We start from the raw sequence: 55,432 nt of genomic DNA on the forward strand, positions 1-55,432 counted from the left end.
CGTGGCCCCGACCGGCTCGTTCACCCTGGTCAGCGGCATCCTCACGGAGCAGCCGATCGTGGCCGGGGCGGCCGCCTCGGCGGCGAACGGCGCGGTGGAGGCCTTCGTGCGCGCGGCGGCGATCGAGCTGCCGCCGCAGCGGATCAACGCGGTGAGCCCGACGGTGCTGGAGGAGTCCCTGCCCGCCTACGGTCCCTTCTTCGCCGGGATGGAGGCCGTCCCCGCGGCCCGGGCGGCGGCGGCCTACGTGCGGTCGGTCGAGGGCGCGCAGACGGGGCAGGTCTACCGGCTCCACTGAGGCGGGCCCGGCGAGGCGGGACGGGTGAGGCGGGCCCGGGCCTCAGGGCCGGTAGCCGACGTTGAGCTCGGCCACCGAGGTCCAGGGGTTGCCGTTCACCTCCCGCGTGGCCCGGAGCTTCACGTAGCGGGCGGCCCGGGGGGTGAAGGCGGCGTCCTGCTGGGCCGTACCGTCGGGCCAGGTCCCGGAGGCGGCGGCCGGGCCCCAGGTGACCCCGTCGGCGGAGGTGAACACCTGGTAGTCGGCGATGCGCCCGTTGCTCTGCGTCTGGCGGGGCAGGACGTGCAGGGCCGAGACGGGGTAGGAGGCGCCGAGGTCGAGGGTGATCTCGTGCGGCATCGGCGCGGTGGCCGCGTACCACTGGGTGTGCCAGATGGTGGCGGGCTTGCCGTCGAGGACGTTCGCGGCGCTGCCGTTCTCCCCCGCCGTCTCCTGGCTGTCGACGGCGCTGACCCTCATCTTGTTCTGCGGGACGAGGAGTTCGCCGCCTCCGGCCGGGCCGAGGTCGTCCACGGTGAGGTCGTCGAGGACGAGGTCGGCCTCGTTGTGGGAGTCCTCGGCGCTGACCTTGCGGACGCCGATCCAGGCGTCGGCGCCGGCGGTGAAGGTCTGGGTGAAGGCGGTGGCCGTGCGGGCCTGGCCGAGGGCGGTGGCGGTCTCCGCCGAGCCGGAGCCGGTGACGAACCGGTAGTCCCCGGCGAAGCCGTTCTCGTAGCGGAAGCCGACCCGGTAGGCGTGCCCCGGGGTGAGCCGGAGGGTCTGCGGGAGGGTGCGGTAGACCAGGCCGGGGCGTTCCTCGTGCGATTTGAGGGAGTTCTGTCCGCCGATCACGTCGTCGACGAGTTTTCCGTTCCAGCCGGCCTGGGTGTAGGGGGCGTTGCGCTGGGCGATGTGCGTACGGGGGTCGGTGGCCGGTCCGCCGGCGCCGCCGAAGGCGAAGGGGCCCCAGCCGGCGTCCACGTTCTCGAAGTCCTCGGCGTAGGTGTGCCCGTTCAGCGGGGTGCGGGCGGAGCGCACCACGCGTACGTCGTCCAGCCGGACCGTGCCGGGTCCGGTGGCGGCGGACAGCGTGAGGAGGGCGGTGGACGCTCCGGCCGGGACGTCGAAGAGCACCTTCATCCGCTGCATGGTGGTGCCGTTCTTCTCGCTGCCGCCCAGAGCGTCGGCCAGCGGGGAGGAGTCGGCGTACACGGATTCCGGGCCGGCGGCGCCCGCCGGGGTGACGGCGAGGGTGGCGGCCCGGCCGGCCGGGGTGGAGACCCAGGCGGAGGCCGCGTAGGTGCCGGGGCTCAGGCCGGTGAGCCGCTGGGAGACGGCCGGGGCGGTCTGCGGGGCGAAGGTGAGCTCGTTCTGGCCGCGGTCGTTGCGGGTGACGGCGGCGCCGGCCCCGGTGACGGTCCAGGCCGCGAGATCGCCGGAGTTGAAGGAGGGGTCCGCTACCGGGGTGCCCTCGCCCCAGCGGGGGTCGGGCTGCGCGGGGGCGGCGCCGTCGGTGACCACGTACGCGGTCCGGGCGGCGGCGTCGATGGTGACCCGGTTTCCGGCTCCCGGGGTCAGGGGTCCGACGAGCTGCCGGCCGGTGTCGGTGAGCCGGTAGAGGGTGGGGCTGCGCCAGCCGTCGGGCAGCGTCCAGGTGGTGGGGCCGCCGGTGTCGTTCCAGTGGTAGAGCTTGCCGTCGCGCGGGAGCAGGTAGGCGGAACCGTCGAGGACGGTGCGGCCGCCGGTGGTGATGCGGCGGGTGCCCCCCGCGTCGGTGACGGAGGTGCCGTCGGCGAGGGTGATGGTGTCGGCGGTCCACTTCACGATCGGGGACTGCTGGAGGTACTTGGTCGGCAGGTCGGTGCCGAAGGTGGTGTTCAGGAAGGCGGGGTAGTCCGCCTTGCCCTGCCAGCCCTCGTAGGCGGTGAGTTCGGCGCCGCCGAGGAGGGGGTGGCGGGCGATCCAGTCGTCCTTGGCGTGGTTGGCGATGAACCGGGCGATGGTGGAGTTCACGCCCTTGAGGTCGCTGCCGCCGTAGTCGACGTCGGCCGCCCAGTGGTGCCACAGGGACTGCTCGGTGAGGGTGTTCGGGAACTCGGTGGCGAGCTGGAGGCCGAGGCCGGAGACCTCGCGCTGGAGCTTGCGGGAGACGTAGCCGTCGCCGTACCAGACGTCGACGTAGAGGAAGTCGAGGCCGGGCGCGGCCGCCTTGAGGTCCGCCAGGCGCTTGAGCCGCCCGCCCGACTGGCCGTCCTTGCGGGTGTCGACGTAGTAGGACTGGTCGAGCCAGTCCCAGCCGAGGCCGCCGCTCTGGTGGGCGGGGTCGAAGGTGGCGGAGACCGGGTACTCCTCGGTGGCGTTGACGTGCACGCCGAAGTCGGCGTTGTAGGCGTGGCCGGCGGTGGTGAGGGCGTTCAGGCCCTCGGCGCCGCCGAGTTTGGCGCCGATGTTCTTGTAGTCCATGTGCGCGGAGTCGTGGCCCTCGGAGGCGTAGCCCTTGAGCAGGACGAACTGGCCGAGGCCGTCGGTGGCGAGGCTGACCCGCTTGGTCTCGTCGAGGGTCTGGGCGAAGGGGTGGGTGGCCTGGGAGGCGAAGTTGAACGGGATCCGCTGGACCACCCGGCGGGCGGTGTCCTGCCAGCCGGTGGGCGGGGTCCAGATGTCCCGGTAGGCCACGGCGGCGTCCTGCCAGTCGACCACCGAGTCGGCGTTGCGGTCGCCGGTGACGGCGACCCGGACGTAGGGCAGCGGTTCGGTGTCGGTGTCGGCGGCGCCCTGGGCCCGGTAGAGCCAGGCCCCGCTCCACAGCCCGGCCCGGCGGTAGGAGCCGTGGTCGGTCACCCGTTTGCCGATCCGGCCGTTGTCGCGGGCGGTGCCGCCGGAGGGGGTGTCGTAGAGGGAGTTGGAGTCGATGGCGGCGGCCAGCCGGCCCGTGCTCAGGAGCCCGTACATCACGGTCGTCGCGGCGGGGTCCACCGGGGTGGAGGCGGTGACCGGTGTGAAGGTGTCGCCGGTGCCGGTGGTGGCGGTGTGCATCGTGGCGGTGGCCAGCGCGGCTCCCGGCTGGTCGCTGCGGACGCTGACGAGGGTGTGCTCCGGGATCTCGAAGCTGTGCACGCGCAGGGCGGGGGTGTCCTCGACGGCGGTGACCCGGAACTCCACGACCGAGCCCGTCACCGAGATCCGGGACCGGACGGTCACCCCGGAGAAGGCCATCGCGTAGTCCACCCCGGAGGCGGAGGGGGTGGAGGTGACGGCGGGGGTGTACGCGGTGCCGTTGACGAGGACGGAGCTCAGGGGGTCCTCGTTGCCGTGGAGCACGTCCCCGGTCGCGCGCCGGGTGTAGTCGAGGACGCGGGGGAAGGCGGGGTCCACGCGGACGGACAGCTCGGGTGAGGTGATCGTCACGGGTGCCGCCGCGGCCGGGACCGCCGCGGCCGGCCAGGGCGCCAAGAGGGCGGCGAGGAGACCGGACACCGCGGCTGCGGCCGGCCAGAGGGGGGTGCGCATCGGGCCTCCGGGAGTCGGCGCTTGGCACGTACGGGAAGACCGCACGACTCCCTGCGGAGCGCGGCGGTCCGCTCACTGGCCTGCCAGCTTGCGGACCCCGGGCGCCCGGGCCCATGGACAAACCGCCGCCGCCTCCTGGACTTACCGGTCGGTCCCGGCGGGCACCAGGACGACGGCCGTGCCGTACGCGCACACCTCGGTCCCGACGTCGGCCGCGTCCGTGACGTCGAAGCGCATCATCAGCACGGCGTTGGCGCCGCGCGCCCTGGCCTGTTCGATGAGCCGGTCCATGGCCTGGTTGCGGGTCTGCACCAGGGTCTTGGTGAGGCCCTTCAGCTCGCCGCCGATCATGGACTTCAGACCGGCGCCGATCTGACTGCCGAGGTGCCGGGAGCGCACGGTGAGCCCGAACACCTCCCCGATGACCTGCTCGACCCGGTAGCCGGGCACGTCGTTGGTCGTGACGACCAGGACTCCGGTCTGCTGGGCGCCGGGGCCGCCGCCGTAGTCTTCGATACCCATGCGCCCCACTGTGGCTCCGGGCGCTGCCCCCCGCATCCGCTGGGCCGTCCCGCCGCGCGGACCGACCCCACAGCCCGGGGACAGGTTGGGCATATCGGGCTAAACAGCGGCGCGCCGCCGGGAGCCCGCGCGGTCCCCCTGGTCATAGTCGTCCCTGGCGGCCGCCGGGCCGCCGCGCCCCTCCGCGCATCGCGGCCGGGGCGGGAGTCTTTTCCAGAGGAGCCGCACATGCTCAAGCCCACCAGGACCATCCTCGCCCTGGCCGCCGGAAGCCTGGCGCTCGGCCTGGTCGGCGGGGGCGCCGCCGTCGCGGACCAGGGCCCGGCGGCCCAGGGCACGGCCCGGCACCACGCTCCCGGGGACGGGAGGGACGGCCACGACGACTACGACGAGGACGGCTACGGCAGCCACCACTACTCCCTGGGGAAGGTCGTCTCGCGCGGTCCGCTGAGCGTGCGCAGCAAGCCGACCACCCACTCGCACCTGCAGTACAAGGTGTACCCGCACGAGACGCTCGCCCTGAAGTGCAAGACGCGCGGTGAGAACGTCGCCGGGAACGACCTGTGGTACCTCATCGACCCGGGTGACGACGACCGCGACGACCGCGACGACTGGGCGGACGGCACCGACGGAGAGGGCCGCAAGAAGGCCCGCATCGGCAAGGACCGCGACGGCTACGAGCACGACTGGGTCTCGGCCCGCTACGTCAAGGACCTCAAGCGCGTCCGCTGGTGCCGCGACTGACCGCGCTCCCGGGCCCCACGTCCCGGCCCGCCGCGCACGCCGCTCCCCTGCCGGCGTGCGCGGCGGCGTGCGCGGGGTCCCGCGTCAGAAGTCCCCGTAGTTGACCTGCCAGGTGGGCAGGCCCATCCGGCGCCAGATGGCGACCACCCGGTCCCGGTCGTCGAGCGACACCCGGACCGCGTAGCGCTCGCGCACGTGCGCGTCGAACAGCTCGGCCTTGACCACGTCGTCGCGGCGCGTGTCCCCCGCCGCGCGCATCCACAGTTCGTCGTACGGCACTTCGTGCGCCCGCAGCCAGGACTCGGTCTGCGGCCGGTGCTCCTCGCTGCGCCCCGACAGCAGCACGAGCCGGTCCCCCGCGCGCCGGAACGCCTCCAGGGCGTGCCGCACCGGCTCGTTCAGCAGGTCGGTCTCGCAGCGCGAGAAGTCGTACGGGCCCCGGTCCCCGGTGAGGGCCAGCGTCCCGTCGATGTCGCACATCACGGCGTCCGGCAGCGCCGGGTCCGCGACGTACGGCCGTACCGGCGGCTGGTCGTTGAGCCATTCGGCGGTCAGCCGCCAGCCGCCCTTGCGGGCCTTGGCGTGCTTGTCGGCCAGGATCCGGATGATCTCCTCGCCCACCGGCCGCTCCCGCGCGGCGTCCCGGCGCAGGCACTCCTCCACGGGCACGTCCGTGAAGTCGTGCACGACGAACCGGGCCCGGCCGGCCACCGCCGCCTTGAGCCGCTTGGGGATGTGCGAGGTCAGGTGGGTGTTGTCGACGACCACGTCGAAGCCGTCGGCGACGGCCGCGGCGACCGCGGCGTCCTGGACGGCGAGCACGGTCTGCTCGTGCCGGTACGAGCGGCGCCGCTCCGGGTCGGGCACGTCGAGCATGGCCCGCAGGTCGTCGAGGTTGACCCGGCGGATCCGGCCGGCGGCCTCGGCCTGGAGGGCGCGGGCGGCGGTGGTCTTGCCCGAGGCCGGCAACCCCGTCATGACGTGGACCACGGGGAGTTCGGGCTCTTCGGACACGGTGTCAGTTCTCCTCGTCGGTGGTGAAGGGATCGGCCGTCGCCGGCCGTACGGCCCGCCAGGTGACGAGCTCGGTGGTGCGGCCGTCGAGCCGCATGAACATGGCGGCCCGCAGGTCGCCGTCGGGGATCTCGCGCACGGCGCGGGCGAAGGCGCCCCGGTCGTCCGCCAGGTGCTCGAACCGCTTGTAGGTCTCGTCGACGGCCCGCTCCCGGCGCTCGAACTCCTCCTCCAGGCCCGCGATCACCTCGCGCACCCAGGTGTCGAACTCGTCGGGCACCTGCTCCAGCAGCGCGTCCAGGGGCCGGCCGCCCCGGGAGCGGATGCCGCCGAGTTCGGCGAGGGAGAGGCCCAGGCCCTGGGCGAGGCGCTTGGCGGAGGTCCCCGCGAAGCGCTGGATGCCGTGGCTGCGCCAGACGTCCCGCTCGGTGACGCCGGTGAGCAGCTTGTGCAGGCGTACGTACTCGGAGAGCTTGGCCTTGGCGCGGACGCCGGAGGCGAACCGCAGGACGAAGCCCTCGGCGTCCATGCCGGTCGCGGAGGCGCCGCCGGGCAGGGTGTTGGACTCGGTCAGCGCGAGGAGTTCGGACAGCGGCATGGCGGGCCACACCCGGACCACGGAACCGATGCCCTCCCAGTGGGCGGCGGCCTCGGCGAGCGGCACCTCGGCCCCGGTCGGGCCGAAGGCCGCGAGCAGGACGAGGTCCCGGCGGTCGCCGTAGTCGACGACGATCCGGTTCTGCGGGTACAGGATCTCGGCGAGGTAGGTGGTGCCGGGGACGAGCGCCCCGGTGTCGCAGGCGTCGAGGCGGCGCTGCGCCCAGGAGGCCTGGGTGCTGACGAAGGAGCCCTTGGAGGCGACGTGCCAGCGGCCCGCGTAGTGGAAGACGACGGCGAGGCTGCCGTCGACCTTGTCGTAGACCTCGAACGGCTCGTCGGGCAGGGCGGGGGCGTACGGCCGGCCCGATGCGTGCTCGCCGACGTTGAAGAACTTCGGCAGCGGCAGCGCGACGACGGCTCCCGTGGCGTCGTCGGCGACGAGGCCGCGGCAGCGCACGGTGACCTGGTTCCAGACCTGCTCGTACTGCGCGGTGCGCGTGTACGTGTAGATGGACAGCGGCAGTTCGGGGTGCCGCTTGCGGGTCACGTACCCGGCGTCGACGGCTTCCGCAAGTGCCTGTGCGGGCAGCAGGTCATGGAGAGTCAGGCGGTCCTGGCTCATGGGTTCCTCCCGGTTCGAGACGGCTCATTCTCACGTGCGGGAGGGGCCTGCCGGTACTCAATTAGGACTGGTCACCGGCCTGTAGCGGGGCTGTGACACGGCCGCGGCGAGCGGAGGGGCCGCGGCGTCAGGCGGACCCGCGGCGGCCCGGGCGGCGCGAGAGCAGGAAGGCGGCGGACGTGAGGGCCCAGGCGGCGACCGCGATCCACAGCAGCACCTCCCCCAGCGGGCGGAGCCGTTCGGGGCCGGTGGTGGCGGCGATGGTGAGGCAGGCGGTGGCGGTCATGCCGAGGGGGAAGACCGTGGACCAGCGCCGGATGTCGTAGCGGGGGCGGGGGCTGCGGACCTCGGCGACGAGCAGGACGGCGTACCAGACGAGCGAGAGGCCGAGGGCGGTCAGGGTGGCGGCGCGCAGGGCCGTGTGCACCGGGCCGGCGGCCCCCACGGGCGAGGCCGTGAGCCTGGCCCCGGCGAGGGCGGTGATGGCCAGGGAGCCGCCCGCGACCCAGTGGTCGCCCGCTCCCCGGAGCACCTCGCGGAAGTCGAAGCGCCGCAGGGCGAGGACGTACAGCAGGACGCCCAGGCAGAAGCAGGCCAGCGCGGCGGCGGCGAGCCAGTCGAGGCCGTGGACGGCGGCGAGCGCCGCCGACAGGACGGCGAGGCCCTGGGTGGCGACGCAGCCGAGGAAGACCACTCCGGGCATCCGGCGCCGCCAGTGCCGTACGACGGACAGGAGCAGCCCGGGCCAGAGCAGGGCGGCCAGGACCAGCAGGGCGGCGGCCGCGTCCTGCCGGCCGAGCTGGGACAGCCGGGTTCCGAGGACGGTGGTGGCGGCGACGGCGGTGAGGGCGGCCGGGGTGTCGGCGTCGGCTCGGAAGCGGCCCCGGTCGCCGGCGAGCCGGACGGTGAAGTCGGCGGCCAGGAGCAGCCAGAGGGCGGCGGAGACGGCCAGCGCGGCGAGGGAGAGGAGGCTGTGGCCGGTCAGTTCCAGGCCGACGGAGAGGATCCCGGCGGCCATGACGGCTCCGCCCGCGGCGGGTGGGAGGCCGGCCCACCGGTTCCGCAGGGGGCTCCGGCTGCGCATGGCCTCACAGTACGCCGCGGGTGCGGAACTGGACGCTGATGCGGGGCCCGACGGCGCGTGCCGTCTTGGGGACGGCGTGCTCCATGGTGCGCTGGCAGGAGCCGCCCATCACGACGAGGTCGCCGTGGCCGAGGGGGAGGCGCAGCAGGGTGGGGCCGCCGTCGCGGGGGCGCAGGACGAGGTCGCGGGGGTCGCCGACGGAGAGGATCGCGACGAGGGTGTCCTCGGTGGCGGAGCGGCCGTGGCGGTCGCCGTGCCAGGCGACGCTGTCGCGGCCGTCGCGGTAGAGGCAGAGCCCGGCGGTGACGAAGGGTTCGCCGAGTTCGGGGGCGTAGTGGGCGCCGAGTCTCTCGCGGGCCTCGGTGAGGACGGGGTGCGGCAGGGGGTCGCCGGCCCCGTAGAAGGCCAGCAGCCGGGGCACCTCCACCTCGCGCTCGTACATCTGGCGCCGCTCGGCGCGCCAGGGCACCTCGGCGGCGAGGTGTTCGAACAGGGCGTCGGCTCCGGTCAGCCAGCCGGGGAGCCGGTCGACCCAGGCCCCGGCCCCGAGTCCGGTGCGCTCCAGCGGCGAGAGGGGGCCGAGGCGGATCTCGTCGGTCTGGTCGAAGAGGGAGCCCTGGAGTGCGTGCATGGTTCCAGCCTACCCCTCCACTCGAACGGATGCTCGATTTACCGGCGCGTGAATACCGGGTGGGGATCTGGCGGGACGGGCCCGGGGAGGCGATCATGGGCGGGCGCCAGGCCACCAGCCGGGCGTTCCCGCCGTCCCGGCCATCCGCCCAGGAGGTACGTGTGTCCGTCGCGTCGAGTTCTGCTTCCGGGAGCACGGAGGTCCCGCTCCTGGAGGAGACGATCGGGGACAACCTCGACCGGACCGCGCGGACCTTCCCCGGCCGCGACGCCCTCGTGGACGTGGCCGCGGGCCGCCGCTGGACCTACCGGGAGCTGGCCGCCGACGTGGACGCCCTCGCCCTCGGGCTGCTGGACCTCGGGATCGTCCAGGGGGACCGCGTCGGCATCTGGGCGCCCAACCGCGGCGAGTGGACGCTCGTGCAGTACGCCACCGCGAAGATCGGGGCCATCCTGGTCACGGTCAACCCGGCGTACCGCTCGCACGAGCTGGAGTACGTGCTGAACCAGTCCGGGATCCGGCTGCTGGTCGCGGCGGAGCGCTTCAAGGCCTCCGACTACGCGGGGATGATCGAGGAGGTCCGGCCCCGCTGCCCCGACCTGGAGTTCACGGTCCTGTTCGACGGGCCGCAGTGGGAGTCCCTGCTGGAGCGCGGGCGCCACGGGGATCCCGCGGTGCTGGCGCGGGCCCGGGCGGGCCTGCACCCGGACGACCCGATCAACATCCAGTACACCTCGGGCACCACGGGCTTCCCGAAGGGCGCCACCCTCTCCCACCGCAACATCCTCAACAACGGGTTCTTCGTGGGCGAGCTGTGCGGCTACACCGAGGCGGACCGGGTGTGCGTACCGGTGCCCTTCTACCACTGCTTCGGCATGGTCATGGGCGCACTGGCCTGCACGAGCCACGGCGCGGCGATGGTGATCCCGGCGCCGTCCTTCGACCCGGGCGCCACCCTGGCGGCGGTCGAGGCCGAGGCCTGCACCTCGCTGTACGGGGTGCCCACCATGTTCATCGCCGAGCTGGCCGCGCCCGGCTTCGACGGCTACGACCTGTCGAGCCTGCGGACGGGGATCATGGCGGGCTCGCCGTGCCCGGTGGAGGTGATGAACGAGGTCATCGAGCGGATGGGGATGACCGAAGTGTCCATCTGCTACGGCATGACGGAGACCTCGCCGGTGTCCACGCAGACCCGCGCGGACGACTCGGTCGAGCGGCGGGTTTCCACCGTCGGGCGGGTGGGCCCGCACCTGGAGGTCAAGGTGGTGGATCCGGCGACGGGCCGGACGGTCCCCCGCGGCACCCCGGGCGAGCTGTGCACCCGCGGCTACTCGGTGATGATCGGTTACTGGGGGGAGCCGGACAAGACCGCCGAGGCCGTGGACCGGGAGGGCTGGATGCACACCGGCGACCTCGCGGTCATGGACGCCGACGGCTACCTGAGCATCACCGGGCGGATCAAGGACATGGTGATCCGGGGCGGTGAGAACCTCTACCCGCGCGAGATCGAGGAGTTCCTGCACGCCCACCCGGACGTCCTCGACGTCCAGGTCGTCGGCGTCCCCGACGCCAAGTACGGGGAGGAGCTGATGGCCTGGGTGCGGATGCGGGAGGGGGCCGAGCCGCTGACCGCCGAGTCGGTGCGCGCGTACTGCGAAGGCCGGCTCGCCCACTTCAAGATCCCGCGCTACGTGCACGTGGTGGACGAGTTCCCCATGACCGTCACGGGCAAGATCCGCAAGGTGGAGATGCGCGCGATGGCCACCCGCCTGCTGGAGCAGGGCTGAGGAGCTAGCAGGGGTAGCGGGAGCGGTCGGCGCGGAACTCGTCCCAGGTCCACAGGAGCTGGCGGCGGGCCATGACGCCGACCGCGTGGCGGCGGTACCGCGCGGTGCCGCGGACGTCGTCGATGGGGTTGCAGGAGGCGGCCGCGAGGTCGCCGAACTGCTTCACCACCGAGGGGCCGAGGGCCGTACGGGAGTCCCAGAGGCCCTCCTCCGCCAGCACCGCCTCCAGGAACTCCTCGGCGGCGCGGGCCCGGACCGGGGTGGGGGCGGCCGAGCCGATGCCGGTGCGGACCGAGCGGGTGCGCGGGTGGAGGGCCAGGCCGAAGGCGCACACGGCGATGACCATCGCGTTGCGGGTGCCCACCTTGGAGAACTGCTGGGGGCCGTCGGCGACGGGGACGCGGATGGTCTTGATCAGTTCGTCGGGGGCGAGGGCGTTGCGTTTGACACCGGTGTAGAACGCGTCGACCGGGATCATGCGCGTGCCGCGTACGGACTCGGCCTCGACCTCGGCGCCGGCGGCGAGCAGCGCCGGGTGGGCGTCCCCGGCGGGCGAGGCGCAGCCCAGGTTGCCGCCGACGCTGCCGCGGTTGCGGATCTGCGGGGAGGCGACGGTGCGCGAGGCGAGCGCGAGGCCGGGCAGGGGGCCGCGAAGCTCCTCGATGATCCGGGTGTAGGGGACGCAGGCGCCCAGGCGGACGGCGTCCCCGTCGGTCTCCCATGCCTGGAGGAGGGCGATCCGGTTGAGGTCCAGGAGGTACTCGGGCCTGCGGAGGTCGAAGTTGATCTCGACCATCACATCGGTGCCTCCGGCGATCGGCACGGCCGACGGGTGTTCCGCCTTGGCGGCGAGCGCCTCCCGCCACTGCGCGGGGCGAAGGAATTCCATGTCCGCCTCTCAGTCCTCGTACGGTTCCCTGTCCTCGTCGCCCGCCCGGCCGAGCCGGGCGAGGACGAGGACCGTGTCGTCGGTCGCTCCGTCGGGCAGCAGGGCCGCCAGGATCCGGTCGGCCTCCTGCTCCAGCGGTCCGGCCGCCCGGGCCAGTTCGGCGCGCAGGGCGTCGAGGCCCGCGTCGATGTCCCGGCCGCGCGTCTCGACCAGGCCGTCGGTGTACAGGGCCAGGACGGCCCCGTCGGGCAGTTCGGTCCGGGTGGAGCGAAAGGGGACGCCGCCGACCCCGAGCGGGACGCCGAGGACGTCCCCGAGGGTTTCGACCGTGCCGTCGGGGTGGCGCACCAGCGGCGGCGGGTGACCGGCGTTGGCGATGCGGGCACGGCCGGTGCGGGGGTCGTAGACGACGTAGAGGCAGGTGGCCAGTTCGATGCCCGACTCCTGGGCGGCCGCGTCCAGTTCGGCGAGCAGCCCCTGCGGCTCCGGGCTGTGGCGGGCCAGGGCGCGGGCGGTGATGCGCAGCCGGCCCATGGAGGCGGCGGCCGGCACGCCGTGTCCCATGACGTCGCCGACGACGAGGGCCACCCGGCCGTCGGGCAGGGCGATCACGTCGTACCAGTCGCCGCCGACCTCGATGGCGCGGCTGCCCGGCAGGTAGCGGTGGGCGACGCTCACGTGCGCGGTCGTGTCCGGGGAGGTGGGCAGCAGGGCGCGCTGCAGGGTGAGGGAGATGTCCTGGACCCTGCTGTAGAGGCGGGCGTTGTCCAGGCACAGGGCGGCGCGGGAGGCGAGTTCGCCGGCGAGGCCGAGGTCCTGGTCGGTGAAGGCGGGACGGTCGGCGGAGCGGCCGAAGACGGCGAAGCCCTGGACGACGCCGCGGGCGATGAGCGGGGCGATCAGCACGCAGCCCAGGCCGCTGTCGAGGAGCCGGCGGGCGCGCTCGTGGTCGCCGACGGTCCGGGCCGCGAACTCCTCGTCGACGACGACCCGGATCGGGCGGCCGGTGCTCAGCATGCGGTGGATGCTGGAGCCCGGCGGGTACGTCACCCGGTCCAGGGCGGACACCAGCTCGGGGGCGGGCGGCGGCAGGACGGTTCCGGCGGCGATCCGGCGGGTGACCAGCGGGAGGTCCGGGTCGAAGGCCTCGGAGGGGGACGTCCACTCGACCATCTCCACCACGGAGCCGTCGCAGAACTCGGGCATGGTGGCCTCGACCAGCTCGCGGGCGGTGGTGTCCACGTCCAGGGTGGTGCCGATGCGGGCGCTGGCCCGGTCCAGCAGGGCCAGGCGCCGGCGGGCGGCGGTGGCCTCCAGCAGGGCCCGCTCGCGGTCGGTGACGTCGACCAGCAGGCCGCCGACGCCGGGCCGGCTGCCGGCCGTCCCGCTGAGCGGGAAGAGGCTGACGGCGCGCACCTGGTCCACGTCGGGGCGGCCGGGCGTGCGCATCGGGACCAGGACACCGACCAGCGGGCGGCCCTCGTCGGCCACGGCGCGCAGCATCCGCCGGAACTCGCCGCCGTCGGCGGTGATCATGATCTCGGCGGTGTCGCGGCCGAGGTGGTCGGCGACGGGGATGCCGTCCATGTCGGCCAGGGCCTGGTTGAGGTGGACGTAGCGCAGCTCCTCGTCGAGCATCACCAGGCCGATGGGGCAGGTCTCGAAGAGGGCGTCGAGGAAGGCCAGGTTGGTCTTGACCCGGTCGAGTTCCTCGCCCCTGCTGGCCAGCGCGATGACCACCGTGCCGTCGGGGTCGGCGCTGCCGCCGGCGCTCCCGGTCACGGGGAAGACGCGGAACCCGCAGTCCAGGACGGTGCCGTCGCGGTGCAGGACGGGCAGCCGGACCCGCCAGTAGCCCAGCGCCAGGGCCCGCTCGACCAGTCTCTCGGCCGGGCCGGGTCCCTCGGCGGGGGCGGGGAAGAGGGCCGCGGCGGGCCGGGAGAGCGCGGTGCCGGCCTCGTACCCGAAGAGGTCCTGCGCGCCCGGGCCCCAGTAACGGACCCGCCCGGCCGTGTCGAGGCCGAGGACGGCGACGGGCACGTGCTCCAGCAGGGACCCCGGCTCCGACGGGATCGGCCCGGGTGCCCGCGCGCCCCCCGGCTGGTCCGACGGCACGAGTGGCCTCCTCTGCCCGGGGCACGCCGTGGCCGCCCGCCCACGCGGCGGAGGGCCCCCTCCATTCTGCGCGTCCTCACCCGGCACGGCCCCCGGGACGCGCGGTGCGTGCCGGGGGCGCGGGACGACCCGGGCCGGGGAGCCTTGCCCGGGCGTCCGCTACCGGGCCCCGGCGGGGCCGCCGCGGCGGGGCTCAGCCCTGGGCGAGCGGGGTGTTCGCGGTGGGGGTGCCGTCGGTGCCGGAGAGGGTCACCGCGTGGCGGACGCCGTCCGGGCCCAGCACCACGGCCTGCCAGGCGCTGCCGCCGCCCTGCTGGGGGACCGCCCGCAGGGCCTCGACCTTGCCGCCGGGCACGGTCGCGGCCGCCTTCTGCGCCGCCTGGTCGATGGGCAGGGCGGGCAGCGGGACGGGAGCCCCCGCACGCTTCTTCGCGGACTCCCCGCGCGCGCCGGCGGCCCCGTCGCGGACCTTCGGGTCCCTCGGGTGGGGGCGCTCGCCCTTGGGTCCGTGGCCGCCGCCGTGACCGCCCTCGTGGTCGGGCGCGGACCAGCCCGGGCGGCCGTCCTTCGCCATCGGCTCGTGGTGCCCGTGGTGGTGGCCCGCGACCGCCACGGCCGCGGCCCCGCCGCCCACGATCACCGCGGCGGCCGCCCCGGCCACCGCCCAGCGCGCGCCCGCGCCACGGGGCACCACACGGCCCACGCGGGCGAGGCGGCCCTTGCGCTTGGCCGGGCCCTCACCGGCCACGGCCTCGGGCTCCGGTCCGGAGGTCTGCTCGGGCTGCGGGAAGGACTCTGACATGGCGGGACTCCTCGGAAGACCGCCGGGCACCGCACCCGGCTCGTCGCAGAGCCTGCCGAGGCGATGCTGAAGCCCACCTGAAGCCCGCTGAAGACCTCTTCAGCAAGCCGCCGGCCGGGCCTGAGACCCTGGTCGGCATGCGCGTACTGGTGGTGGAGGACGAACGGCGGCTGGCCGCCGCCCTGCAGCGGGGCCTGCAGTCCGAGGGGTTCACGGTGGACGTGGCCCACGACGGCCCGCAGGGGCTGTGGCTGGCCTGCGAGCACGACTACGACCTGATCGTGCTCGACATCATGCTGCCCGGCCTCAACGGCTACCGGGTGTGCGCCCGGCTGCGCGCGGCCGGCAACGAGGCCGGGATCCTGATGCTCACCGCGAAGGACGGCGAGTACGACGAGGCGGAGGCCCTGGACACCGGCGCCGACGACTTCCTCTCCAAGCCGTTCTCCTACCTCGTCCTGGTCGCCCGGCTGCGCGCGCTGGGCCGGCGCACGGGCCGCCGCGGCCCGCAGGCCCTGCTCCTCGGCGACCTCCTGCTGGACCCGGCCCGCCACCTGTGCTCGCGCGGGGAGACGGAGATACGGCTGACGGCGAGGGAGTTCGCGGTGCTGGAGTACCTGGCCCGGCGGCCCGGCGAGGTGGTGCCCAAGCGGGAGATCCTGGAGCAGGTGTGGGACAGCGCCTTCGACGGCGATCCGAACGTGGTCGAGGTGCACGTCAGCGCGGTGCGCCGGAAGATCGACGCCCCGTTCGGCCGGTCCGCCCTGGAGACCGTGCGGGGCGTCGGGTACCGGCTGGCGGCCGACGGTGGCTGACGTCGCGGGGCGCGGCCCCCGCTCCCTGAAGACGCTGCCGCGCCGGCTGCGGTCGCGCCTGCGCGGGCTGCGGCCCGTCACCGTCCGCGCGCGGGCCACCGCGGGCGCCGTCGCCGTGGTGGCCGTCGCCCTGGCCGTGGCCTCGGTCGCGCTGCTCGGGCTGCTGCGGGCCGGCATGCTGCGCAACGCCGAGCGCGACGCCGAGGAGCAGGCGGTGGCCATCGCGCAGCTCGCGGCCGGCGGCCGCCTCGACCGGATGCGGGCACCCCTGCACGGCACCGACTTCGTCCAGGTGGTCAACGCCCGCGGCCGGGTGCTGCGCGCGACCCCGAACCTGGCCGGCCTGCCCGCGCTGGGACCCGCCGCCGGGGCCCGGCGCCCGGGCACGCTGTTCCACACCTGGCGGATCCGCCCGCTCGGCGGCGAGCACCGCCAGCGGGTGGTCGAGGTCACCACGCAGACGCCCGACGGCCTGGTCTCCGTCTACGTCGGGACCTCGCTGCGGGACGTCGACGCCGCCGACGACACCACCACCGCCGCGCTCGTCGTCGGCGGGCCGCTGCTGCTGGCGCTCGTGGCCCTGGTGACCTGGCGGGTCACCGGCCGCGCGCTGCGGCCCGTCGAGGCGATCCGCGCCGAGGTCGCCGAGATCAGCGACCGCGACCTGCACCGCCGCGTCCCGGTGCCGCCCACCGGGGACGAGGTGGCCCGGCTGGCCCGGACGATGAACACCACCCTGGACCGGCTGGAGTCCTCCGGGACCCGCCAGCGCCAGTTCATCGCCGACGCCTCGCACGAACTGCGCAGCCCGCTGACCGTGCTGCGCACCCAGCTGGAGGTGGCGCTGGCGGTCCGGGACCCCGAGCTGTGGCCGGAGCTGATCAGCGGGGCGCTGGAGGACACCGACCGGCTGGAGCGGCTCTGCTCCGACCTGCTCCTGCTCGCCCGTATCGACGCGGCCCAGCCCGCCGCGTCCGTCCCGCTGGACCTGGGCGGCCTGGTGCGGGACGCGGTGGACGCGCGGCTGGGCGACCGGGTGCCCGTGCGCGTCCGGGCCGGGGACGGGGTCGTGGTGGAGGGCAGCGAGCTGTGGCTGAGCCGGGTGGTGACCAACCTGCTGGACAACGCCCAGCGGTTCGCCGCCGGGCGGGTGGAGCTCGCGCTGCGCACCTCGGGCCCGCCGGACGCGCGGACCGCCGTCCTGGAGGTGTGCGACGACGGGCCCGGCATCCCGGCCGCCGACCGGGAGCGGGTCTTCGAACGGTTCACCCGGCTCGACGACGCCCGCAGCCGCGACCACGGCGGCGCCGGCCTCGGGCTGGCCATCGCCCGCGACCTGGCCGCCCATCACGGGGGCACGCTGACGGCCGAGCCCTCCCCCGCCGGCGCCCGCCTGGTGCTCCGCCTCCCGGTGCTGCCGCCCGGTGCCGGGGTGCACTGACCGGGCGGACCGACGGGGCGCACTGACGGGGCGTCCCCTCGCGCGGGGCTTCAGGACCGGACCATCCTCCATTCCACACCTGCCATCCATATGGCTGTTTCCACAAGCATCTGCAAGGCCGTGTACGAACGGGCCCTCGTGGATGCAGGATGCATCCATGAATGTACGCACTCAGGACGGCAGCGCCGGGGACGTCGATTACGGAGCCATCGGCTCCGGCTGTTCCTCGTTCCGGCGGCCCGACACCCGTATCGCGCGCTTCATCGCCGAGGCCCTGGGCGACGCCCGCACGGTCCTCAACGTCGGCGCCGGCGCCGGATCGTACGAGAACGCGGCGCGCGAGGTGACCGCGGTCGAGCCCTCGCGGTCCATGCGCCTCCGTCGGCCGGCCCGCCTGGTGCGCGCCGTCGACGCCTTCGCCGAGGACCTGCCCTTCGCGCACGGCGCGTTCGACGCGGCGATGACCCTGTTCAGCGTGCACCAGTGGAGCGACGTCACCAGGGGCCTGCGCGAGATGCGGCGGGTCACCCGGGGACCGGTGGTCGTGCTCACCTGCGCCCCGTCGCTGGTCCGCGACTTCTGGCTGTACGAGTACGCGCCGGAGGTCCTGGACACCGAGGCCCGGCGCTACCCGCGCGTGGAGGACATCGCGGCGGCCCTGGGCGGCACCGGCACGGTCCACACCGTGCCGGTCCCGCTGGACTGCACCGACGGCTTCAACGAGGCCTACTACGGGCGTCCCGAGATGCTCCTCGACCCGGCCGCCCGCCAGGCCTGCTCGGCGTGGAGCTTCGTCGACGACGGGGTGCGGGAGCGCTTCGACGAGAGCCTGCGCCGCGACCTGGCCTCCGGCGCCTGGGACGCCCGCCACGGCCACCTGCGGACGCAGAGCACGTACGAGGGCTCGCTGGTCCTGGTCCGCGCGACCCCGGAACCCGCCTGAGCCGGACGCCTCCCGGGGCGCCCCGGCCCTCCTGACGGGACCCTGACGCCCCGGGCCCGGTTCCATACGGGCTTCTGACGGCCCGTCGGCCCGGACCTGCCCTTGAATGGAGCCCGGACACGGCCCGCCGGACCCCGGCGGGCGGGCGGCTGGGGAGGAGCGGCGGTGCGGCGACGCGTGGTGGCGGGTGTGAGCGGCAGCCCAGGGAGCCTGACGGCCCTGCACCGGGCCGCCGCCGAGGCCCGGCTGCGGGGGGCGGAGCTGTGGGCGGTACTGGCCTGGCAGGCTCCGGGCGGGGGCCTGGGCAGCCGTACCTCCTGCGTGTGCTCGCCCCTGCCCGAGTGCCGCGCGGCGGCGGTCGAGCGGCTGCGGGAGGCCCTGGACGCGGCCTTCGGAGCGGGCGGACCGGGCGTCACCCTGGCCGGGCAGGCGGTCCGGGGCCTGCCGGGGGCCGCGCTGGTCGACGCCGTACGGGACGGCGAGGACCTGCTGGTGGTCGGCGCCGGACCGCGCGGCGGGCTGCTGGGCGCCCTGCGGCCGTCGGTGGCCCGGTACTGCCTGGCGCACGCGCCGTGCCCCGTCCTCACGGTGCCCCCGAGCCCGCTGGAGGCCGAACTGCACGCCGTACGGCGGCGCAACGCCTGGAGGATCCCGCTGGACGCACGGGAGCTGGACGCACGGGAACCGCGGCCCTGACCCCGGGGCCGGCCGCACCGGAACCCGGCGGGCGATTGTCCGATTCGCGCCCGGTCATCACGCGGGGGAAACGCTAGGATCACGCCGTGGTCACAGCCCGGTCCCCCCGCGCTCCGCGGGCCCGCTCGTCGGCGGGCCTGTCGCAGCTGCTCGGGCTGGCCCTGCTGCTCCTGGCCCTGGTCTGCGCCCACGGCACGGGCGGCTCCCACAGCACGACCGACCACTCCACCGCCCGGACCACGGACACGGCCCCGGCCGCCACCGCCCGGACCACCACCGCACGTGCGGCGCGCACCACTTCCCGCACCGACACCACACCCCGGACCCGCACACCACGGGCCTCCGTCACGGCGCCGACCCGGGCCGACGCCACCGCCACCGCCACCGCCACCGCCACCGCCACCGCCACCGGCGGCATCGCCCCTCGTGCGGACGCCACGGACACGTCGGGCGACACGCCTGCGGCCCCCGCCACCGTCGGCGTCGTGACGCAGGCCGGCACCGCGGACCCCGCAGGGGCCTCCGCCCCGGCCGGGACCGCCGCCGGGCGGCACGACCCCGCGCACCCGGTGCACGAGTGCGCGCCCCTGCCGCCACGGGCCGGCCACGCCGTCGACGCCCCGCCCGCCCCGGCGTCCCCCGTCGCGCACTGCGCCCCGGCGGACGTACCCCGCGGCCCCGAGGCGGCCCGCGCGGGCGCGAGCGCCGCCGGCACCGTCCCGCCGCTCACGGGAAGCTCCGCCGTCCTGCGCGTATAGGCCGGGATCACGCCGCCGGCACCCCCGCACGCCCAGCCGTGCCGCCCGGGTGCCGTCCCCCCGCGATCCCGCCGCCGCTCCCGCCCCTCCCGGGCCGAGGGGCGCCCGCCGCACGGAGGAACTGTGCCCGCCCATCCCCCCACCCGCCCGGCTCGCCCCGGTACGACCGGGTTCGGGGCGCTGCTCGTCAGCCTGCTCGGCGCCCTGCTCTTCGCCTCCCTCTCCTGCGCCTCCCTGACGCACCCGCACGTCGCGGACGGCTCGTCAGCCGCTCAAACCGTGCTCCAGCCCGGACCCACGGGCGCTGAAGGACACCGGCACCCCGACCCGGCCCACGGCTTCGGCCGCTCCCCCTCCGACCCGGCCCCTTCCACCCGCTCCGGCACCCCCCTGCCCGTCGGCCGGGCCCGGTACCAGGCGGCCCCGGGGCCCGTGACCGCCGGCGCCGCGGGTCCCGCCCGGGCCCGCTGCGGACGTTCCACGCTGACCGCCGTCTGCCGATGGCGGCTCTAGACCGCTCCCGTGAGCCCGTTCGCCGAGGCTGCGCACGCCCCACGGGGAACCCCGCCCTGCCACGGCACGACTCTTCCCGAGAGCTATCTCCGACGCACCCATCACACGAGAGCGGAACCATGCATTCTTCGGCCACCGACGTCACTCCTCCCGTCCGCACCACCCTCTCCGGGCTGGTCGGCAACACCCCCCTGCTGCGCGTCTCCGAGCCCCTGTCCCCGGCGGGGCGCGGCTTCTGGGCGAAGCTGGAGGGCTTCAATCCCGGCGGCATCAAGGACCGCCCCGGCCTGCACATGGTCGAACGTGCCCGCGCCCGGGGGGACCTGGAGCCGGGAGCCCGCATCATCGAGTCCACCAGCGGCACCCTGGGCCTCGGCCTGGCCCTGGCGGGCATGGTCTACGGACACCCCGTCACCCTGGTCACCGACCCCGGCCTGGAGCCGTCCATGACCCGGCTGCTGACCGCGTACGGGGCCCGGGTCGACGTCGTCTGCGAACCCCACCCGGCCGGCGGCTGGCAGCAGGCGCGCCGGGACCGGGTCACCGAACTGCTGGGGCAGCACCCCGGCTCCTGGTGCCCGGACCAGTACAACAACCCGGACAACACCACCGCCTACACCCCGCTCGCCCTCGAACTGGCCACCGAACTCGGCCACATCGACGTCCTGGTGTGCAGCGTCGGCACCGGCGGCCACTCGGCGGGCGTCTCGCGCGCCCTGCGGCAGCTCTACCCGGACCTGAAGGTGGTGGGCGTGGACACCGTCGGCTCCACCATCTTCGGCCAGCCCGCCCGCACCCGGCTGATGCGCGGCCTGGGCTCCAGCATCTACCCCCGCAACGTGGCCTACGAGCAGTTCTCCGAGGTCCACTGGGTCGCCCCGGGAGAGGCCGTGTGGACCTGCCGCGAGCTGGCCTCCTCCCACTACGCCACCGGCGGCTGGAGCGTCGGCGCGGTCGCCCTGGTCGCCGGGTGGCTGGCCCGCACCCTCCCCCCGGAGGCCCGGATCGCGGCCGTCTTCCCCGACGGCCCCCAGCGCTACCTCGGCACCGTCTACGACGACGACTACTGCGCCGCCCACGGCCTGCTCGACTCCCCGCCGGCGCCGGAGCCCGACAGGATCGGACGGCTGGACGAGAAGGAGGTCACGCGGTGGACCCGCTGCACCTCCGTGGTCGACCCGCTCACCCTGGCCGCGGCGGAGGTGTCGGCCTGATGAAGGGCACCCTCGCACAGGTCCGCACGTACGAGCGCAGCGTCCGGCTGCTGATGGTGAACCAGTTCACCATCAACCTCGGCTTCTACATGCTCATGCCCTACCTGGCCACCCATCTGGCCGGGCCGCTCGGGCTGGCGGGCTGGACGGTCGGGCTGATCCTCGGCGTCCGCAACTTCAGCCAGCAGGGCATGTTCCTCGTCGGGGGCACCCTCGCCGACCGGCTCGGCTACAAGCCGATGATCGTCGCGGGGCTGGTGCTGCGCGTCGCCGGGTTCGCCACGCTCGGCCTGGTGGACTCCGTGCCCGCGCTGGTCGCCGCCTCCGCCGCGACGGGCCTGGCCGGGGCCCTGTTCAACCCGGCCAGCCGCGCCTACCTGGCGGCCGACGCGGGCGAGCGCCGGGTCGAGGCCTTCGCCCTGTTCAACGTCTTCTACCAGGCCGGGATCCTGCTGGGCCCCCTGGTCGGCATGGTGCTGACGGGCGTGGACTTCCGCGTCACCTGCCTGGTGGCCGCCGGGATCTTCGCGGTGCTGAGCCTGGTGCAGATCCGGGCCCTGCCGCAGCGGCGCGGCGAGGTCTCCCCGGCGCAACGCGCCCCGGAACAGCGGGAAGGGGTGCTGGCGCAGTGGCGCGGGATCCTGCGCAACCGGCCGTTCCTGCTGTTCTCGGTGGCGATGATCGGCTCGTACGTGATGACCTTCCAGGTGTACATGGCACTGCCGCTGGAGGTCCGCCGGATCGGCGGCGAGGGGCGGTTCGCCTCCGCGGCGGTGGCGGTGCTGTTCGCCGTCTCCGGCCTGAGCACGATCCTCTTCCAGACCCGGGTCACCGCCTGGTGCAAGGCCAGGATGGAGCCGGGACGGGCCCTGGCCTGGGGGCTGTTCGCCATGGGCGCGGCCTTCCTGCCGCTGCTGGCCGCCACGGCGCTGCCGGCGCCGGAGTCGGTGACGGGGACGCGGCTGCTCGCGGCGGTGCCGCCGGCGCTGTCGGCGCTGCTGCTGGCGGTGGGGACGATGATCGCCTACCCCTTCGAGATGGACACCATCGTCCGCCTCTCCGGGGACCGCCTGGTCGCCACGCACTACGGGCTGTACAACACCGTCTGCGGGGTGGGCATCGCGCTGGGGAACCTGCTCACGGGGGCGGCGCTGGACGCGGCCCGCGCGGCGGGGATGTCGGCCCTGCCCTGGCTGGCGCTGTTCGCGCTCGGACTCGGCTGCACCGCCGCGCTGTACGGGCTGCACCGCACGGGCCGCCTGGCCGCGCCGGCCCCGCTGCCCCGGGAGGCCGTGCCCGCCTGAGGCCTCCGGCGCCCCGGCAGGACTCCCCCGCCGGGGCGCCGTCCGGCTCCTGGACCGGATCTCCGCCGTCGCGCACGGAGTACTACCCTGTGCGACGTGACGATGCAGAAGGACGCCGGGGTGAGCGTCGACGCGATGATCGAGGACCTGCGCACGCTCGTGGAGGTCGAGTCCCCGTCCCGTGACGTGGCGGCCCTCGCGGCCTCGGCGAAGGCCGTGGCCGGGATCATCGAGCACCGTCTGGGCGGCCACGCGGTGCTGGTCGAGAGCGAGGCCGGTCCGCACGTCCACTGGTCGGGCGGCGGCGAGCCGAAGGTGCTGCTCCTCGGCCACCACGACACGGTGTTCCCGCTGGGCACCCTGGAGCGGCGCCCGTTCACGGTCGCCGATGGCCGGGTGACGGGCCCCGGGGTGTTCGACATGCTGGGCGGCATCGTGCAGGCGGTCCACGGGCTGGCGACCCTCGCCGACCGGTCGGGCGTAGAGATCCTGATGACCGCCGACGAGGAGGTCGGCTCCCGCTCCTCCCGGGCCCTCCTGGAGGAGCGCGCCCTGGCCTGCGGCGCCGTCCTGGTACTGGAGGGCGCCGCCGACGGCGGGGGCCTGAAGACCGGGCGCAAGGGCTGCGGCGCCTTCCAGGTGTCCATCGCCGGCCGGGCCTCCCACGCCGGGCTGGAGCCCGCGGCCGGGATCAACGCCCTGGTCGAGGCGGCCCACCAGGTGCTGGACATCACGGCGTTCGGCCGCCCCGAAGCCGGTACCACCGTCACCCCGACGGTCGCGGCCGCGGGCACCCTGGAGAACGTCGTCCCCGCGGAGGCCACGGTCGTGGTGGACGTCCGCGTGGAGTCGGCCGAGGAGCGCGAGCGCGTGGAGTCCGCCTTCGCGGGCCTGGCTCCGCACCTGCCGGGGGCACGGATCACGGTGGAGGGGTCGATCACCCGCCCGCCGATGCCCGAGTCGGCGGCAACCGGGCTCTTCGCCGTGGCGCAGCGGCTGCTGCCCGGCATCGAGGGCCGGGCGGTGGGCGGCGGCAGCGACGGCAACTTCACGGCGGCGCTGGGGGTTGCGACGCTGGACGGTCTGGGCGCGGTCGGCGGCGGTGCCCACGCCGATCACGAGTACCTGCTGATCGGCTCCATGGCCGAGCGGGCGCACCTCGTCGCGGGTCTGGTGGCCACGCTCCAGGACGGCTGAACCGGCAGGCGGACGCCGGGCCCGTCGTGACGGGCCCGGCGTCCGTTTGCGGCGGCCGGCGGTCGGCTGTCGGCGGCCGCCGGCGGGTCAGACGCGGTCGGCGGCGATCAGCACGTACTGGAAGGACCCGTCCCGGTAGGACTCGATGAACGCCTCCTCGATCCCGGTGACCAGCGAGGACGTGGCCCGCAGCTCCCAGTAGGGGAGGGTGTCCGGGGTCAGGTCGATCACGGCCTGGGGGACGAGGCGGTTGTCGGCCATGGCGCGCAGGTACTCGCGGCGGGAGTGGATGTTGCACTCGAAGTGGGCGTTGATCTGGGAGACCCACTTCGAGGGCTGGCCGTAGCGCGGGTTCCAGCAGCCGGTGATGGTGACGTAGCGTCCGCCCACGGCGAGGACGCGGGAGTGCTCGGCCATCAGGTCGTGCAGGTCGACATACATGCTGGACTCGTTGTTCCAGGAACCGGCGGCCTGACCGGTCTCGAAGGGCATGTCGAGCATGTTGCAGACCCGGGAGTGAACCGATTCCTCAATGCCCAGCTCACGGGCGCGGTTGTTGCCGAAGTCGGCTTGCTTGGCGGAGAGCGTGACGCCCTCGACCTTGCAGCCGAAGCGCTGGTGGGCCATCACCATGGAGCCGCCGCGGCCGCAGCCGGCGTCCACGAGCATGTCGTCGCGGCCGATGGCGCCGAGGTGGTCCAGGAGGAGTTCGGCCTGCGCCGATTCCAGCCGGTGCAGTTCGGCCACCAGCTTCTTCTCGTACTCGCTGTCCTCGGTGTCCCCGAGGGCCGCGTGGTCGACGGCGCCGATGCCGTAGTGGTGGTGGTAAAGGCCGTCGACGTCGCCGAGGCGCAGGTTCACGGGCCTGGCCTCTTCGTTCCAGTAGCGGGCGATGTCGCCCTGGTAGGGCGTCGCGGGTGCGGGGATGAACGGGCTGGTGCTGACGGTGCTGGTCATGGAATAGGTCCCCTCGTTTACCAGAAATCGGGCAGGGTGTATCGGTAGGTGTTGGAGGCATGCCAGTAGTGGTTGCCGTCGACCCAGGCGGCCACGCCCTTCAGGAAGCGGGCCACGCGCGGGTCGGGGCAGGCCGCGGCGAGCGCGGCGGCCTCGGCCTCGAACTCGTGCATGAGGTCGTTGTGGACCTCGACCGCCTTCAGGTAGGCCTCCTTGTCGGAGAGGCCCTCCTTCTCGGCGATGACCACCGGCAGGTTCAGGTGCTTGCCGGGGCTCTTGAGTTCCTTCATGTACGAGTAGAGGTCGTTGGCGAGGGTGGTGGCGTTGCCGGCGAGCGCGATCACCCGCTGCATGGCGGGCAGCGCGTGGAGCTCCGCCGGGAGTTCGTAGCCGCCGACGGTGTCGGTGATCGTGGGGCAGGGGCGGAAGTTGTTGAACTGGCGCATCGCCAGGTACTCCCACACCTCCGGGACGTACTCGGTCGCGTCCCACGCCGCCTCGGCGAGGTACCCCATGTGCAGCCGGGACATGTCGTGCCGGTAGCGGTCCGACTGGGCCGGGGTGGCGAGCTGGGTGAAGTACGCCATCGCCGACCGGTAGGAGCGGCGGGCGGCGTCCGAGGAAAGGGACTCCTCCCACGCCGGCTGGTACTCCTGCGTCGTGTGGACCGGGTCGAGGGCGGTGTGCGCCAGGAGCAGCCGGCCGCCGACGTCGGGTGGGGTGGCGCCGTCCTCGCAGTAGGAGTCGTCGACCACGTTCTCGGCGACCATCAGCCGGGCGGCGAGCATCAGGTGGTCGACGGTGGGCGCGTCCGGGTGGCAGGCGACCATGTAGCGGCTCACGGAGAAGCCGTCGAACTGGTCCTCCCATTCCGGGGGGAACGCCTGCACCTCGTCCACGGCCCACGCCTTGATCCGCCGGCTGAGCTCCGCCACGCGGACGGGGTCGGGTTCGGGTACCGGGTGGTGGTAGAGGCCGGGGATCGGCCGGCTGGCCGCCGGCGCCGGGGGCTCGGCGGCGGCCGGGGTTTCGGCGGCGGCCGGGGTTTCCTCGGTCCGGGTCCAGTGCAGGCTGACCGTGCCCAGGCCGCTCGGGCCGCGCAGGACCCGTTCCAGGGCGGCCGCCGAGTGCGCGGGCCCGGCGGGTTCCGGCGGGTGCACGGCCGGGGCCTCGGCCACCGGCGCGGCGGTTCCGAAGGGCAGCACCGGCCGGGAGGGCAGGACCGACTGCAGGGGGGAAGGCCCGGGATCGGGCATCCGTGGCTCCTTGGTGAGGTGGGTGGGCCGGCCCGGGCTCCCGGGCGTGCTCGGTCGGCCGCGGGAGGGTCCGGGCCGTGTGGCCGGCGGCGGGTCCGTCAGTCGCGCCTGCGGGCGATCTGCACGTTCTCCAGCACGCCGAGCGCGTCGGGCACGAGGATGGCGGCGGAGTAGTAGGTGGAGACCAGGTAGGAGATGATCGACCGCTCGTCGATGCCCATGAAGCGCACGGACAGGCCCGGCTCGTACTCCTCCGGCAGGCCGGTCTGGCGCAGGCCGATGACGCCCTGGTTGTCCTCGCCGGGGCGCATGGCCAGGATGGAGCTGGTGTTCTCCTTGGTGATGGGGATCTTGTTGCAGGGCAGGATCGGGACCCCGCGCCAGGCCGGCACCTGCTGTCCGCCGAGGTCGACGTGGTCCGGGTAGAGCCCGCGCGCGTTGAACTCGCGCCCGATCGCCGCGATCGTCTTCGGGTGCGCGAACAGGAAGCGGGTGCCGCGCCGGCGGCACAGGAGCTCGTCGAGGTCGTCCGGGGTGGGCGGGCCGGAGTGGGTCTGGATCCGCTGCTTGAAGTCGGCGTTGTGGAGCAGGCCGAACTCCCGGTTGTTGATCAGCTCGTGCTCCTGGCGCTCGCGCAGCGCCTCGATGGTGAGCCTGAGCTGTTCCTCGGTCTGGTTGTGCGGCCCGTTGTAGAGGTCCGCGACCCTGGTGTGGACGCGCAGGACGGTCTGCGCGACGGAGAGCTCGTACTCGCGGGGGTTGAGCTCGTAGTCCACGAAGGCGCCGGGGAGTTCGGCCTCGCCGGTGTGGCCGGCGGACATCGCGATCTCGGCCTCGCCGTGACGGTTCTGCCGCTGGAGCGGGAGGGAGCTGAACTTCCGGATGTGTTCCTGGAGGTGGGGCGCCTGGGCCAGGACGGCGGCGAACTCCGCGCGGGAGAGCGTGAGCAGGGTGCCGGGGGTGTCGGCGGTGGCGGTGTAGTCCCAGGTGGCGTCGGCGTCGAGGAGGGCGTTCTCGCCGAAGCGCTCGCCGTCGGCGAGTACGGCCACGGCCACCTCGTCGCCGTACTTGCCGACGGAGGTCTGGCTGATGCGGCCGTGGGCGATGAGGTGGATCTGGTCGGCGGGGGCGCCGCGTTCGACGAGGACCTCGCCGGCCCGGAAGTCGCGCTGGACGCAGCGGTCGGCGATGGCGGTCAGGACCTGGACGTCGTCGAAGCCGCGCAGCAGGGCGAGTTCGCCGAGCTCCTGGGGGATCACGCGGACGCTGGCGCCGTCCTGGACGAACTCGATGGTGCCGTCGCCGACGGTGTAGCTCAGGCGGCGGTTGACCCGGTAGGTGCCGCCCTTGGTCTCCACCCAGGGGAGCATCCGCAGCAGCCACCGGGAGGTGATCTCCTGCATCTGCGGGGCGGACTTGGTGGTGGTGGCAAGGTTGCGGGCGGCGGCCGTGCTGAGGCTCTGCTGCTGGGGAGGTTCCTGCAGCTGCGCTTCGGGGCTGGTGTCAATGGTCATCGGACGAGCTCTCCTTCGTAAACCGGAAAAAGAGGATGAATATCCGGGAATCCGTCCAGATCCTGAGGAACAGTAACGGCCGATCGGCCCATTGGACCTTGAAACTCCGTGGGCGTTACCTCGATGCAGTGATCTTTCTCGGCGGGATGTTTGCGGCGCCGGCCGGAGGCATTTCGGCCGCGGACGCAAAAAGGCCCCTCCCGCCGCGGTGGTTGCGCGGAGGAAGGGGCCGAGGGGCGCCCGGAAGGGCCGTCCGTCAGGTGCGGTACGCGTAGTACACGGCGTTCGGATAGGACGCCAGGATGCTCGCGAGCGACTTCCGGTAGGTGTTGGTGGAGTGGTACGTCAGGTAAGGCATGCCGGCCTTGCTGCGGTACGTCACCATCATGGAGTGGTCCTTGGACCCGTCCCGGTTGAAGTCCGCCTGCAGGATGTCGCCGACGTCCAGCTGGTAGACGTTGGCCAGGTTGGCGGCCCGCTGGTTGGACAGCGTGAACCAGGCCCATTCGTTGGCGCCGACCCACGAGTCGGACTGGCGGGTGCCGTCGTACCACCAGTTGCGGTAGTCCGTGGAGGTGCCCGGTACCGGCTTCCATCCGCCCGCCTTCAGCGCCTGGCTGATGAAGTTGGTGCAGTCGCCGCCGTTGCCGCTGAACTTGCGGTACGCCGGGTTGTAGTTGCTCCAGTACTTCTCGGCGTACTGCGCCATGGCCGCGTAGTCGTACGCTCCGCCGGTCAGCGTCTTGGGCTTGGCCGTCGCCGGGTACTTGGTGGACGCGGGCGTGCCGTCCGGGTACTGGTTGCCGTCGTCCGTGACGACGGCCGCCTTGGCGGCGACGGGCTCGTTGACCGCGACGGGGCCGTCCTCCTGGGACTTGATCGTCTGGAGCTCCCAGTCACCGCCCTTCTTGCCGGTGAGGCTGAGCTCGTAGCGCGTCTTGAAGTCGGTGGTGGAGGGTTCGTCCCCCTGCACCTTCTTGTAGGTGAGCGTGGTCTGCTCGGTGACCTGGACGGTCGCCTTGCCCCCGGTCACCGTGGCGCGGTCGACGGTCACCTTCGTGTCGGCACCGCTGTAGACCTCGCCCAGCTGGGCCAGCCGCGTCTTGCGGTCGCGCAGCGACTGGATCGCCGCGTCCTGTTCCTTCTTCAGCCCGTCCGACATGCGGGCCTTCTTCTTGCCCCCCTGGCCGTGGCCGTGGCGCACGGTCTGGCCGTCGACCAGTGCCTGGGTGCGCTGCGAGAGCACGTCGTCCGCGAGGCGCCCGAAGGCATCGGTGGTGGCCTGGTCGGCCGCTACGGGGCCGGAGACGGCGTTCGCCGAGTAGGCGAAGAACCCCCCGGACGCCAGGGCCACGGTCAGGGCCGCGATGGCGGCGGGCCTGAACCTCTTAGGTATCACTGTTTTCCCCTTGTCACCCGGTCCACACGGACCGGGAGGACGGAATTTTCGCACAACTAGCCGAGCGATTCTCCGCGTTCCGGTTTGTCACCGGATGCCCTGTAGGAGCCGCCCGCGGGCGCAGCCGTCCGACTCCGCTTCTGCATGCGGAGGGGCCCCCGGCGGCGGGGGGCGCCGGCCGTGGACCCCTGGAACGGCTCACAGCAAATGCATCTAGGGTGTCCGGGAAAGCACGGAAGAGGGAGCATCCGCAGTGGCCAGGCACGATACGGGCGGAAGGGGCCGGTCTCGGGGCAGACGCGCGTCCTCGGACGCCGGCACGGCGGCCTCCCCGGGCCGCAGGAGCGGGCCGGGGGCGCGCCGTCGCCCCCGCGCGGGGGCGGGCCGGCTGCGGGCGCTCGCGCCGGTTCTGGAGCGGGTGCTCGGTCCCGCCGCCGCCCGGGTGCGCCCGCTGCTGCGGCGGATGCGGCCGGCGTACCCGAGGCCCGGGCGCAGCGGCTGGCGCCGCTGGATACCCTCCTGGCGCCAGTGGCTGGGCGCCTTCCTGTACCTGTTCACGGGTCTCGTCGCCTTCGTCGGCATCGCGTACGCCACCACGGACATACCGGACGACCTCAACTCCTTCGCCACACAACAGGACAACGTCTACTACTGGGCCGACGGCTCCACCATGGCCCGGACCGGCTGGGTCAGCCGGCAGGAGATGCCCCTGGACAAGGTGCCCCCCAAGGTCCAGGGGGCCGTGCTCGCGGCCGAGAACGCCAGCTTCTACACCGACCCCGGGGTCTCCCCCTCCGGGGTCATGCGCGCCGTGCGCGCCGCGCTCACCGGCGGCGAGACCCAGGGCGGGTCCACCATCACCCAGCAGTACGTGAAGAACGCCTACCTGAACCAGGACCGCACCCTCTCGCGGAAGTTCACCGAGATCCTGCTGGCCCTGAAGCTGGACAACCAGACCGGCAAGAAGCAGATCCTGCAGGACTACCTCAACACCAGCTGGTTCGGCCGCGGCACCTACGGCATCCAGCGCGCCTCCCAGGCCTACTACGGCAAGGACGTCTCGAAGCTCAACGCCAGCGAGGGCGCCTTCCTCGCCTCCCTCCTCAAGGGCGCCGGCCTGTACGACCCCACGCTCGGCCCGGAGAACCACAAGCGGGCGGTGGAGCGCTGGAGCTGGATCCTGGACCGCATGGTCGAGACGGGGGCGCTCACGCCCGCGGAGCGGGCGACGTACAAGACGTTCCCGGAGCCCACGGGCCCGGGCACGGCCGGCACGCCCGGTGCGCAGAACGGCTACCTGGTGGAACTGGCCAAGGCCTACGCGATCAAGGCGGGGCACATCAAGGACTCCGACTTCGACCTCGGCGGCTACCAGATCTACACGACCTTCGACCGGTCGCGGATGGCGGCGCTGACCGACGCCGTGCAGAAGGCGCAGCAGGACTTCGACGCGGAGAAGCGGCCCGGGACCGACGCGCACGCGAAGATCGGAGCGGCGAGCGTGGCCGCGGACGGCAGGCTGCTCGCGGTCTACGGCGGGCCCGACTACCTCAAGCAGGGGTTCAACCAGGCGAACTCGACGACGATCCCGGTCGGGACGGCGTTCACGCCGCTGGTGTACGCGGCGGCGCTGGAGGAGGGGGTGGTGCGCACCCGCGGCAAGGACCGCACGCCCGTCTCCCCCTCCACGGTGTACGACGGCAACGACCAGGTGACCGTGCAGACGCCGGAGGGGCCGTACTGGGACCGCAGCGGCAAGGTGGTCAAGGGCCACAACGACGGGAACAAGAGCTGGGGGCAGGTGACCCTCCAGCAGGCCGTGGCGAACTCGGTGAACACCCCGATGCTCCAGCTCGGGCTCGACGTGGGGCTGGACCGGGTGGAGTCGTTCGCGGAGCGCGCCGGTCTGCTGCCGTCGAGCCTCGGGACGCGGATCCCGACGTTCTCGCTCGGGGAGAACTCCAAGCCCAGCGCGATCCGCATGGCCGGCGCCTACGCGACCTTCGCGGCCGACGGCATGCACACCGACCCGTACTCGGTGCGCTCGGCCACCCGCAACGGGGCGGCGGTGCCCCTGGAGGCGCCGAAGCCGGTCCGGGCGATGTCGGCGAAGACGGCCCGGTCGGTGACGGAGGCCCTGCGCAGCTCGGTCACCGAGGGGGCGGCGAAGGCGGCGGCCAAGGCGCAGCCGGGTGCCGCCGGCAAGACGGGGACGACCGCCGCGAACACGGCGGGCTGGTTCGTGGCGAATACCGCGCAGGAGTCCACGGCGGTGGTCGTCTACCGGATGGCGCTGACGGACCTGATCGCGCTGCCGCTGACGGGGCTGGGCGGGGACGCGCCGGGCACGCCGGGCAGCGACCGGGCGGTGCGGCTGTGGACGGACTACATCAAGGCGGTCAAGTAGACCGCGGCGGGGCCGGGGCCGGGAACGGCCCCGGCGGGCCTACTTGACCAGCGTGTTCCAGTCGGGCGCCTGCGCGGGATCGAGCATGCGCAGCTGGGCCAGGACCTTGGGGTCCTGGGCGTCGAGCCAGTCCGACAGCTCCTTGAAGGACACGCAGCGCACGTCCTGGCGCGGGCAGACGTCCCGCATCACGTCCTCGACGGCCTGCATGTAGATGCCGCCGTTCCAGTCCTCGAAGTGGTTTCCGATGAACATGGGGGCCCGGCTGCCGTTGTAGACGCGGTTGAAGCCGTTCAGGTACGAGGAGCGGGTCTGCGCTTCCCAGCCCCGGTACTTCGCCGGGTCGCCCTTGGTGCTGTCGCCGGACTGGTTGTAGAGGAAGTTGAAGTCCATGGAGAGGACCTGCAGCTCCTTGCCCTGGAGGGGGACGAGCTGGAGGGGGAAGTTCCAGATGCCGCTCTGCTTGGACGGCCACAGCTGGAAGTCGCCGGAAGAGCTCGCGTCGTAGCGCCAGCCGTACGGCTTGATCGCCGTCAGCAGGTTCTTCTGGCCCTCCAGGCAGGGTGCGCGGCCGCCGACGACCTCGCGGTCCGGGTCGAACGGCAGGGGGGCCTCATTGGTGAAGCCGGTGTTGGTCTTCCAGTTCTTGACGAACGCGTAAGTCTGGTCGATCTCGCTCTTCCACTCCTCGGGGCTCCAGTCCCCGCCGCCCTTGGGGCCGCAGAAGTGCCCGTTGAAGTGGGATCCGATCTCGTCGCCGTCGGCCCAGGCGCCGCGCAGCTGCGCGAGGGTGGACTTCACGTGCGGCACGGTCGGGTAGGAGATGGCGGATGAGCCCTGCGGGTGCTGCGGGGGGCGGTAGAGCATCTTCTTCGAGTCGGGCAGGAGGTAGATGCCCGTGAGGAAGAACGTCATGTGGGCGTTGCTCTCCTTGGCCACCTGACGGAAGTGCGAGAAGAGGTGGTCGTCGCCCTCCAGGGCGCCGTCCCAGGAGAAGACCACGAACTGCGGCGGCTTCTCGCCGGGCTTGAGCTTCTCCGGCTTGAGCTGTCCCGGCTGGGGCCCGGTGTAGGAGGTGGAGCCGTCGCCCAGCACCTTGACCTTGCCGTCCCAGGGCTGCTCGGCGCCCTTCGCCGCGGCGGCCGCCTCGGCGGCGCTCTCCGCTGCGGCGAGCTTGGCCTCGCCCTGGGCGGGGGCGCCGCCGAGGGTGAACGCGTACGCCGTGGCGGCCGCCCCGCCGAGGGCGAGGACGGCCACGGCTATGCCCAGGCGCTTGCGGCTGCGTGCCTTGCGCTGGAGCTTGCGCGCGCTCCGGGACCCCGTCCGGGTGCCCGGAACGGTGTCGGTGTCCGCCATGCCTGTCGTCCCCCCTGATCACCGCAGCCGGGCCGCCGCGCGTGGATGGTTCGTACGAATATAGAACTTGTCGGCACTCTTCCCGCACGCCGGACCCCCCTGGCCCGTCGCTTCACAGCCATCTCACAGTGCGTCCGCCGGGTCCGGGGCGCCCGCATCCTGTCCTTCCCGCAACGTTCTCCTCCAGTCCGGCCGCGGGCACGGGTCCGGGGGCTCCGGGAGTGGGCGCCGCCGTGCCCGCCGGGGGCGTGCGCCGCCCGCGCCCGGGCCGGCGGGTCCGCGTTCACCGCGGCCCGCTCCGGGTAGGCGCCCGCCGTGAGCTACGTGACTTCGGGCCAGGAGTTCTCCCGCGACGACCGGTACCTGACCACGCGGATCACCGCGGACGGCCGGGACGGCTTCCCCGTGGAGCCCGGACGGTACCGCCTCGTGGTCAGCCGGGCCTGTCCGTGGGCGAACCGGGCGATCATCGTCCGGCGGCTCCTGGGGCTGGAGGAGGCCCTGCCCATGGCCGTGGCCGGGCCGGTCCACGACGAGCGCAGCTGGAGCTTCGACCTGGACCCGGGCGGCCGCGATCCGGTGCTCGGCATCGAGCGGCTCCAGGAGGCCTACCTCGCCCGTGACCCCGGCTACGACCGGGGGATCACGGTGCCGGCGATCGTGGACGTCCCGACCGGGCGGGTGGTGACCAACGACTTCCCGCAGATCACCCTCGACCTGTCGCTCCAGTGGGCGGCCCACCACCGCGCGGGCGCCCCGGCGCTCTACCCGTGGGAGCTGCGCCCGCAGATCGACACGGTGAACGAGGTGGTGTACCGGGACGTGAACAACGGTGTCTACCGGGCGGGGTTCGCCGGCTCCCAGGAGGCGTACGAGCGGGCGTACCGGCAGCTGTTCGACCGGCTCGACTGGCTCTCCGAGCGCCTGGAGCACTCCCGCTACCTGGTCGGGGACACGATCACGGAGGCCGACGTCCGGCTCTTCACCACCCTCGTGCGCTTCGACGCCGTCTACCACGGCCACTTCAAGTGCAACCGGCGGAAGCTGAGCGAGATGCCGGTCCTGTGGGACTACGCGCGGGACCTGTTCCAGACGCCCGGCTTCGGCAACACGATCGACTTCGACCACATCAAACGGCACTACTACCTGGTGCACACGGACATCAACCCGACCGGCATCGTGCCGGCCGGCCCCGACGCCCGGGGCTGGCTCGCCCCGCACGGCCGGGCCGCCCTCGGCGGCCGCCCCTTCGGCGACGGCACGGCCCCCGGCCCGGTGCCGCCCGGGGAGGCCGTACCGCCGGGCCACAATCCGCTGTACTGAGGCTCCGTTCACCTTTTGGGGCGGCCGGAGCCGGTTTGCCGCCCGGCGGGGTGGGCAGCCGCGTCCCTGCGGGCGACGCAAACCCGGGACGGAGGACCGAGATGTCGACAAGCACACTCATAGCCGTTGTGGTGGTCGCCGTGGTCGTGGTGCTCGCCATCACCGTGACCCTCGGGCTGCTCGCGCGACGGCGTCATCTGCGCCACCGTTTCGGACCGGAGTACGAGCGCGCGGTCGAGGAGAAGGGCGGCGTCCTCGCCGCCGAGCGCGACCTGCACGCCCGCGAGGTCCGGCACGACAAGCTCGACATCCGGGAGCTGCCGCCCGAGCGGCGGCGCCAGTTCGCCGACCGGTGGAGCGAGGTCCAGGAGCACTTCGTGGACCAGCCTGCGGGCGCGGTCGACGAGGCCGACGACCTGGTGGCGAAGCTGATGCGGGAGCGCGGCTACCCCACCGACGGGTACCAGGGTGCCGTCCGTGACCTGTCGGTCGACCACGGCCGGACGCTGGAGCACTACCGGGCCGCGCACGAGGTCAGGTCGCGCAGCGCGGACGGCCGGGCGACCACGGAGGAACTCCGCGCGGCGATGGTGCACTACCGCGCCCTGTTCGACGAACTGCTGACGGACCAGAGGAGCCGGTGACATGGGCACCCACGACGACATACGGGGCGGAGCCCCCCTGACCACGGAGGACCTGGCGGGACCCGGCGCGGCCGGCGAACCGGACGCGGCCCCCCCGGCCTACCCGGGCGAGGCGACCGGTGAGTCCCTGTCCGGGGAGTCCCTGTCCGGCGGATCCGCCGCCGACCGGGACGAGGACGACGAGGAGGTCCTGACGGACCGCACGGACGACGAGCCGGAGGACCGGCCGGCGGAGGGGTCCGGGGACGGAGTGGCCGCCGGAGCCGGAGCGGCCGGGAACGGTGACGGGCAGCCCCTGCTCGACACCGCCGACGCGGAGCGCTACCGGACGGCCTGGAGCGAGATCCAGGGACGCTTCGTCGACGACCCGCGCGAGGCGGTCACCTCGGCGGACACCCTGGTGGCCGAGGTGATGCAGAGCCTCGCCGGCACCTTCGCCTCGCACAAGCAGGACCTGGAGGGGCAGTGGCAGCGCGGTGACGACGTGGCGACGGAGGACCTGCGCCAGGCCCTCCAGCACTACCGCTCGTTCTTCAACCGCCTGCTCAACGCCTGAACGTTCATCCCGCCTCCGAGGTGCCGCCGGCCCGCGCCGGCGGCACCTGCGCACGCCTACACCCCGGGGATCTGCCGGGCCCGGAAGGCCGCGCGCACGGCGGCCGCCGCGTCCGCCCCGTACATGCGCTGCGCGGTGGCGACGGTCGTCAGTGCCGCGTCCTGGAAGCTCGTGTCCGGGCGGAAGCCGAACTGGGCGTCGACGATGATCCGGCCGGCCGTCCGCGCGCCGAGCGCCTGCCGGATGTCGAACAGGGCCCGGGACCAGATCTCCCCGTCCGCGTGGACCTCGCCGACGCGGTCGGCGTAGACCTTGTTCCCGTCCACGCGCCGCAGGCAGTGCGGGGCCGCGCTGTACTCCACCGAGTCCCAGTCGCCCACGCAGGCCAGGTCGGTCTTGCGCGGCCAGCCGTACTGCTCGTCCGCGTACGCGCCGACGGAGACGGCCAGGAAGTCGCCGAAGGCCTCGCCGATCGCACCGGCCTCCGGCGAGGTGCCGAAGCCGGGCACCTGGGCGTTGTGCACGGCGTGCCCGTACTCGTGGACGATGACCTCCGCGTCCTCGGCGTCGTCCACGCCGCCCTTGCCGAAGCGGATCTCGGCCTTCTTGTCGGAGAAGAAGGAGTTGTCGGCGCCCCACTGGTTGATCCGCACGGGCTGCACGCGGTCGTTGGCGCCGGGCAGTTCGCTGCCGAATCCCAGGCTCTGCAGGTACTCCTGCGCCTGGTTGACCCAGAAGTACGCCATGACCTGCTCGAACCCGTCGTCCTTGCGGCTGAAGGAGGCGGCGTCCGCCACACGGACCGGGGCACCGGTCTCCGACCGTACGGCCGCCCACTTGCCCGAGAGGGTGTCGCCGGCGTCGAGGTTGCGCAGCGCGGCGAGGGTGTAGGCGGAGGCGGGGACGGCCGCGTTGCCGTCCTTGCCGTCGGTCAGCGTCTGGTCGCCGGAGGACTGGACGGGGTTGACCATGAAGATCCGCGCCTGGGGCGGTGGGGAGCCGGCCGCGGCGGTGCCGGCGGACCGGGCGGAGACCGGGCCGGCGAGGGTGAGCGTGGCCACGGTGGCGGTGGCCACGGCGACGAGGCCGCGGGATATGCGGCGAGCCATACAGATCCTCCTGGGACGGGGGTGGGGAGGTACGTGCGTGGTGCGGCCGTGATCCTTGCGCACGCGGCCCCCTTTTGACCAGGCTCCGGACACGTGGCGGGGCGGTCCGCCGGAAATCGTCCGGTACGGCACGGCCGGGCCGGGGGCAGGACCGGGCCGGGCCCTCAGCTCCGTTGCGGGGACGGGGAGTCGGGGCCCGCCGTCCTCCCGGCGCCCGGCTCCGGGCCGGCGGAGGGGCGGTGCGAGGATGAACGCGCCATGACCCCGGGCCACTGGTTACGAGCCGCGCGGGCCGCGATGTTCGCGGCCGTCTGCGTGCTGCTCGCGGCGGCCGGGCACCTCCTGATGTCGGACCGTCCCGTCCCCTGGTGGGCGCCGGCGGCCGCGTTCGCGGGGACGGCGGCGGGGGCCTGGGGCCTCGCGGGCCGCGAGCGCGGGCCGCTGGCCGTCACCTCGGCGGCCCTGGCCGTCCAGGGCGCGCTGCACGGCGGGTTCAGCCTGGCGCAGCGGGTGGCTGCGTCCGCTACGGCTGCGGCGGGCGCGCACACGGCGGGCGCCGCGCGGGGCATGCCGGCCATGCAGATGCAGATGCCGTCGATGCCCATGCCGTCGGCGTCCATGCCGGCCATGTCCATGCCGGCCATGCCGGGCGGCGGGCACCCCATGGCGCACCTGTCCCCGGCGGACCCCTCCGCCGTCGGAATGCTCGCGGGGCACCTGCTGGCCGCCGTGCTGTGCGCTCTGTGGCTCGCCTACGCGGAGCGGGGCGTCTTCCGCGTCCTGCGCGCGCTGGCGGCACGGCTGCGGACTCCTCTGCGCGTGCTGTTCGGCCCGTTCACGCCGGCCCCTCACCACCCGCCGGTGCACGTCCTGCGGGCCCGCCGGGAGCACCCCCCGCGCCGGCTGCTCCTCGTCCGCTCCCTCACCTCACGGGGTCCGCCGAAGGGAACCGCTGTCTCCTGACAGCCGGCTCCCCCGGGCCCCCGGCGACGCCTCCACGCGTCGCGGCCCGGGCCCCGGCCATGCCCTGCGGCAGGCCGGACACCCTTCACCGGTGCCGACGCACGGCGCCGGATCACCCGTGCCCTCGAAGGAACTTGTGGCGATGACCCCTGCCCCGCACACCCCGGGCTCCGATGCCCGCACCACCCGGCTGGCCCTGGAAGCACGCGACGGCGACCCGGCCAAGACCGACCGCCTCGTCCGCGCGCTCCACCGCGACGTGTGGCATTACGTGGCCCACCTCAGCGGCGACCCGCAGGCCGCCGACGACCTCACCCAGGAGGTGTTCCTGCGCGCCCTGGCCGCCCTCCCGCGCTTCGAGGGCCGCTCCTCGGCGCGGACCTGGCTGCTGTCCATCGCCCGCCGGACCGTGGCGGACGGCTTCCGCCGCGCCGCCGCCCGTCCCCGGCTCGCGGACCGGCAGGACTGGCAGGCGGCCGCCGAGCGGAGCCAGCCGTCCGGGCTGCCGGGCTTCGAGGACGGGATCGCGCTGGCGGACCTGCTGGCCGTGATACCGGCCGAGCGCCGGGAGGCCTTCCTCCTCACCCAGGTCTACGGCCTCGGCTACGCCGAGGCGGCGGCCGCGGTCGGCTGCCCCATCGGCACCGTGCGCTCCCGGGTCGCCCGCGCCCGGCTGGCACTGGCGGCCCTCCTCTCGGAGCCGCACCGCACCCCGGCCGTCTCCACAGGAGCCAGGTGAACGGCGAGGTGCGGTGCCGGGCGGCGCGGGCCAGGCGAGATCCGGAAGAGACGGCATAGGGCCCGGCCCCGGGGGAGGTGAGGGGGGCCGGGCGGGACCGCGGGGGTCGTGGACCGGGGGGAAGAACACGACGCGCCCCGCGGTCCCGTTACGCGTCTGCCCCGCCCGTGCGGCCTGAACCCCCCGGGGCCCCGGTCCCCTGCTGCCGTCTGGTCAGCCCATGACGTGGCAGGTGCCGCCGCGGACCATGTCGAGGTGCATGGCGACCACCGGGCGCGCGTCCTTCGCCGCGGCCACCACCTGGGCACTGTCACCACGCGCGATCTCGTCGTCGATGGTCTTGAGGGTGGCCTGGTGGGCGTCGGCCTGGGCCTTCAGCCACGCCGTGTCGTAGCCGGGGGTCCCGGCCTTGCCCTGGATCTGCTTGAGCTGCGCCTGCTGGGCTTCGGTGGGCTTGTCGGGGAGGGAGATGTCCAGCTTCTGCGCGAGCGCCCTGAGGTCGGTGTCCAGCTTGGTGTGGTCCTTGACCAGCGTGCGGCCCACGTCCTTGACGCAGGTGTCCTGTGCGTTCATCCGTGTGTCCGTACCGGCGGCGATCTCGGCCAGGTTGCCCTGGTGGACGGTCACGACGAAGTTCTGGTCGTCGTTCCCCGCCTGTCCGGCCGCGAGGGCCGCGGGGGTGAAGGTGCCCATGGCGACGGCGGCGACGGCCGCCGCGATGACGGAGCGTGAGGGGCGCATAGCGGACTCCTGGAAGGGAAGCGGCCGGCGCCCGGCTGGCGTCCGGCCGGTCTCCCCGGCGTCTACCCGGGCCCGCCCGGCCAAACGGTCGCGCCCCGGGCCAGGCCCTGGAGGCGTCAGGGGCCCAGGGCCCCGCTCCGGGCGGGGTCCTGGGCACCCGGCCTTCACCCTTTCGCACGGCATGGGCCCGCGGATCCGGGGAAGAAGCCCGCATCCGAGAGTCGGAGAGGAGGTCGCCATGCCCGCGAAGGGAAGCAGCCGCGCGGACGGGAACGCCCGCCGGGCCGCCGCGGAAGCGGGTGGTCCATGGCAGGACTTCGACGAGGTCATGGAGCGGATGCTCGACCTGTTCGGCAGCGGTCGCCCCGCCGGGGGCGGGAGCGACGGTGAGAGCCCGCCCGAGAGGAGCCGACGTCCATGAGCGCCAGCGAAGCCCGGGGGGACGAGGTGTACCAGCCGCCACCGGAAGGAGAGCCCGGTGAGGCTCAGCCGGACATGGAGAACGCCCTCGGCGAGCCGGACCTGGACCAGACCCTGGACACCGGCTACTCCCCGCCCGACCGGCCCCTCGCGGCCACCGGGTACGGAACCACCGCCGGGGAGCAGCGTGCCGGGGAGACGCTCGACCAGCGGCTCGCACAGGAGGAGCCGGAGGCCGGGTACGCCGGCACGGACCTCGGTTCGCAGGCCGCTCCGGGGGACGACCTGGACGGGGACGGACGCAGCCGGGGCGGCGGGGACATGACCGGCGATCCGTACGGCGACGAGTCGACGGCGGGCCGGGAACGGGCCGGCCGGATGGCCCCGGCCGAGGAGGGGCCGCCGGTGCGGCACCTGTCCGTACTGGCCCGCGACACCGGCATCGACGGCGGGGCGGCTTCCGCCGAGGAGGCGGCCGTGCACGTGGTCGAGGAGGAGCCGTGGGAGGAGTCGGAGGAGGAGCCGTAGGCGGTGCGCCGGAGGGCGCACCGTGCAGGTGCGGGCCGGCGGGGGCGGGTGGTCCCCGACGGCACCGGCGGCGCCTCCACCCGCCCCCGCCCTGAGCCCCCGTCCCCGGTCAGGCGGGGAAGCGCTCCCAGACCCGCTGCTTCTCCGGAGCCCCGGCCAGCGCGTACAGCACGGACTCGGGCTAGCGGGACGGCGACAGGGCGGGGAGGACCTTGGTGCGGAAGTTCTCGAAGAACGGCGCCTGGCCGGGGCCGATCTGGCCGATGTAGACCTCGTCGAAGCCGGCGTCCACGTACGCGCGGACGGCTTCGATGTGGGTCTCGGGATCGTCGCCGCAGGGCACGGCCTCGGCGACCTGTTCCCGGGTGACCAGCTCGCTCGCCTGCTCGAAGTGGGCGGGGGTGGGCAGGATCTGGGCCAGTTCGCCCGGGAGCAGTTCGCTGGGCCAGAGGCGGTGGACGGTGTCCACGGCCCGGTCCCGGTCCTCGTCCCAGCAGACCTTCAGCCCGCCGGCGACCGGTTTCCCGGCGCCGCCGGCCTCCCGGAAGGCGCCGACGAGCTCCTGGTCCGGGCTCATCAGGACGTACCCGTCCCCGATCCGCCCGGCGAGCTCGGCGGCGTTCGGTCCGAAACCGGAGACGAAGACCGGCGGCGGGGCGTCGGGCACGGTGTACAGGCGGGCGTTCTCGACGGTGTAGTGCGCGCCGCGATGGCTGACGAGCTCGCCGGTGAAGAGCTTGCGCATGACCTCGACGGCCTCCTCCAGCATGGCGGCCCTGTCGGCGAACGGGGGCCAGCGGTCGCCGTGGACGTGTTCGTTGAGGGCCTCGCCGGTGCCGACGCCGAGGGTGAAGCGGCCGTCCAGGAGCACGCTGGAGGTGGCCGCGGCCTGGGCGGTGACGGCCGGGTGCATGCGGACGGTGGGACAGGTGACCAGGGTGGTGACGGGCAGGTCGACGATCTGCGACAGTGCGCCGATCATCGACCAGACCAGGGGGCTGTTGCCCTGGGCGTCGTTCCACGGGTGGAAATGGTCGGAGATCGCCAGCCGGGTGAATCCGGCTTCCTCGGCCCGGCGGGCCTGGTCGAGCAGTTGCGCGGGGGTGAACTCCTCGCACGCCAGGAAGTAGCCGAACTCGGTCATGGACAGCACCTTTCGCGGGGGCGGGCGGCCATGGGCGGCGGCCATGGCCGCGGGCTGCTCCGTGAGCACCCGGTGCCGCGTCTGCCCGGGCTCGGCCGCCGGACACCCCCGGGCGCGCCGCCGGTCCGGGGAAGCCGACCGGGGACAGCCCTCAGTCGTTCTCGCGGAAGTCCGTGGCGTGGCCGATCACAGCGCGGGCGACCTCGGTCGCGGTGCCTCCCTCGCGGAAGGCCCGGGCGTGCAGCAGCGCGAGCGCCTCGTCGGCTCCCAGCTTCAGCTGGGACATGATCATTCCGGCTGCCTGGTAGACCTCGGTCCGGTGGTTCTCGGCGTCATGCAGCCAGGCCGCGACCCCCTCGACGGGGGCGGGGCCGTGGCCGAAGGCGGCCAGCAGTACGGTGACGGCGTCCGCGGCGAGCATGGCCACGCGCAGGTCCGACGCCCTGCACATACCGGGGCTGTCGCGGTAGAGGTCCATGGTGCCGAGCACCACCGTGGGGGTGCCCAGCGGCAGCGAGAACACGGCCCGGGCCCCGGCCTCGACGGCCCGGGGGGCGAACAGCGGCCACCGGCGCGCGTCCGAGCCGCCGGCCAGGTCGGGGGCCAGTACGGGGGCGAAGACCTCCAGGGCCCGCACGGCCGGACCCTCTTGCAGGGTGGACTGGAGCTCCACGAGCCGGCCCGCGGTCGCGTCGCTCGCGCAGAACGGGACGGCACCGCCGCCCCCTTCGCCCCTCGTGCTCACCGCCAGCCCGCTCACGGGCAGCAGGACCAGGACGGCGTCGCAGAGCCGGGAGGGCAGGAGCTCGGAGGGGACGCCGTCCAGGGCGTGCAGCAGCTCGCGCACGACGTCGCCGGGCCCGTCGGCGGGGGCGCGCTGCCCCGGGTCCCCGCGGGCTCGGGGATCGTGCTCTTCCGACCGGTCCAGGGGCACGGTGCTCACCTCCCAGCCGCCCGGTCCCTCCGGCCTGTCGCTCCTCACCGCCCGGCGGCGCCGCGGGTCTCTTGTGACTCCGGCAGCCCGGCGGGCGCCCGCTCCGGTCCGACGGCGGGCAGCGGACCCGCGGCGAGGAGCTCGAGGAGGCCGGTGATCTCGTGCCCCGCTTCGGCGGGGTGGCGGAACCGGCCGCCGGGCACGATGGCGTACCGGTTGCGCCGCCCGTCGGCGGCGCGGTCCCGCAGCAGGTAGCCGTCGTGCTCCAGGTCGGCGACGATCGCCTGCACGGTCCGTTCGGTGAGACCGCAGCTCGCCGCCACGTCCCGCAGCCGGACCCCGGGGTCCCGGGAGATCGCCAGGAGGACGCGGGCGTGGCTGGTGAGGAAGGTCCACCGGGGGCGACGCGCGATAGCCGGTTCCATATACACCACTATGCCGCATATTGGGGGTCATGGATCACATGTATCGGATTTCCGGTAAACCTTGACGTATGCGAGGAATCCGTTGAAAATCCGATCAGAGCATCATTTCGGGCCTTCGGGAGATTGCCATGACCGCCTCCGCTGTCCCCGAGATCCCCCGCGAAGGGCGCGCCCGCCGCGACGGACCGATGAACGTCACCGTCCGGCGCGAGGGCCCGGACGCCGCCGCCGTCCGGATCACCGGCGAGATCGACACCGACCGGGCCGGCGAGCTCCGGCGGACGCTGCTGGCCGCCCTCGATGCCTGCCCTGCCGGGATCAGCCTCGACATCGCCCGGGCGAACTTCCGTGACTGCTCCGGACTGAACGCGCTCCTGGAGGTGGAGCGCGAGGCCGCGGCCCGGCACCGGCCGCTGACCGTCACCGCCGCCCCGCCCGCCGTCCGGCGCCTCCTGGAGGTGGCCGGGCCGGCGGTCCCCGCCACCGACGGGCAGGTCCCCGGGACCGCGCCACGGGGAACGGCGCCGCCGGGACGGGACGGCGCGCGCGGCTTCGAGGTGAGCCGGGCGCGGCTGGAGGCGCCGGACGCCGACGACGGCCACTGGGTGGTCTTCCTGGAGGGCTCCGTGGAGCCGCACGACCGCTCGGCCCTGCGGCACGCCCTGGCCGGCGCCGATCCGGGCACACCGGCGTACGTGGTCGAGCTCGGGGGCCTGCGGCTGATGACTCCGGCCGCCGGCGCCGTGCTGACCGAGCTCGGACGCACCCTGTCCGCGCGCGGCCGGCGCCTGCTGCTCGTGGGCCCCCACCGGCTGAGCGACCCGGTCGAACAGCTCAGCCGCACGTCGGGCTTCGTGGAGTTCCACGCCCGCCTGGACCGCGCCCTGGCCTCCGCCTGCTCGGTCGGCCCCGGCCACCGCGGAGCGGGCCAGCCCGGGCTGGAGGACGGCCGGGCCGACGAACGGCCCGCCTGACGCGGGGCCACCCGGCGCCGGTCAGGCCGGGTGGCCGGCCTCCAGGTCCCGTACGTCCCCGAACCGCAGCGGGTGGGCGGGGCCCGGCGCGGGCTGCTCGTCCTCGACCGGCGCGAGCAGGAAGCCCTCGTGGTCGCCCCCTGCGACGACGGCCTCGATCCGGCCGGTGAACCAGGCCGCAACGCCCGTCAGCACGGGGCTGCCCTCGCGCCCGGGCCGCCAGCCGATGCCGGCGAACTTGTCCGTGCGGTCCCCGGTCCGGCCGCCGAAGAGGCGCGCCAGCGCCTTCTGCTCCCGGCGCAGTACGTGCACGGTGAGGTAGCGGGCGCGGCGCGCCACGCCGTAGGTGTGGTTCTCGACGGACAGCCACACCACGAACCGCGGCGGATCGATCGAGCACTGCGAGGCGAATCCGACCAGACAGCCCGCCCGCTGCCCGTCCGCGGCCGCCGTGACCACGTACATCGGGCCGTCCTGCGCGACGGCGAAGTCACCGAGGTCCGGTTCCGGCATGGCGGCTCTCCCTCAGGTTCTGCTGGCTCTCGGAGGTTCCTGGCTCTCGGAGGTTCCTGGCTCTCGGAGGTTCCTGGCTCTCGCCCGCCCCTGCCCCGTCGCCCGGCCGGCCATGCGCCGGCCGCTCCGCGCCCGGCCGCGGGGGCGGGCCGTACGCCCACGGACCCGTACATGGCTCCCGGCGCCCCGGGTAGACGCGGCCCCATGGACACGCACCGTATGACACCTGGTCCCGGCCCGCTGCTCTCCGTGGTCGAGCGGATCGAGCAGGCCCCGCAGGCCGACGCCCTGATCGGCGGGCTCCGCAAGGCCGTCCGGGCCCTGCCGCTCGGCCCCGCACGCGACCTGCTCCACGGCCGCCAGCTGGGCCATCCGGCCCATCCCCTGCTCGTCCAGGTACCGATCGGCACCTGGCTGTCGGCCACCGTGCTGGACCTGCTCCCCGGGCGGCGCCGGCGCGGCGCCGCACCCGTCCTGGTCGGGGTCGGGCTGGCCGCGGCCGCGCCGGCGGCCGCGGCGGGCTGGGCGGACTGGGCGGAGCTGCCGCCCGAACAGGCCCGCACGGGCCTCGTCCACGCCCTGGCCAACACCGCCGGGGTCGCCCTCTACGCGTCCTCCCTGTACGCCCGCACCCGCGGGCGGGACCTGCGCGGCCGGGCCCTGGCCCTGGCCGGGCTCGCAGTGGTGGGCGCGGGCGGCGCGCTCGGCGGCCACCTGGCCTTCCGGCAGGCGGCCGGCGCCAACCACGCCGAGCAGGTCGGGCACCGGGTCCGGGACGGCTGGCGCCACCTGGGGCCGGTGGCCGACTTCCCCGTGGGCCGGGCCGCCCTCGCGCGCGTCGACGGGGTGGACGTCCTCGTCGTCCGCGAGGAGGACGGCACCGTCCGCGCGCTCGCCGACCGCTGCTCCCACATGGGCGGCCCGCTGTCGGAAGGGGAGCTGGAGGACGGCTGCGTCCGCTGCCCCTGGCACGGCAGCCTGTTCCGGCTGGCGGACGGCTGGAACCTCGAAGGGCCGGCCACGGCCCCGCAGCCGGCCTTCGAGACCCGCGTCGTCGCGGGCCGCGTCGAGGCCCGGCTGATCCGGCGCCATCAGCCGCACCGCCGCGGCCGGGAGCCGGCGACGGCCTGAACGAAGACGGAGACCCGCGCATGTTCAGCCGTGTGACACAACACCGCCCACGGACGGCGGGGTGAGCCCGGTGGCCGCGGCCGACCGGACGGGCCCGGTGCTCGCGTGGGTCCTGGAACGCTCGCACGAGGCCTCGGCCCGGCAGGTGCCGGCCCTGATCGACGAGGCGGCACGGAGGCTGGGCCTGACCGGGACCCGCCTGTACCTGGCCGACCTCCGGCAGCTGCGGCTCGTGTCCCTGCCCCAGCTGGCCGCCGGCCGGCCGGAGACGGCGCAGGCCGAGGGGGAGGCCGACGAGCGGGCGGAGTCACTGGACATCGACGCCTCCCTGGCCGGTCTGGCCTACCGCGGCCAGCAGGTCCAGCTGTCGCGCGACCGCACCATCGCGTGGGTGCCGATGGTCGACGGCGTCGAGCGCGTCGGCGTCCTGCGGGCCACGGGACCGGCGCTGGACGACGTCACACTGGAGGCGTGCCGGACCCTGGCGGCGCTGGCGACCCTGATCGTCCTCTCCAAGTCCACCCACAACGACCTGCTGGTCGTCCGGGGCCGCACCCGGCCCATGACCCTGCAGGCGGAACTGCTGTGGGCCTTCCTGCCGCCGCGCACCATCGGCACGAGCCAGGCGACCTCGACCGCCGTCATGGAACCCGCGTACGAGATCGGCGGCGACGCCTTCGACCACAACTTCACCGACGGCGGACTCCACCTGACCCTGCTGGACGCCATGGGGCACGACCTCGCGGCCGGCGGAGCCAGCGCCGCCGGCCTGGCCGCGTGCCGCTCCACCCGCCGCGCGGGCGGCACCCTGGCGGACATCGCCACCACCATCGAGCGGACCCTCCAGCGGTGGATCCCGGACCGGCTGATGACCGGGATCCTCGCCCACCTGGACACCCACCGCGGAGAGTTCGCCTGGATCAACTGCGGCCATCCCCCGCCCCTGCTGATCCGCGACGGGCACGTCGTACCGGCGGCCCTGGAACGCCCGGCGCAGCTGCCCTTCGGCCTGGGCTACCACACGCAGACCCCTCCCCCGCTGCACCGGGCCCGGCTCCAGCCCCGTGACCGGGTGCTCCTCTACAGCGACGGCGTCACCGAGGCGCGCTCCGCCACGGGCGAACTGTTCGGCGAGGACCGGCTGACCGACACCGTGATCCGCTCGATGGCCTCGGGCACCACGGCCCCCGAGGCCCTCCGGCGTCTGGTCCTGGACCTCCTCACCCACCAGGACCAGCGGCTGCACGACGACGCGACGATCCTGCTGGCCGAATGGCACCCCGCGTCCTGAACGGACGCGGGGGCCCGGGACCGTTCAGAACCCGCCGAAGGCGCCCGCGTCCTGGAAGCGGCCCGCGTGCCGGCGCCGGTACTCGATCAGGCAGTGGGCCACCGCGGCGCCCTCGCCGACCGCGGCACCGACCCGCTTGACCGAGCCCGACCGCACGTCGCCGACGGCGAAGACGCCGGGCAGGCTGGTCTCCATGGGGAGGGCGTCGCGGCCGACTCCGCCGGTGCCGGTGAGGACGTAGCCGCGGTCGTCGAGCTCGAGGGAACCGTCGAGCCAGTCCGTCGAGGGACGGCCGCCGATCAGGACGTACAGGCACTGCGCGGGGACGGTGCGCTCGCCCCCGGTGCGCTCGCGCAGCCGCAGGCCGGTGAGCGTGGTCTCGCCGAGGCATTCGGCCACCTCGGTGCCGAGCAGGACGCGCAGGCCGGGCGTCTTCTCGATGCGCTGGACCAGGTAGTTCGACATGGAGGCGCCGAGGTCGGTGCCGCGGACCAGGAGGGTGACCGAGCGGGCGTAGCGGGCGAAGTACAGGGCGGCCTGGCCCGCCGAGTTCCCCGCGCCCACCATGTAGACGTCCTCGCCGGCGGTGGAGGGCGCATCGGAGAGGGAAGCGCCGTAGTAGACACCGGAGTTGAGCAGCCGCTCGGTGCCCGGGCTGGCGAGGCGGTTCCATTCGACGCCCGTGGCCACCACGACGGTGGCCGCGGACACCGAGGCCGTCTCGGTGGTGCCAGCCTTGACGAACTCCACGGTGTGGTCGCCCGACTGGGTGGGGATGAGCCGGGTCGCCACCCGGGTGGGCTGCCATTCGACACGGACCCGGCGGGCCTGCTGGAGGGCGCGCTGGGCGAGGTCGCCGCCGGTGAGCCCGACGGGGAAGCCCAGGTAGTTCTCGATCCGCGAGGTCGATCCGGCCTGGCCGCCGGGGGCGTCGTCCTCGATGACGACCACGCTCATGCCCTCCGCGGCGGCGTACACGGCCGTGGACAGGCCGCCGGGTCCGCCGCCGATGACGGCGACGTCGTAGCGTTCCTGTCCGGCCGGCCTGATCAGGCCGAGCCGGTCGGCCAGTTCGCTGATCGAGGGGTCGACGAGCTCGGTGCCGTCGCCGAGCCGGACGGTCACCGGCGCGTCCTTCCGGTCCTCCTGCGGCACCCAGCGGAAGAGGACGTCGCTGCGGCCCAGGAAGTCGCGGACCGCGTAGGCGGCCGGCGAGAAGCGGTAGCCGCGCACCTCGGCGGTGGGCAGGCCGCCCCGGCGTTCGGCGTTCCAGGTGCACAGGGCGTCGTCGAGGGCGGCACGCAGCCGCTCGGCCAGGCCCGTTCCGCTGCCGTCGGGTGCCGCGGCCGGTGCCCGGTCGACGACGGTGACGGACGGGCCTGCGGGCGCGGTGCCGGCCTCGGCGAGCAGCAGCCAGCGGGTGTGCGGGTGCTGTTCGGGGTGGCTGCCGGGGTCCTCCGCGGTGACCACCGCCGACACGGGCACCTCGCGCCCGGCCAGCTGGTGCAGGACGCGTTCCGCCTCGGGCAGTCCGCCGACCTGCAGGACGCGGAAGGACGTGCGGTACCAGCGCTGTACCAGCTCGGCTGTCTCGTGGCGGCGGAGCGGATCGGGATCCGCGAGGAGGATCACCGGCAGCGCGGTCTCGGACATGGGGGGTCTCCTGGGTGTTGGTTGGTGAAGGGTCCACCGGGTCAACGAGCCGAAGATCATTGCGTGGCGCGCGGGCCGGCAGGGGAACGGGCGAACGAAGAGTCGATTGAGGAATCCGCGGAATTCCCGTGATCAAACGCCGTTGGGCGGCGTTGACCGTGAAGGCCCTTGTCGGGAGGGTCACTTGGATGTCCCACACGGAAGAAGGGGAGGCCCGTTCGTGTCCGAGAGCCTGGCCGATGTCATCGCGCTCGCCGGGAGCGAGCTGCGATTCCTGCGGAAGATGGCCGGAGACGTCGGCGAGAACGTCTGGGAGCGGCTGCTGGAATGGCTCATGGACGACTGGTTCCGGCTGGACGTGCTGGGGCTGGAGAACATTCCCGCCGACGGCCCCGCGGTACTCGTCGCCAACCATTCCGGGGCCTGGGGACTGGACGCCTTCGTCCTGCAGAAGGCCCTGGTCCGGTCGCTGCGGCGGCCGCTGCACGTGCTCGCCGCGCCGTTCGTCTTCCGGCTCCCGGTGCTGGGCCGGTACGCCGCGAAGAAGGGGGCGGTGCCCGTGGACCAGCGGGCGGCGATGCAGCGGCTGGGCGAGGGCGAACTGGTCGCGGTGTTCCCGGAGGGCCTTTCCGGGCTGGAGAAGCCGTTCCAGGAGCGCTACCGGCTCCAGCCGTTCAATCCCGGCTTCGCCGTGGCGGCCCTGCACACCGGGGCCCCGGTCGTGCCGGTCACGGTCATCGGGGCGGAGGAGTCCTCGCCGAAGATCGGGGAGGTGCCCGCGCTGGCGAGGTTCCTGGACCTCCCGTACTTCCCGCTGACCTCCCCGTTCCCCCTGCCGGCGAAGTGGCTGATCACCATCGGTGAGCCGATCGCCCCGCCCGAGCGGCCCCGGGCGTTCGGGGAGCGCGCGGCGGTGGCCCGCGCGCTCTCCTCGCAGGTCCAGCGCACCCTCCAGGACATGGTGGAGCGGGAACGGGAACGGCGGGACGCCCTGGTGCGGTAGCGGCCGGGGCGCCCCGGTCTCCTCAGTCGGCGAGGAAGCGGGCGGCCGCGCGGACGTCGGAGGCGGCGCGCGTGCACCGCTCCGCGTGGTCCAGCAGCCGCATCCGGAAGGCCTCGCCGGTCTCGTCGCCGCTCCAGCCGGGTTCGGCGGCGCAGTCGGCGAGGCCGCGGGCCAGGGTGTCGAGCCGGTCCGCGTCCGCGCGGGCCAGGACCGCGTACGAGCCGGGCCCGGTGGCGGGCGCCGCCGCCGGGAGGGTGCCGGCGGGGGGAACGGCCATCAGCAGGGTGTGCGGAGCGAGGGTGAGGGGGATGCGGTCCGCGGTGAGCGCCGGGGACAGCAGGCTCGGCCGGGCGGTCGCGGTGAAGAACCGGACGATCTCCTCGGCCACGAGGGCGGCGAAGGCGGTGGCGGTGCAGCCGGTCGCGGATCCGCACAGGGGCGAGGGCCCTTCGGACCCGACCGCCCGGCCCCGGACGCCGCCCGTGCCCCCGGACTCCGCTGCGTCCGGGCAGTCCCCGGCCTCCCCGGCGTGCACGCCGTCCCGGCCGGCGGGGGCGGTGTCCGCGGCGTCGCGCAGCCAGGCCGGGGCGGCCAGGATCTCGGTCCCCGGTTCGACGGCGGTGCCGTCCCATACGAAGCGGGACCGGACGGGGTGTACGGCGGCCTCGACCGGCGGGAAGACGTCCAGGGCGAGGGCCACGGCCCCGGCGGGGCCGCCCGCGGCGTCCGGTACGCCCGCGGCGGCGAGGGCCAGGGCCTGGAGGGCGGTGCCGACGGCCGCCTCCGAGACCACGGCCAGCGTGTGGGCCAGCACCGCCTCGGTCCGGCCCGCGTCCGAAGTCACCGCGCCCGCCGTACGGGCGCCCGGTACGACCGCGTGCGCGGAGGCGAGCCCGGCCGCCACCGTGCCGGGCTCCGGGTCGGCCAGGTAGGGGGCGATCCTGCGGCGCAGGGCGGCCGCCCTGCCGTCGTGGGCGCGGCTGCCCGCGGCCGCGGCGGTCCTCAGCAGCACCTCGCTGAGCAGGGTGTCCTCCGCCGCGGCCGCGCCCGCCACCACCCGGCGGGCCGCGCGCAGCAGCCCGGGCCGCCAGACCTCCCAGGGCAGGGTGTGGTCGTCGCGGCGGGCTCCGGCCACCCGCCGCAGTTCCTCGGCCAGCGGTCCGGCGAACGCCGCCGCGGGCGGGGCGGCGTCCGGCGGGAGCGGGACGTGGGGGTGCAGGCCGTGCCGGCGCCCGGCCGCGTCGAGCCGTACGGCGGGGGCCAGGGCGTCCGCGGCGGCGCCCGCGGCGAGCAGCCCGGCGGTGCCGGCCGGGCCCAGCGGGACGAGGAAGGAGCCGAACGGGGTGCGCAGCCGGACGGGGCGTCCGGAGCGGCTGCGGCGCAGGTGGGCGAGGACCCCGCGGGCCGCGCCCTCGCGGGTGAGGGAGTCCAGGCCCAGGGCGCGGGCGGGGGCGTCGGCCCAGGGCAGGCGGTGGGCGAGCATGGCCGCGCTGAACACGGCGTTCTCCAGCGGCCAGGCGGTGGCGGGGGTCGTCATCGGGGGGCGTTCTCCCTCGGGTCACGTGTCGGCACGGACGGGGGCACGGGGTCGGGTCCGGTTCCGGGCCCGGGGTGGGGCGGGGGCGCGGGGTGGCTCATCGGTCGCGGAGCATGTAGGGCTGGTTGGCGGTGATCTCGCCGTCGTAGCCGGCGATCAGGGCGTTGACCCGGTCGCGGTAGGGGGCCAGTTCGCCGCGCAGGCTGTCCGAATAGGCCTGCGGGGCGTGCGAGAGGGGGTAGTCGTACGACTCGTCGAGCCAGGCCAGCTCCACCCAGCTCTCCGGGATGTCGTTCGGGGAGGCCGGGCCGCGGCCGTCCAGCATCGGGATCACGTCGTGCTTGTTGACCAGGCTGACGACGCGGGTGGTGTGGTCGGCGGGCCGCTTGTTGTCGATCGGGGAGCCGAGCGTGACCACGTGGGTGACCCTGTACTCGGAGGCCACGTCGGGGTCGGCGGCCAGGTTCATCGCGGTCAGGCCGCCGAGGCTGTGCCCGACCAGCATCAGCTCGGACCCCGCCGGCACGCCGGCCCGCCGCAGCAGCTTCTTCACGGCCCGGGTGTAGGTGGTGTCGGTGCGCAGGCAGCCGTCGAAGGCGCCGATCAGGTCCTGCGGGGTGCTGTTGCTGAGCAGGGCGAAACTGGTCCCGGGGAGCAGCAGCACGTACCGTTCGGCGCCGTCCGCGCAGGCGACGCGGCGCAGGAGGACCAGGCCGTGGTTGCCGAGGGCGCCGATGTCGTTGATGTAGCTGACGATGTCGTTGCGGGAGGTGCCGAGGACCTTGGCGAGGATCGGGTCCGGCTCGGCGCGTTCGGCGCGCCCGGGGCCGGGGTTGAGGTACTTGAGCAGGGAGCTGGGCAGACCGAGGAACGGGTCGGTGGTGGGGACCCCTCCCGCGAGGGTGACCCAGGAGAACTCGTCGTTGACGGGGTTCTCGTCCAGCAGTCCGGTCAGCGCCAGCAGTTCCATGATCACGGGGCTGACGGTGGTCAGGGCCCGGGTGACGCCGAGCCGTTCCACCAGGGCGTGCAGGGCGCGAACGGCCTCCAGCCGGTCTCCGGCGACGAGGGCGCCGGTGAGGCGGCGGGCGTGGGCGGAGTCCAGGTTGGGGTGGGTGACGGTGGCGGCTTCGATGCGCAGGGCGAAGGCGTCCACGGCCATGGCGACGGACGCGGGCCGACGGCGGGTCACGTTGCCCACGATCCGGGCGAGTTCGCCGATGACCCCGCCGTTGGCCCCGAAGCCGAGGCCGGCCGGTCCGGTCAGGGCGCGTACGCAGGACAGGGCCGTGCCGAGGGCCCAGGTGGGGCGGCGCAGGGCCTGGAGGGCGAAGCGGCCGCCGGTCAGGGCTCCGGTGAGGTCGGCTCCGGCCCGTCGTGCGGCGAGGGCGGCGTCGGCGAGCAGGACGGAGGCGGCGATGAGGAGTTCGGTGTCGGTGCGCCCGGCGGCCTCGGCCGCAGGGGGCTCGGGCCGTACCGGCCCGGCGAGCGGGTCGCCGGGGGTTCCGCCGGCGCCCGGGGTGTTCTTCCGCTGCCCGTCGGAGAGCTGCCGGGTTAGGTTCCCGGTCGCCTGAGGCGTCACGTTCCAACCTCTCGTCGCATGACCCGTGGTTCGCGACGCATGGTGGCACCGAACGGGGGCGCTCCGGACGCACCGGGGCGCCCGCTCCGGCGTGCGTGCCGTGCCCCCGGGCCGCGGCACGCCCGTCGGCACTGGAATCCGGGCCTGCGCCGGCCCCGCTCGGCTCCGCGCGGGTTCGGGGGATGACGCGGCGGCCCGTGGTTGACGCGGCCCGCCGCGTCACACGGTCAGCAGGGTTTGCGCCAGGTGTCCAGTTCCGGGTTCTTCAGCATCGAGGAGAGCTTGAGCTTGCGGGCCTCGGGACAGAAGTTCGAGGGCGTCCCCTTGTATTCGACGTGGAAGACCGCCTTGCCCGCCGTGATGAAGGGGCTGAGCGCGGCGCACTCGCCGAACTGGGCGCACTCCTCGTTGACCGCGAAGTCGAAGACGCTTTCGAGCTGGGGGATCTGGGGCAGGTCGTTCTTGAGGCCGACCGCGAGCCCGCGCGCGTGCGCGATCTCGGCGATCATGCGGTTGTAGGCGAGCTGGTGCTCCGCGGTCAGCGGGAAGCCGCTGTCGTTGCCGTACGCCTCCACGAGGTCGGGTTCCACCGCGTCGAAGCCCTTGTCCCGGCACATGTCGAAGCGCCGTTCCATGAGCGGGCGGAGCAGGTCGGTGCGGCGGATGTCCAGCCAGCGCTCGCCCTTCCAGCCGTTGGGCTTGCCGAACAGGCTGGTGGGGAACGCGTCCTTGTCCGGCCGGAAGTCCTCCCAGGCGCCGACGTTGACGTAGCAGATGACCTTGCGGCCGTCGTGGTGCAGCCGGTCCACGTCGGCCTTCGAGTTCTCGAACCCGTCGATGTCGTACACGGGCACGTCGACGGAGGGGTCGGAGCGTCCGTCGAGCTGCCACTGCCAGGCCAGACCGGGCCGGGGCTGCCAGCGGGGTCCTGGCGAGGCGGGACCCGGACCCTGGCCGGCGGTGGGGCCGGAGGGGGCGGGCGCGGCGTCGTCGTCCTCGTCGCCCGTGGTGGAGCAGCCCGTCAGGACCAGTGCCGTCAGCACCAGTGCCGTCAGGGCGGCCGGCAGGAGGTTCCGGGCCGGCAGGCCGGGGCGGGCCGGCGGGGTGGGGCTCATGGTTCCATCCCGGTGAGTGCGGGGGTCGGCTGTTTCCATGGGTTGGGGAGTTCGCCCGTCACGGGTCCGCAGACCGCCGCCCCGCGTTCGTGCGCGGTGCGCACGGCGAGCGGGACCAGGGCCTCGGGCACCCCGTAGACGAGGTGGCAGAACCGCTCGGGGGCGTGCCGCGCCGTCCAGGCGGGCCGGGTGAAGGAGGAGACGTACGTGGACCAGTGCCCCTCGAAGGTGACGGTCAGGTCCGCGAGGCGGACGTAGCCGGCCACGGGGTGGACGCCCGGGTTCAGCACGACGGGCTGCGCGCCCAGCCGGCGCAGCGAGCGGATCATCCTGCGGGCGCCGGGCAGTTCCTCCCGGGTGGGGGCCATGCGGTCGAGGAAGCAGCCGTCGACCGCGTACCACTCCTGGTAGCGGCACATCTCGTGGACGACCTCGACCTGGCCGCGTGCCCCGTACAGGGTGTCCACGTAGCCGAGGAGGCGGGCGCCGGCCGTCCGCAGCGCGGCGGCCGCGGCGGCGAACGCCGGGTCGGGGCGCTCGCCCGGCCCGTCGGCCGGGTTGAGCACCACCCCGTAGGTCGCTGCGGCGCCCGTGATCAGCCGGTGCCAGGCCCCGGGGTCCTCGGCGGGGTGGACGTACAGCGGAACGAGCAGGCTCATGGCGTCGGGGTTCCGGCCGGGGCGGTCGCCGCCCAGAGCGCGGCGAGCGAGTCGCCGAGGTCGTGGACGGGGCGCCAGCCGAGGGCCTCGGCGGCGGCGGTGACGTCCGAGCACTGCCAGGACACCTGGGCGGAGCGGGCCGAGCCGGGCGCCTCCTCCTCGATCCGCCCCCGGAAGCCCGCCCGGCCGGCCAGGCCCCGTACCAGTTCGCGGACGGGGACGGCCCGGCCGGCGCCGATGTTGAGGACGGGCGGGAGCGGGCCGGGGGCCGTGACGGCGAGCGCCACCGCGTGGGCCACGTCCCGTACGTCCACGAAGTCGCGGTGGGCGGACAGGTCGCCCAGCCGCAGCACCGCCTGCGGGTCGGGGCCGGCCTCCCGCAGCAGTGCGGCGATCCGCCCGGGCAGCCCGCTGCGCGGGGCGCCGGGCCCCACGGGGTTCCCGACCCGCAGGACCACGCCGTCCAGTCCGGAGGTGGTGACGGCGAGGGTGCCGGCCAGTTTCGTGGCCCCGTACGGGCCGACCGGGTGGGTGGCGGCCGACTCGGTGACCCGGGTGCCGGGGGTGCCGGGCCCGTACTCGGCCGCGGAACCCAGGTGCACCAGGCGTGCCGTGGGCGCCGCCTCGCGCAGCGCGGCGCACAGGGCGGCGGGGCCGCGGGCGTTGGCCTCGGCGAGGGTCAGGGCGTTTGCGCCGGTCGCGCCCGCGCAGTTGACCACCGCGTCGGGCGCGGCGGCGGCCAGGACGGCCGCCAGCCGCTGCGGCCGGTCGGCCGCGAGGTCGATGCCGAAGTCGGCGCCGGGCGAGCGTCCGCCGTCGAACACCCGCGCGCCCGCAAGGGCGCGCAGGCGGTCGGCGACATGGGCGCCCAGGTAGCCGGTCCGGCCCAGGACGAGAATGCGCATGGGGTGCTCAGGCTCCCTTGAGCAGCAAGGACTTGCGGCTGGTGAACTCGGCGTTGGCCCGGTCGTAGTCGTCGGGCCGCCCGATGTCGAGCCAGTAGCCGTCGAACGCGTAGGAGTGCGGCGGGTTCTGGGTGCCCAGCAGGTCGAGGACGAGTTCGTCGAAGCCCAGCGGCAGGCCGGGCGTGTAGTGGTCGAGGGTGGAGCGGCTCAGACCGTACACCCCCATGGAGACGTGGTAGTCCATGCTGGGCTTCTCGGTGAAGCCGACGACCCGGCTGGCGTCGGTGGTGAGCACTCCGAAGTCGATGTGCACCTTGCGCGGGTAGGTGGCGATGGTCAGGGGGGCGCCGGACGCCTCGTGGTGGCGCAGCACGTCGGCGTAGTCGAGGTCGGTGAGCACGTCGCCGTTCATGACGAGGAAGTGTTCGGGGAGGCGGTCGCGCAGGTTGAGCAGGGGGCCCATGGTGCCGAGCGGGCTCTCCTCGGTGGCGTAGTCGACGCTCATGCCCCACTGGGAGCCGTCGCCGACGTAGGCCCGGATGATCTCGCCGAGGTGTCCGATGGCGATGGTGCACCGGGTGAACCCGGCGCCCGACAGCTGGCGCAGCACGATCTCCAGGATGGCGTGCTGGTCGCCGATGGGCACGAGCGGCTTGGGCAGGGCCGTGGTGTAGGGCCGCAGCCGAACGCCCTTGCCGCCCGCCAGGATCACTGCGTACATGGGTCTCCTCCTAGGGTTGGGTGGGGGGAGGTGAGTGACGTGGGGTTGTGGAGAACGCCGGCGGTACGCCCGACGGTCAGATGTTGTAGATGCCGGTCTTGTAGCGGGCCAGGTTGCCGGGATCGCGGAAGAACTCGACGGTGTGCGCGAGGCCTTCCTCCAGGGTGTGGCGCGGCCGCCAGCCGGTGGCGGCGGTGAGCCGGCTCGCGTCGGCGACCAGCCGCATCACCTCGGAGGCGGGCGGGCGCAGCCGCTCGGTGTCCTCGCGGACCTCGATGGGGACGTCCATGACCTTGCCGATCAGGGTGACCAGGTCGGCGACCGAGATCTCCCCACCGGTCCCAGAGTTGAAGGTGCGGCCGACGACCTGCTCCGCGGGTGCGGTGCCGGCCGCGAGGAAGGCCTGTGCGGTGTCCTTGACGAAGCTGAAGTCCCGGGTGGGGCGCAGGTCTCCG

52 protein-coding genes (2 of these 52 only partly in view) are annotated in these 55,432 nt (G+C 74.3%); 24 read left to right on the plus strand and 28 right to left on the minus strand.

Annotation, left to right across the window (positions count from 1 at the left end):
• Positions 1-298: the 3' portion of a short chain dehydrogenase gene (locus BX286_RS03605; RefSeq protein WP_121014502.1), read on the plus strand. 302 nt of this gene lie to the left of the window's left edge; the window shows 298 of its 600 coding nt (coding positions 303-600); the start codon falls outside the window, past its left edge; it ends in the stop codon at positions 296-298.
• A gap of 42 nt (positions 299-340) precedes the next feature.
• Here the strand turns inward: BX286_RS03605 and BX286_RS03610 are convergent, their stop codons facing one another.
• Both BX286_RS03610 and BX286_RS03615 read right to left on the minus strand, forming a co-directional pair.
• Positions 341-3,787, minus strand: a complete 3,447-nt coding sequence (locus BX286_RS03610) for an endo-alpha-N-acetylgalactosaminidase family protein (RefSeq protein WP_100862277.1) — start codon at positions 3,785-3,787, stop codon at positions 341-343.
• A gap of 141 nt (positions 3,788-3,928) precedes the next feature.
• Positions 3,929-4,309, minus strand: a complete 381-nt coding sequence (locus BX286_RS03615; protein ID WP_079430944.1) for a YbjQ family protein — start codon at positions 4,307-4,309, stop codon at positions 3,929-3,931.
• A 228-nt stretch (positions 4,310-4,537) separates the two neighbouring features.
• Between BX286_RS03615 and BX286_RS03620 the strand changes: the two genes are divergently transcribed.
• Positions 4,538-5,053, plus strand: a complete 516-nt coding sequence (locus tag BX286_RS03620; protein WP_079430943.1) for a hypothetical protein — start codon at positions 4,538-4,540, stop codon at positions 5,051-5,053.
• An 84-nt stretch (positions 5,054-5,137) separates the two neighbouring features.
• Here BX286_RS03620 and BX286_RS03625 read toward each other — a convergent pair whose 3' ends face one another.
• The 4 genes from BX286_RS03625 to BX286_RS03640 form a co-directional block, all read right to left on the minus strand.
• Positions 5,138-6,067, minus strand: coding sequence for an AAA family ATPase (locus BX286_RS03625; RefSeq protein WP_237293189.1), 930 nt, complete (start codon positions 6,065-6,067; stop codon positions 5,138-5,140).
• Between the two features lie 4 nt (positions 6,068-6,071).
• Positions 6,072-7,289, minus strand: coding sequence for an RNA ligase (locus BX286_RS03630; RefSeq protein WP_079430942.1), 1,218 nt, complete (start codon positions 7,287-7,289; stop codon positions 6,072-6,074).
• Between the two features lie 127 nt (positions 7,290-7,416).
• Positions 7,417-8,373 (minus strand): tellurite resistance/C4-dicarboxylate transporter family protein, encoded by a 957-nt coding sequence (locus BX286_RS03635; RefSeq protein ID WP_121014503.1) that lies wholly within the window; start codon positions 8,371-8,373, stop codon positions 7,417-7,419.
• Positions 8,374-8,377: 4 nt separating this feature from the next.
• Positions 8,378-9,004, minus strand: coding sequence for an alpha-ketoglutarate-dependent dioxygenase AlkB (locus BX286_RS03640; RefSeq protein ID WP_079430940.1), 627 nt, complete (start codon positions 9,002-9,004; stop codon positions 8,378-8,380).
• Between the two features lie 95 nt (positions 9,005-9,099).
• Between BX286_RS03640 and BX286_RS03645 the strand changes: the two genes are divergently transcribed.
• Positions 9,100-10,791, plus strand: coding sequence for an AMP-binding protein (locus BX286_RS03645; protein ID WP_261993612.1), 1,692 nt, complete (start codon positions 9,100-9,102; stop codon positions 10,789-10,791).
• Between the two features lie 4 nt (positions 10,792-10,795).
• Here the strand turns inward: BX286_RS03645 and BX286_RS03650 are convergent, their stop codons facing one another.
• From BX286_RS03650 to BX286_RS03660, 3 genes are all read right to left on the minus strand, one after another.
• A complete protein-coding gene (locus BX286_RS03650; RefSeq protein WP_121014504.1) occupies positions 10,796-11,680 on the minus strand; it encodes a xanthine dehydrogenase family protein subunit M in 885 nt (294 codons plus the stop codon).
• Between the two features lie 9 nt (positions 11,681-11,689).
• Complete coding sequence (locus BX286_RS03655) at positions 11,690-13,795, minus strand: SpoIIE family protein phosphatase (protein WP_079430937.1); 2,106 nt, start codon at positions 13,793-13,795, stop codon at positions 11,690-11,692.
• A 193-nt stretch (positions 13,796-13,988) separates the two neighbouring features.
• A complete protein-coding gene (locus BX286_RS03660; protein ID WP_079430936.1) occupies positions 13,989-14,597 on the minus strand; it encodes a hypothetical protein in 609 nt (202 codons plus the stop codon).
• 137 nt (positions 14,598-14,734) lie between these two features.
• On the opposite strand from BX286_RS03660, the gene BX286_RS03665 reads away from it, so the two are divergent.
• The 9 genes from BX286_RS03665 (at position 14,735) to BX286_RS03705 (ending at position 23,478) form a co-directional block, all read left to right on the plus strand.
• A complete protein-coding gene (locus tag BX286_RS03665) occupies positions 14,735-15,412 on the plus strand; it encodes a response regulator transcription factor (RefSeq protein WP_079430935.1) in 678 nt (225 codons plus the stop codon).
• A gap of 67 nt (positions 15,413-15,479) precedes the next feature.
• Positions 15,480-16,853: an ATP-binding protein gene (locus BX286_RS03670; RefSeq protein ID WP_079432103.1), complete on the plus strand. Its 1,374-nt coding sequence runs from the start codon at positions 15,480-15,482 to the stop codon at positions 16,851-16,853.
• A gap of 157 nt (positions 16,854-17,010) precedes the next feature.
• Positions 17,011-17,796 (plus strand): class I SAM-dependent methyltransferase, encoded by a 786-nt coding sequence (locus tag BX286_RS03675; RefSeq protein ID WP_121014505.1) that lies wholly within the window; start codon positions 17,011-17,013, stop codon positions 17,794-17,796.
• Between the two features lie 165 nt (positions 17,797-17,961).
• Positions 17,962-18,492 carry a universal stress protein gene (locus BX286_RS03680; RefSeq protein ID WP_100862284.1) on the plus strand — a complete coding sequence of 177 codons (531 nt, stop codon included), beginning with the start codon at positions 17,962-17,964 and terminating at the stop codon, positions 18,490-18,492.
• Positions 18,493-18,578: 86 nt separating this feature from the next.
• On the plus strand, positions 18,579-19,250 hold the full coding sequence (locus BX286_RS03685; RefSeq protein WP_121014506.1) for a hypothetical protein: 672 nt from the start codon (positions 18,579-18,581) through the stop codon (positions 19,248-19,250).
• Between the two features lie 123 nt (positions 19,251-19,373).
• Positions 19,374-19,763 (plus strand): hypothetical protein, encoded by a 390-nt coding sequence (locus tag BX286_RS36380; protein WP_079430931.1) that lies wholly within the window; start codon positions 19,374-19,376, stop codon positions 19,761-19,763.
• Between the two features lie 119 nt (positions 19,764-19,882).
• Entirely contained in the window at positions 19,883-20,977 is a 1,095-nt protein-coding gene (locus BX286_RS03695; RefSeq protein WP_079430930.1) for a PLP-dependent cysteine synthase family protein, read from the plus strand.
• Positions 20,977-22,281, plus strand: coding sequence for an MFS transporter (locus BX286_RS03700; protein ID WP_079430929.1), 1,305 nt, complete (start codon positions 20,977-20,979; stop codon positions 22,279-22,281). Before BX286_RS03695 ends, BX286_RS03700 begins: the two co-directional genes overlap by 1 nt.
• Positions 22,282-22,383: 102 nt before the next feature.
• The gene (locus BX286_RS03705; RefSeq protein WP_121017525.1) at positions 22,384-23,478 is read left to right on the plus strand and encodes a M20 family metallopeptidase; all 1,095 of its coding nucleotides are present in this window, start codon (positions 22,384-22,386) and stop codon (positions 23,476-23,478) included.
• Positions 23,479-23,565: 87 nt separating this feature from the next.
• Here BX286_RS03705 and BX286_RS03710 read toward each other — a convergent pair whose 3' ends face one another.
• The 4 genes from BX286_RS03710 to BX286_RS03725 all read right to left on the minus strand — a co-directional run bounded on the left by BX286_RS03710 (position 23,566) and on the right by BX286_RS03725 (position 28,604).
• Positions 23,566-24,435: a geranyl diphosphate 2-C-methyltransferase gene (locus tag BX286_RS03710; protein WP_079430927.1), complete on the minus strand. Its 870-nt coding sequence runs from the start codon at positions 24,433-24,435 to the stop codon at positions 23,566-23,568.
• A gap of 17 nt (positions 24,436-24,452) precedes the next feature.
• Positions 24,453-25,691 (minus strand): family 2 encapsulin nanocompartment cargo protein terpene cyclase, encoded by a 1,239-nt coding sequence (locus BX286_RS03715; protein WP_100862289.1) that lies wholly within the window; start codon positions 25,689-25,691, stop codon positions 24,453-24,455.
• Between the two features lie 98 nt (positions 25,692-25,789).
• Entirely contained in the window at positions 25,790-27,205 is a 1,416-nt protein-coding gene (locus BX286_RS03720; RefSeq protein WP_121014508.1) for a family 2B encapsulin nanocompartment shell protein, read from the minus strand.
• Positions 27,206-27,461: 256 nt separating this feature from the next.
• Positions 27,462-28,604, minus strand: a complete 1,143-nt coding sequence (locus tag BX286_RS03725) for an amidase domain-containing protein (RefSeq protein WP_079430924.1) — start codon at positions 28,602-28,604, stop codon at positions 27,462-27,464.
• 463 nt (positions 28,605-29,067) lie between these two features.
• Between BX286_RS03725 and BX286_RS03730 the strand changes: the two genes are divergently transcribed.
• Positions 29,068-31,011, plus strand: coding sequence for a transglycosylase domain-containing protein (locus BX286_RS03730; protein ID WP_121017527.1), 1,944 nt, complete (start codon positions 29,068-29,070; stop codon positions 31,009-31,011).
• 39 nt (positions 31,012-31,050) lie between these two features.
• Here BX286_RS03730 and BX286_RS03735 read toward each other — a convergent pair whose 3' ends face one another.
• The gene (locus BX286_RS03735) at positions 31,051-32,367 is read right to left on the minus strand and encodes a hypothetical protein (protein WP_237293187.1); all 1,317 of its coding nucleotides are present in this window, start codon (positions 32,365-32,367) and stop codon (positions 31,051-31,053) included.
• A 315-nt stretch (positions 32,368-32,682) separates the two neighbouring features.
• On the opposite strand from BX286_RS03735, the gene BX286_RS03740 reads away from it, so the two are divergent.
• The 3 genes from BX286_RS03740 to BX286_RS03750 all read left to right on the plus strand — a co-directional run bounded on the left by BX286_RS03740 (position 32,683) and on the right by BX286_RS03750 (position 34,890).
• On the plus strand, positions 32,683-33,690 hold the full coding sequence (locus BX286_RS03740; RefSeq protein ID WP_187344074.1) for a glutathione S-transferase family protein: 1,008 nt from the start codon (positions 32,683-32,685) through the stop codon (positions 33,688-33,690).
• Between the two features lie 101 nt (positions 33,691-33,791).
• Positions 33,792-34,334, plus strand: coding sequence for a hypothetical protein (locus BX286_RS03745; protein ID WP_079430922.1), 543 nt, complete (start codon positions 33,792-33,794; stop codon positions 34,332-34,334).
• A 1-nt stretch (position 34,335) separates the two neighbouring features.
• The gene (locus tag BX286_RS03750; RefSeq protein WP_079430921.1) at positions 34,336-34,890 is read left to right on the plus strand and encodes a hypothetical protein; all 555 of its coding nucleotides are present in this window, start codon (positions 34,336-34,338) and stop codon (positions 34,888-34,890) included.
• A gap of 56 nt (positions 34,891-34,946) precedes the next feature.
• Here BX286_RS03750 and BX286_RS03755 read toward each other — a convergent pair whose 3' ends face one another.
• A complete protein-coding gene (locus BX286_RS03755) occupies positions 34,947-35,999 on the minus strand; it encodes a M4 family metallopeptidase (RefSeq protein WP_121014509.1) in 1,053 nt (350 codons plus the stop codon).
• A 258-nt stretch (positions 36,000-36,257) separates the two neighbouring features.
• Between BX286_RS03755 and BX286_RS03765 the strand changes: the two genes are divergently transcribed.
• Both BX286_RS03765 and BX286_RS03770 read left to right on the plus strand, forming a co-directional pair.
• On the plus strand, positions 36,258-36,962 hold the full coding sequence (locus tag BX286_RS03765; RefSeq protein ID WP_121014510.1) for a hypothetical protein: 705 nt from the start codon (positions 36,258-36,260) through the stop codon (positions 36,960-36,962).
• Positions 36,963-37,104: 142 nt separating this feature from the next.
• The gene (locus tag BX286_RS03770) at positions 37,105-37,701 is read left to right on the plus strand and encodes a sigma-70 family RNA polymerase sigma factor (protein WP_079430917.1); all 597 of its coding nucleotides are present in this window, start codon (positions 37,105-37,107) and stop codon (positions 37,699-37,701) included.
• A gap of 213 nt (positions 37,702-37,914) precedes the next feature.
• Here BX286_RS03770 and BX286_RS03775 read toward each other — a convergent pair whose 3' ends face one another.
• Positions 37,915-38,442, minus strand: a complete 528-nt coding sequence (locus BX286_RS03775; RefSeq protein WP_261993334.1) for a DUF4142 domain-containing protein — start codon at positions 38,440-38,442, stop codon at positions 37,915-37,917.
• A 238-nt stretch (positions 38,443-38,680) separates the two neighbouring features.
• Between BX286_RS03775 and BX286_RS03780 the strand changes: the two genes are divergently transcribed.
• Positions 38,681-38,863 (plus strand): hypothetical protein, encoded by a 183-nt coding sequence (locus BX286_RS03780; RefSeq protein ID WP_079430916.1) that lies wholly within the window; start codon positions 38,681-38,683, stop codon positions 38,861-38,863.
• Positions 38,860-39,390, plus strand: coding sequence for a DUF5709 domain-containing protein (locus tag BX286_RS03785; protein ID WP_079430915.1), 531 nt, complete (start codon positions 38,860-38,862; stop codon positions 39,388-39,390). Before BX286_RS03780 ends, BX286_RS03785 begins: the two co-directional genes overlap by 4 nt.
• 181 nt (positions 39,391-39,571) lie before the next feature.
• Here BX286_RS03785 and BX286_RS03790 read toward each other — a convergent pair whose 3' ends face one another.
• The 3 genes from BX286_RS03790 to BX286_RS03800 all read right to left on the minus strand — a co-directional run bounded on the left by BX286_RS03790 (position 39,572) and on the right by BX286_RS03800 (position 41,893).
• Complete coding sequence (locus BX286_RS03790; protein ID WP_100862294.1) at positions 39,572-40,534, minus strand: TIGR03557 family F420-dependent LLM class oxidoreductase; 963 nt, start codon at positions 40,532-40,534, stop codon at positions 39,572-39,574.
• Between the two features lie 151 nt (positions 40,535-40,685).
• Positions 40,686-41,477, minus strand: a complete 792-nt coding sequence (locus BX286_RS03795; protein WP_100862295.1) for an ANTAR domain-containing protein — start codon at positions 41,475-41,477, stop codon at positions 40,686-40,688.
• Positions 41,478-41,512: 35 nt separating this feature from the next.
• A complete protein-coding gene (locus BX286_RS03800; protein ID WP_121014511.1) occupies positions 41,513-41,893 on the minus strand; it encodes a helix-turn-helix domain-containing protein in 381 nt (126 codons plus the stop codon).
• A gap of 128 nt (positions 41,894-42,021) precedes the next feature.
• On the opposite strand from BX286_RS03800, the gene BX286_RS03805 reads away from it, so the two are divergent.
• Positions 42,022-42,867: an STAS domain-containing protein gene (locus BX286_RS03805; protein ID WP_121014512.1), complete on the plus strand. Its 846-nt coding sequence runs from the start codon at positions 42,022-42,024 to the stop codon at positions 42,865-42,867.
• Positions 42,868-42,888: 21 nt separating this feature from the next.
• Here BX286_RS03805 and BX286_RS03810 read toward each other — a convergent pair whose 3' ends face one another.
• The gene (locus BX286_RS03810; RefSeq protein ID WP_079430911.1) at positions 42,889-43,380 is read right to left on the minus strand and encodes a flavin reductase family protein; all 492 of its coding nucleotides are present in this window, start codon (positions 43,378-43,380) and stop codon (positions 42,889-42,891) included.
• A gap of 204 nt (positions 43,381-43,584) precedes the next feature.
• On the opposite strand from BX286_RS03810, the gene BX286_RS03815 reads away from it, so the two are divergent.
• Positions 43,585-44,511: a Rieske (2Fe-2S) protein gene (locus BX286_RS03815; protein WP_261993335.1), complete on the plus strand. Its 927-nt coding sequence runs from the start codon at positions 43,585-43,587 to the stop codon at positions 44,509-44,511.
• Between the two features lie 61 nt (positions 44,512-44,572).
• Entirely contained in the window at positions 44,573-45,802 is a 1,230-nt protein-coding gene (locus tag BX286_RS03820) for a PP2C family protein-serine/threonine phosphatase (protein WP_121014514.1), read from the plus strand.
• A gap of 24 nt (positions 45,803-45,826) precedes the next feature.
• On the opposite strand, the gene BX286_RS03825 is transcribed toward BX286_RS03820, so the two are convergent.
• Positions 45,827-47,455: an NAD(P)/FAD-dependent oxidoreductase gene (locus tag BX286_RS03825; RefSeq protein ID WP_100862300.1), complete on the minus strand. Its 1,629-nt coding sequence runs from the start codon at positions 47,453-47,455 to the stop codon at positions 45,827-45,829.
• Between the two features lie 220 nt (positions 47,456-47,675).
• Between BX286_RS03825 and BX286_RS03830 the strand changes: the two genes are divergently transcribed.
• Entirely contained in the window at positions 47,676-48,458 is a 783-nt protein-coding gene (locus BX286_RS03830) for a lysophospholipid acyltransferase family protein (protein ID WP_079430907.1), read from the plus strand.
• A 22-nt stretch (positions 48,459-48,480) separates the two neighbouring features.
• Here the strand turns inward: BX286_RS03830 and BX286_RS03835 are convergent, their stop codons facing one another.
• From BX286_RS03835 to BX286_RS03865, 7 genes are all read right to left on the minus strand, one after another.
• Positions 48,481-49,995: a hypothetical protein gene (locus BX286_RS03835; protein WP_121014515.1), complete on the minus strand. Its 1,515-nt coding sequence runs from the start codon at positions 49,993-49,995 to the stop codon at positions 48,481-48,483.
• A gap of 97 nt (positions 49,996-50,092) precedes the next feature.
• Positions 50,093-51,577 (minus strand): lipase family protein, encoded by a 1,485-nt coding sequence (locus BX286_RS03840; RefSeq protein ID WP_121014516.1) that lies wholly within the window; start codon positions 51,575-51,577, stop codon positions 50,093-50,095.
• Positions 51,578-51,804: 227 nt separating this feature from the next.
• Complete coding sequence (locus BX286_RS03845) at positions 51,805-52,692, minus strand: endo alpha-1,4 polygalactosaminidase (RefSeq protein WP_187344075.1); 888 nt, start codon at positions 52,690-52,692, stop codon at positions 51,805-51,807.
• Positions 52,689-53,351, minus strand: coding sequence for a spherulation-specific family 4 protein (locus BX286_RS03850; protein ID WP_079430903.1), 663 nt, complete (start codon positions 53,349-53,351; stop codon positions 52,689-52,691). The genes BX286_RS03845 and BX286_RS03850 overlap by 4 nt, the downstream gene beginning before the upstream one ends.
• Positions 53,348-54,256, minus strand: coding sequence for an NAD(P)-dependent oxidoreductase (locus BX286_RS03855; RefSeq protein ID WP_121014517.1), 909 nt, complete (start codon positions 54,254-54,256; stop codon positions 53,348-53,350). Before BX286_RS03855 ends, BX286_RS03850 begins: the two co-directional genes overlap by 4 nt.
• Positions 54,257-54,263: 7 nt before the next feature.
• The gene (locus BX286_RS03860; RefSeq protein ID WP_079430901.1) at positions 54,264-54,977 is read right to left on the minus strand and encodes a nucleotidyltransferase family protein; all 714 of its coding nucleotides are present in this window, start codon (positions 54,975-54,977) and stop codon (positions 54,264-54,266) included.
• A 76-nt stretch (positions 54,978-55,053) separates the two neighbouring features.
• Positions 55,054-55,432, minus strand: partial view of a GDP-mannose 4,6-dehydratase gene (locus tag BX286_RS03865; RefSeq protein ID WP_079430900.1) — the 3' end only. 623 nt of this gene lie beyond the right edge of the window; only the last 379 of its 1,002 coding nucleotides appear in the window; the start codon falls outside the window, past its right edge — the gene reads right to left on this strand; its stop codon occupies positions 55,054-55,056.

The sequence above is a fragment of the Streptomyces sp. 3211.6 genome, from assembly GCF_003634815.1.
GTDB lineage: Bacteria > Actinomycetota > Actinomycetes > Streptomycetales > Streptomycetaceae > Streptomyces > Streptomyces katrae_A.

Bases quoted from the DNA above. Each gene is read 5' to 3' on its own strand.
- BX286_RS03610 (WP_100862277.1), bottom strand. From the start codon at position 3,787: ATGCGCACCCCCCTCTGGCCGGCCGCAGCCGCGGTGTCCGGTCTCCTC.
- BX286_RS03615 (WP_079430944.1), bottom strand. From the start codon at position 4,309: ATGGGTATCGAAGACTACGGCGGCGGCCCCGGCGCCCAGCAGACCGGA.
- BX286_RS03620 (WP_079430943.1), top strand. From the start codon at position 4,538: ATGCTCAAGCCCACCAGGACCATCCTCGCCCTGGCCGCCGGAAGCCTG.
- BX286_RS03630 (WP_079430942.1), bottom strand. From the start codon at position 7,289: ATGAGCCAGGACCGCCTGACTCTCCATGACCTGCTGCCCGCACAGGCA.
- BX286_RS03635 (WP_121014503.1), bottom strand. From the start codon at position 8,373: ATGCGCAGCCGGAGCCCCCTGCGGAACCGGTGGGCCGGCCTCCCACCC.
- BX286_RS03640 (WP_079430940.1), bottom strand. From the start codon at position 9,004: ATGCACGCACTCCAGGGCTCCCTCTTCGACCAGACCGACGAGATCCGC.
- BX286_RS03645 (WP_261993612.1), top strand. From the start codon at position 9,100: ATGGGCGGGCGCCAGGCCACCAGCCGGGCGTTCCCGCCGTCCCGGCCA.
- BX286_RS03650 (WP_121014504.1), bottom strand. From the start codon at position 11,680: ATGGAATTCCTTCGCCCCGCGCAGTGGCGGGAGGCGCTCGCCGCCAAG.
- BX286_RS03660 (WP_079430936.1), bottom strand. From the start codon at position 14,597: ATGTCAGAGTCCTTCCCGCAGCCCGAGCAGACCTCCGGACCGGAGCCC.
- BX286_RS03665 (WP_079430935.1), top strand. From the start codon at position 14,735: ATGCGCGTACTGGTGGTGGAGGACGAACGGCGGCTGGCCGCCGCCCTG.
- BX286_RS03675 (WP_121014505.1), top strand. From the start codon at position 17,011: ATGAATGTACGCACTCAGGACGGCAGCGCCGGGGACGTCGATTACGGA.
- BX286_RS03695 (WP_079430930.1), top strand. From the start codon at position 19,883: ATGCATTCTTCGGCCACCGACGTCACTCCTCCCGTCCGCACCACCCTC.
- BX286_RS03700 (WP_079430929.1), top strand. From the start codon at position 20,977: ATGAAGGGCACCCTCGCACAGGTCCGCACGTACGAGCGCAGCGTCCGG.
- BX286_RS03705 (WP_121017525.1), top strand. From the start codon at position 22,384: ATGCAGAAGGACGCCGGGGTGAGCGTCGACGCGATGATCGAGGACCTG.
- BX286_RS03710 (WP_079430927.1), bottom strand. From the start codon at position 24,435: ATGACCAGCACCGTCAGCACCAGCCCGTTCATCCCCGCACCCGCGACG.
- BX286_RS03715 (WP_100862289.1), bottom strand. From the start codon at position 25,691: ATGCCCGATCCCGGGCCTTCCCCCCTGCAGTCGGTCCTGCCCTCCCGG.
- BX286_RS03720 (WP_121014508.1), bottom strand. From the start codon at position 27,205: ATGACCATTGACACCAGCCCCGAAGCGCAGCTGCAGGAACCTCCCCAG.
- BX286_RS03730 (WP_121017527.1), top strand. From the start codon at position 29,068: ATGCGGCCGGCGTACCCGAGGCCCGGGCGCAGCGGCTGGCGCCGCTGG.
- BX286_RS03735 (WP_237293187.1), bottom strand. From the start codon at position 32,367: ATGGCGGACACCGACACCGTTCCGGGCACCCGGACGGGGTCCCGGAGC.
- BX286_RS03745 (WP_079430922.1), top strand. From the start codon at position 33,792: ATGTCGACAAGCACACTCATAGCCGTTGTGGTGGTCGCCGTGGTCGTG.
- BX286_RS03750 (WP_079430921.1), top strand. From the start codon at position 34,336: ATGGGCACCCACGACGACATACGGGGCGGAGCCCCCCTGACCACGGAG.
- BX286_RS03755 (WP_121014509.1), bottom strand. From the start codon at position 35,999: ATGGCTCGCCGCATATCCCGCGGCCTCGTCGCCGTGGCCACCGCCACC.
- BX286_RS03765 (WP_121014510.1), top strand. From the start codon at position 36,258: ATGACCCCGGGCCACTGGTTACGAGCCGCGCGGGCCGCGATGTTCGCG.
- BX286_RS03770 (WP_079430917.1), top strand. From the start codon at position 37,105: ATGACCCCTGCCCCGCACACCCCGGGCTCCGATGCCCGCACCACCCGG.
- BX286_RS03775 (WP_261993334.1), bottom strand. From the start codon at position 38,442: ATGCGCCCCTCACGCTCCGTCATCGCGGCGGCCGTCGCCGCCGTCGCC.
- BX286_RS03780 (WP_079430916.1), top strand. From the start codon at position 38,681: ATGCCCGCGAAGGGAAGCAGCCGCGCGGACGGGAACGCCCGCCGGGCC.
- BX286_RS03785 (WP_079430915.1), top strand. From the start codon at position 38,860: ATGAGCGCCAGCGAAGCCCGGGGGGACGAGGTGTACCAGCCGCCACCG.
- BX286_RS03790 (WP_100862294.1), bottom strand. From the start codon at position 40,534: ATGACCGAGTTCGGCTACTTCCTGGCGTGCGAGGAGTTCACCCCCGCG.
- BX286_RS03800 (WP_121014511.1), bottom strand. From the start codon at position 41,893: ATGGAACCGGCTATCGCGCGTCGCCCCCGGTGGACCTTCCTCACCAGC.
- BX286_RS03805 (WP_121014512.1), top strand. From the start codon at position 42,022: ATGACCGCCTCCGCTGTCCCCGAGATCCCCCGCGAAGGGCGCGCCCGC.
- BX286_RS03810 (WP_079430911.1), bottom strand. From the start codon at position 43,380: ATGCCGGAACCGGACCTCGGTGACTTCGCCGTCGCGCAGGACGGCCCG.
- BX286_RS03815 (WP_261993335.1), top strand. From the start codon at position 43,585: ATGGACACGCACCGTATGACACCTGGTCCCGGCCCGCTGCTCTCCGTG.
- BX286_RS03825 (WP_100862300.1), bottom strand. From the start codon at position 47,455: ATGTCCGAGACCGCGCTGCCGGTGATCCTCCTCGCGGATCCCGATCCG.
- BX286_RS03835 (WP_121014515.1), bottom strand. From the start codon at position 49,995: ATGACGACCCCCGCCACCGCCTGGCCGCTGGAGAACGCCGTGTTCAGC.
- BX286_RS03845 (WP_187344075.1), bottom strand. From the start codon at position 52,692: ATGAGCCCCACCCCGCCGGCCCGCCCCGGCCTGCCGGCCCGGAACCTC.
- BX286_RS03850 (WP_079430903.1), bottom strand. From the start codon at position 53,351: ATGAGCCTGCTCGTTCCGCTGTACGTCCACCCCGCCGAGGACCCCGGG.
- BX286_RS03855 (WP_121014517.1), bottom strand. From the start codon at position 54,256: ATGCGCATTCTCGTCCTGGGCCGGACCGGCTACCTGGGCGCCCATGTC.
- BX286_RS03860 (WP_079430901.1), bottom strand. From the start codon at position 54,977: ATGTACGCAGTGATCCTGGCGGGCGGCAAGGGCGTTCGGCTGCGGCCC.